Consider the following 53,031-nt stretch of genomic DNA (forward strand, 5'->3'; position numbering starts at 1 on the left):
AAGCCATATCTTTTTTTACGATAACATTGGTATGGTAATTTCGATCTTTATAATTAACTGTCACAAATACTTCAATCATCAGTTTCTCCTCCTTTTAAATAACCTATTTATTAAATATAATAAGGGTTAATTTTTGTTTTTATTGTCGTGACTAAGCATTTTGCCGTTATTTTTTCATTTTAATTGGCCGCTTTTTGCAATTCGGTGTACAAATAGTTTCGTATCCTACGAGGCAGAAAACTACGAATTTCGTCCTCGTTATATCCAACTTGTAATCTTTTTTCGTCATGGATAATTGGCCGTCGTACCATTTTGGGATGCTCCATTATTAATTTATACAATTCATTAAGCGGAAGAGATTCAATATTTACGTTTAATTCTTCGAATGCCTTCGAATTAGTGGAAATAATCTCACTAGTCCCCTCTTCTGTCAAGCGAAGAATCGATTTAATCTCATCGACTGTAAGGGGATGAGATACTATGTTTCTTTCAATATAGTCAATTTGATGCTCTTCCAGCCAAGCTTTTGCTTTTCGACATGAACCACAACTCGGTGTCGTATACACAGTCACCATGGTTTTACACACTCCTAAATGTATTTGGCAAGTATTTTTAAATGTAATAAAAAACCTTACAGTTTCCATACTGTAAATTTAATCGTTACAGTTCGTTTTGTCAATTGTAAAGTTTTGGTTTGATCATTCACTCTCTTACCAAATATATGATTTAAAAATATTTTATGAAATAATTATTGACTAATCGTAAGAAAAGAGAGCCGGCAAACCCGAAGTTTTTCGGATTTGTCGACAGTCTGAAACGGTATAGAGCAGGATGCTCCTTACTCCATTCTCTGCCCTTCGCTTGTAATAGTTAGCCACTTTCTCTCCAGGAACACATTCAAGGGAGTAACCGCACGTTATCGGGGCCATTACGACGAGTTTGGAGCTTTTAATTTCATAAGGTGCTTTAAGATTGAAATAAACGAATCTTCCCCATTAATTCGTATAAACTTTCCTATTATATCGGTAATTGATCTAATTCCTGAAATATCTTTGTCCGAATAGATTCAGGTGTTGTGATTTCTACGAGTGGGATCTGCCTTGCAACAGCTCTTTGTATTCCCCAGTAGCGTTTTTTGGCTTTGTCTAAAGGTTCGCTCGACCAAAGACCGTCTTCTTCATATATATTAAAGAAGTTATCGTATCTAAATGGTCCGAAGAAAATCCAGTGATCTGAAATTGACGGCAATTTTGTCCAATGAGAATAATCAAATGTGTACCTTATAAGTGAAATAACTGGATATTCATTTGTTAGTAAATCGACCTCTACTCCAAATAATGAACCAGATTTCAAGCCTAGATTATTTGAGAAATCCGGGTCTTTTTCTAATTGATACAGCTTAATGAAATTACTGGTCAACCATCCCGCTGGATCAGAATCTGATTTCCAACGCATGAATCTTGGTGTAAGGGTTAAAAATCCTTCTTCTTCCCCTATTCGATCCAACTCTACAAATAAGCTGTCTAGGTTTTTATATGTTTCTATTAAAACTTCTACAGCAGTAGAAATATTTTGCCCCAGATTACTCTTTATTAAAGACATAATATTCTTCCTCCATTATTAATTTAGTGGGCCAACTCATGTTTATAGTTATTTTGGGGCCATTTTGAAAAATATAAGGTCCATTAGATACTTCCTTTTCTAGAATGTCTTTTGAAATCCCCTTGTATCTCATGAGTCCCTTTTTCATGAGAAGTGATTGTAAATCATGGACAATCATTTTCTGCCCTATTTCAAGTTGTGACAAATCAATTTCATCTAGTGAATCAAGAATATCTTCCCAGCATAAAAAACCTAGTTTTACATCTGGAGCAATAATCGAACGATTCCGAAGCGTTTTCTCAACTTCCTGCATCATTTTATACGGGGCTAGAAAAATTAAGTAAGTTATTCTTCCATTAGAAATATCTTTCATCATTCTGGAATATCTAGCTAACTGATTACAGCTTTCCTGGTAATTTATGCTGTTATCAATAGTGTCATCTTCTGAAGAAATACCACTTAAATATTTGACTTCAATGCCAATAATTACATTGGATAAAGGAACTAATAAATCTATTTCCCCTTCAGAGTGCCGATACCAGAATTCTATTTCTTGCATATAACCCCTTTCAACTTGAATTATGCCATTCCATTCTTGGGTGACCTTGTCATTTTCAAATCTAACTGATGAAAGAACTGATTTCATGCCAATTTCAAATGGCAAGTAACGCAAAGTGCCAAAGAAGTCTCCAGTTAATTTATCCTCCAACCGATCAGTCAAGTTGCTGCCATTTGCCGCAATTTTATTATGTATTTCTGCTAACAATTGCTGCACCATCTTTCTGCTAAAGTGGGTACACTAATTTTAATAATTATTCTGAAGTTTATTTTTCAAATACAATGTATTCTCCTAAAACCACATGTTCAACTCTCCAATTAGCCTCCATCCAGGAACTTGCATGACTATGCCCACCATTTGACCAGAATTCTCTATATTTAGATGCTGATTGCGGCAATTTATCCGAAATAATTGTTTCAATTTGGTTAAATGTTAATTTAATATGATTTCCATCATGGTTACTTAAATAATTTAATAATGGTGAATACTTGCTCATGGTTTCAACTCCTAAAAGTATTTTACTAAAGTAAATATTCTCATTCTTGCAGCTAAACTCCTTCCAAAAAGAATCATTTTAGATAAGATTTCTGATTTACCTACTTTTCTAATCCGAATTATACTGACACTTAATTAATTTAGATAAAATCTCTTCATAGTTTGTAAGCTTCATAACAATAACTTCATAACTGATTTTAAATTTATGAATTCCTTTTGGGAAGTCAACATTTCCCATCAACTTCCCAAAAATGATTATTTAACTGGACTTAATTGTACTGATTCGTGAGTTTCGATGATGTCTCTATCGTCGCAGAAGAATGTATAGTCGCCCGTACCAATTCCTCCTGCACTTCCAAGTATTGTATTTACCTTTGCTGACCCACTGCCCCCATCATATACGAAGAAGTTTGAGCCGCGTCCTAATGCGTGTGCAACATATCTGCCTGCTGGGATATCCTTGCCTACCACATATTGTCCTGAGCCTAATTTTTTTGGTTCTCCTTCTGATTTTTGTAGCTGTCCTGTCGCTCACTGGTTTTTGTCCGCTCGATTGGTAGTCAAACCACTCGCTAAGTCGGTTCTTTGAAGCGACCTCCTCAAATTCAGTAAAAAGTAATTTCCCCACTTTTCTCACCTCTTTTAGGTTAAAATGCCTACTATCATTATAGACAAAAAGGTGTACTGAAAATAGTACACCTTTTAAAAATTTACATAATTGTCAGCAATTCACAAGAACTTCAATTGTTCCCTATTTATCATGCTTTCAATCTTTGTTTTGATCCTAGTAGGTATTACAACTTTTGCAATAAACCCAAGACGTCCCCCTCATGAACAAGATGTCTTTCCAATACCTCTAAAATAAAGTTTTTATTCCTTAACTTATTAAGTCCCTCTGTAAAACCAAGATGTCCATTTGAACCGCATTCCCTCTTTATATAATCATGGATGTTATTAAATGCATTTAGAAATCTTTCAGTGTTATTGTTGGCCATACTATTTCCGAGGATTTTGATAATTTCTACTTCACTCTTTGGGAAATCATTCAATAATCCCCTTTCTCTATCAGAATCATTTAGGCTCAACTACACTAAACAATTATATCTGGACAAAGGTTGAGGTATTTATTTTAAAGTATATAGTTCACCGTCAATTACCCAATTTGTCCCTGTAGTGTTAAACGTTTTCAGTTCCATTTGAAAGCAGAAATCGTCTGCTGGATTCCATTGAACTCCTTTTTGAAACCGACGAACGACTTTACGCTTTCCAAGAACGGCTGAGGGCAATGACAAACATAATCGAAAATAACCAGATAAGTGTTTGAACATCAAGCCATTGTTCCATAATCCCCATCCTTGTGAATCTTTCTTATTTTATTTACTTTTTGATTTGCACTCCTTCATTTGTAAAAAAGATAGACCGTTTGAAATAAAGTTTGATCAAATTACTCAACACGTTGTTCCACTATCGGGTTAAAATGGAATAAGTGAAAAGATAACTCAAGGAGGTTCTTTACTTTGTGCCCTTATGGCATAATTATTACAGCAGTTTTCTTGTTATTGCTCCGGGGAATGAGATATGCTGAGTATAAGCTCGAATGTATCAAATAGCATCTGAAAAAATAGAGCGATTCAAAGGGGATGATCCTTGTGCAAGCTAACAAAATGAGCGGCTGGGTTCATGATGAAATCATCCATTCATTAGTCAAAGCGTTAAACGAACATTACGTGTTTCCTGATATTGCTAAAGAAATGGGAAAGTACTTGGAACTAAAGTTAACAAGAAAAGATTACGAATCCATTAAAAGTCCGGAAACATTTTGTGAGCAAATCACCAACGATCTTCGGGAAATAAGTAAAGACAAACATTTGAGATTACGATACACAGAACAAGAGAAGTCTATTGATCGAAAGATTCGTGAGAAAGAACAAAGAGAGGATTATCTCCTACAAGCAAAGATCGACAATTATGGGTTTCATAAAGTTGAACGTCTTCCAGGAAATATCGGTTATATCGAACTTCGAGCTTTCTACGAACCAGAGTTTGCTGCCGAGGCTGCTGTGAATGCAATGAATCTGGTGGCCAATACGGACGCCCTTATCTTTGACTTGAGGAGTAACGGAGGCGGAAGTCCTTTAATGGTTGCCTTTATAATAAGTTATTTGTTTAATTCTGAACCTTTTCACCTGAACAGCTTTTATTCAAGGTCAAAGGATTTTTTAAGCCAGTCTTGGACGTTATCATACGTTCCCGGAAAACGGTATGGAGACAAGCCTGTCTATGTATTAACGAGCCACAAAACATTCTCCGGTGCTGAAGAGTTTGCTTATAATCTGAAAAACTTAAAGCGTGCAACCGTCATCGGAGAAGTTACGGCAGGAGGAGCCAATCCGGGTGCTGTTCATCAATTAACGAAACATTTTAGCATCTTTATCCCAGATGGGCGGGCAATTAATCCCATTACCCAAACAAATTGGGAGGGAAAAGGCGTGACCCCGGATGTTAAGACAACACAAAACGAGGCATTTGAAACAGCATATGAACGTGCTCTTTATTATGTAATTAATCACTACCAAGATAGAAAACAATATAGATTTCTAGTAAAAGAAGCCGAAAATCAATTAGGAAATAAATGAACGGCTGGTATCAAAAATGAACACCTATGATTTATTTCTGCTTTGCTTATTCATTTTTAGCTCTTCAACCATCGGGCGCTTTAATGGAATAATACAAGTATAAAATGGGGTAGCGTCAGGAAAATGCGGATTTACAACGTTAAGGAAATTACAATATTAAAAAGCCCAATTTCTCAATTTTAATAATGAGAAATTAGGCTTTTTTCGTTACTTCAGAAAAGCGCCCTTTAATGGAATAGCCTTTTTTCGAAGCAATGCTCATTAACTCGTTCAGTTATTCTCTGGTTTGTTGTTATTAAAAACTAATTGCCGGGCAGTTGGATGCTGCACCAGCCGCTTACATCGCATTGGCCATATTCATTATCACCCACAGCCACCACCGTGTCATCCGATTTAAGACCGACGGTATGAGTACAACCCGCCGCTATCGCCACAATATCGCGCCAATCACTTACATTACATTGGCCATACTCATTCCAGCCCATTGCCGACACTGTACCGTCAGATTTAAGGCCGATGGTATGATTACTACCCACTGCTATCGCCACAATATTGCGCCAGTCGCTTACATCGCATTGGTGATGTATATTCAAACCCACAGCCGACACTGTACCGTCAGATTTAAGACCGATGGTATGAAGATAGCCCGCTGCGACCGCCACAATATCGCTCCAGCTGCATACATTGCATTGGCGATACCGATTATTACCCACAGCCGTTACCGTTCCGTCCAATTTAAGACCGATGGTATGCCAGTCACCAGCCGCGACCGCCACAATATCATGCCAGCCGCTTACATCGCATTCACCTTCATTATTTCGGCCCACTGCAACCACCGTGCCATCCGATTTAAGCCCAATGGTACGACGCCAACCCGCCGCAACCGCTACAATATCGTGCCAGTCGTTTACATCGCATTGGTCATGCTTATTCCAACCCACAGCCACCACAGTACTATCAGATTTAAGACCGACTGTATGAGCATTACCCGTGTTCGTTGCCATATGAACATTACCCGCCGTGACCGCCACAATATCGCTCCAGCCGTTTACATCACATTGGCCATATTTATTATCACCCACAGCCGTCAACGTTCCGTCAGATTTAAGCCCAACGGTATGACGACGACCCGCCGCTATGGTATCTTTAGGCCACCGTTTCACCTTTAGCACCACTTCTTTCAGTGAAATGTAATCCACGTTTTACCTCCTTGAATATAAGCAATCCTGCAGTTACCTGACAAGTATATGTAACTTTACGATTACTCGTCGAATGTAAGCAACTGTATAGTTGTGTGATAAAGGAATCATATCTAACAGTCCTTCTAGTTTATTCCATTATCTGGCCCTTTATTTGAGTAACATGCTAGGGCATTGTCAGCATCTCCAAGAGCAAAAAAGAAAAATCCTGTTTAATTAATACAGGATTTTGATCAAACTTTATTAAATTATCGAACTTTATTTCAAATCAACAATTCGATGCCTTCTCACTGATAAGACATCGCTACATTCAATACTTTGAATGCATTGTTTACTGAGTTAAGATATCAAGTATTTAAAGTAGCTTCTCACTCAATTTTTCTTCTTAGAATACTTTAAATACTGCTGATTTTAATAGTATAGATATTTGCGGTTTGTTGATCGTATCCCGTCGGCAAAACGTCACCGTTGAATAATCCCTCAAAAACATTTAAATTAATTCCTGTTTATTAACAAATGCCTGAGTTACTTTATACTGGATTGACTTTCGTAGCGAAATGGATTGACATCAGGTTTGAAAATCTATTATCTTTCGAAAGATGATATGGATTTTTATGATGGCAATGCCAATCAGTAAAGCCTAGTTCCGTTTTTGAAACTGCACATAATAGGTTTTTTCTAACTATCTAAAGGAATAAGGAACTTCCTTAAGATGAACATGGTAATTAATTTTCATACATATCACCTACTTTTATCCATTTTAGGTTTCTAACCATAGCATCTTTAGACCAATCAGCGGGCATTTCTTGATCTGTAATAACAAAATCAATTGATGGGAATGACCCTATATGAAAAAGAGCCTTCTGATTAATTTTGGAAGAATCAGTTACAACATATACACTTCTTGATCTTTTCATCATAATTGTAGATGCAGTTGCTTTATCAATATTGAAATCACATATTCCTTCCTTGCTAATTCCCCCACATGAAATATATGCTTTATCAAAATAAAAGTGTTCTAATAACTGATTGGTTAATGGTCCACTGATTGAACGTTGCAGTGGATTAGTTGTTCCTCCAAGTACGATAACATTGCCATCAAATAGTTGATTTTCTAATCGATTATTTAAGATTTCAGCTGCTGCTAATGAGTTGGTCACAATCGTGATATTTTTTACATTTTCAATTGAACTCGCAATATGTAAGGTTGTTGATCCTACATCTAAAGCAACCGTTTCCCCATCCATAATGAAAGTTGCGGCAGTTTCCCCTATCATTTTTTTTTGATTATGAGAGATGCTGATTTTTTTATTAAAATGAGGTTCTTTCATCAAACCAAAATATTGAATAGCCCCACCATGAATTCTACGTAATTTCTTTTTCTCCTCAAGCACGCTTAAATCTTTTCGAATCGTTTCTGGTGTTACGTTTAATTTAATTGCTAAATCCACTACATTAATTTTATTTTTTATTTCAAGTTCTCTAATTATTACTCTATACCTTTCTGTAATTAAAGACTTATTCATACAATACTCTCAATTCCTCCATCATTTAAATTTGTTTTGTTTTAAACAATTATAAGAACTAAATATAAAAAAAAGCCTAAGAAAATATTAAGTTTTGTAAATTAATCAAAAATGAAGAATAAAATAAAATCAAAAAGCATCTTTTTCCTCTATCTATTCTACTATAAATAGTCTGAATTTTTTTATTAAAAAGACTATATTGTCGTTTTACTTGGCTTATTTGTTTTCTGTTCTATCTTTGTTTTTTTTACTTACATTTCTAGCATACTTAATAGTCTATCAATATTTTTATTCTACGATGTAATAGTAGATGACGGGAATTGGCGGCAGTTCTTAAATAATGATTGCTTGCACTTGAAGAACTGTATACAACTTCTCCCCCTATTTTTTCTCTTTTCGATTGCAAGGCTCTATTAATTTCAAAAAATTTGGAGGTAATGTTCATGGGTAATCAGGATCAAAACAAAGGGTTAGACAGAAGGAGTTTTATGAAAATAGGAGGAATGAGTACGCTTGCGTTAACACTTGCGTCTACTGGATTGCCGGGAGATTTATTTACTAACAATGTACATGCTGAAGAATTAGAAAATGCTAAGATTCAATTTAACTCAGATGGAAAGTTTAAAGTTGTACAATTTAACGACACTCAAGATGATGAACGAATTGATCGCAGGACACTTGAACTTATGGAGAAAGTTCTTGACACAGAGAAGCCGGATTTTGTTGTTCTTAACGGTGACAATATTACTGGAGGCTGTGATACTGAATTAGAGATGAAACAAGCCTTAAATAATGTAGCTCAGCCAATGGAAAAAAGAGGAATTAAATGGGCAGTTACATTTGGAAATCATGATGAAGATTCTTCACCCAATAGTGGAATGTATGAGAATGACATGCTGAAGTTCTATATGAATTACAAATATAATATGAATGAACCTGGAGAAAAGGGCCTTACTGGAACAGGAAACATGAACCTTGTAATAAGAAAATCAAAAGGCAATAAGGCGGCATTCAACCTCTGGCTTCTTGACAGTGGAAGATATGCACCAGCACAAATAGCCGGACAAGATTTTAAAGGATACCCTACTTGGGATTGGCTTCGTTTTAATCAAGTTAATTGGTATTATGAGAAATCCAAAAAACTTGAGAAGCAATATGGTTATAAAGTTCCTTCACTTGTGTTCATTCATATCCCTCTTTGGGAACATCGTTTTATGTGGTATGGAAGTGTTGATAGTAGAACACAAGCTAACCATGATCTTGCAGTGGCAAAACATAATATTGTAGGAGAAAGAAATGAAGATGAATGTCCAGGACCTGTTAACGGTGGTTTGTTTTCAGCCATGTTAGAGAGAGGGGACGTTAAGGGCGTTTTCTGCGGACATGATCATGTAAACACCTACTGTGGCAACTATTATGGAATTTTGCTTGGGTATGCTGGTAACACAGGTTTTGGAACGTACGGGCTTTCTGGTGCTGATAGAAACAGACTTCGTGGAGCGAGAATATTCAATTTAGATGAAAATATAGAAGGTGTTCTTGTAGAAACCCATATGGTTTTCGCTAAAGACTATGGAATTGATTTAACAGCGAACGATCAAAGTATGGATCCTTTACCATTAAATAATGGAGGAAAAGAAAAAGAAAAAGAAAAAGTGGTGAAAGGATAAATGTTGTTCATCTTATCCGTATCAATAGTTTAAAAATATTTTTAATGGAGGAAACATCATGTTACAAAATATAGGAGTACCTGGTCTAATTTTAATATTAATTATTGCTCTTATCATTTTTGGGCCATCTAAGTTACCTGAAATTGGGCGTGCATTTGGGAATACATTAAGAGAATTTAAAAGCTCAACAAAGGATATAATGTCAGAGGAAAAAGATGATAGTGGTCATTCTAAGTAAAAGTGTCGAAGATGTAAGTCCAAAGCTTACATCTTCCTCTTATTTCTAAAAGGAAGGGAGAGCCTTATATGAAAAATCAAGAGTTAACTCTTGTTTATCACCTTGGGGAATTAAGGAAGCGATTAATCATTACATTACTCGCTTTTATTGTTTTTTTATTTGGATCATTCATTTTTGTGAAGGAGATTTATGATTGGCTTATTCGTGATCTTAATCGTGAGTTAGCAGTATTAGGACCAACTGAAATCCTTAGTATATATTTTATGATTTCAGGAGTGAGTGCGTTCGCACTTACCATCCCGATTGTTGCGCATCAAACGTGGTTATTTGTAAAACCAGGACTAACTAAAAAAGAACGAAAAATAACATTAGCCTACATTCCGGGATTTTTTACTTTGTTTATAACAGGGCTTTCATTCGGTTATTTTGTCGTGTATCCAATTGTTCTTAACTTTTTATTATCCTTATCTAAAGGACAATTTGAAACCATGTTTACGGCTGAAAAGTATTTTAAATTCATCATAAACTTAACACTGCCGTTTGGATTATTATTTGAAATACCGCTCATTGCCATGTTTCTTACCTCAATTGGTGTCATTAATCCACTGCTTCTATCTAGAGCTAGAAAGATATCTTACTTTTTACTAACCCTTATAGCTATTTTCATAACTCCACCTGATATTATGTCAGATATATTAGTTATCGTACCACTATTCGTTTTATATGAATTTAGTGTTACATTGTCTAAAATCGTATACCGAAAAAAAATTAAAAAGCAACAATCAGATCATAATATTATTCCAATGAAAAAAACGTCATAAAAAAATGGACAGCACGTATTTCATTAATGTCAGCAGTATTTACAACTCATAGTTGCTAGAGTATGAGGGATATAGTTATAAATCAGTCTTGCCAAAGGGCAAGGCTGATTTGGGATTGTCAAAACATCATTACGGTATACACGGAACAAATAACCCAGCTTCAATCTGTAAGATTGTCTCACAAGCTGTATTAGAATGTCTAATTATCCATTTTTCTTTTTGACCTATGTATTCATCAAAGGAAATTCGCTTATGTTCAAAATAGGGTGTGACCAGACATCCACACTTTCACTTTTGACCGTTCCTAAACTTCTAAGCCTGCCAGTCCAAATCCGCCAGGTCCTGCGTGAGTAGATATCATAGCGCCGGCTTGAATCCATTTAACATTTTTAAAACCAGTTTCTTTTGCGATTTCATCCATCCTCTGCTTGATCCTTTCATCAAGTCCAATTGAGTAAAGAAGATAAAGTTGTTCTCTATCAATGTCGTATTGATTTAAATAATCTCGCATCAGTTTTTCTGTAACTCCATCCATTTTCCCACGATATTTTTTTGTTGAAACAAGATTTCCATCAATTAGTTCAATACGCGGCTTTATTTTTAACAAAGCCCCTCCGAGATAAGCTAGATTACTAACTCGTCCACCTGCTCTTAAAAATTCTAATTTTCCGGGAACGAAAGCCAGTCTTGATTTAGGAACCTTTGATTCAATCATCTCTACTAAGCGAACAGGGTCAATCGTAGGTTCATTCTTTAACAAGGTAACCGCATACATCACAATAGCAGTTAATCCACCTGTAACGTTTAAAGCGTCAATTAGAAAAATATCATCCAATTCTTCCGATGCGATTATCGCATTTTGGAAGGAAGAAGATGCCTTTGACGTATAACCAATATGTATAATGATACAATCAGGAAAATCATTTTTTATCTTCGTGAAAAATTCATGATATTCATGGGAATTTGTGGCCGTTGTAGAGGGTATTTTTTTTGTTCGCTCATAATAGTTATAAATATCCGTTATTGGTAACGAACCGTCTAAATAATCCTGCCCATCCATGATGACGTGCATTGGGACCACTTGAACATTATGTTTGTCAGCTAATTCTTTTGGTAAATCCGCGCCACTTTCTGTCGATAAAATCAGTCGTCTCATAACCATCCCCCACTTCCATATAAAAAGCCGTAACTGTTTATTCTGCATTTTACGTTCTACTCTACCTTACATGAAAAAGGACATTAAATATAGATTGAATAAACCGTAGTAACATATGGAGATAGGAAAAATGAAACAGACCGTACATGATTGGTCGCATGTACGGTTCAGCAATCGACGACGATTCTCTTAAAAGGACCGAAAAATTTTTGTATCTTATTGATTTCTCGACCGCCGGTTATAATCCCTTTCAATTTCTTCCTTCCAGCTTCGATCAATCTTTTTGCCACTGCGAAGATTGATCACGACTTCGTTTACCGCTTCATAATTTATTTGCGTTCCCGTATTATCAGCATGGTACTCCACTGCGAAGTCCTCATTGATTCCAAAGCGTGCAGCGGTTGTGATGGCATCGATATTGGCTCCAAGGAACAGGAATTCCCAGCCATATTTCTCTTTTTGATACTGAACCATTTTTTTGATTTTGCTTACAGTGAATTCACGGCTGGCATTTTCCTCCCCATCCGTTGTAATAACAAATAGAACCTTTTCCGCACGTTCATCCTCACTTGTCCTCTTTTGAACATTCACTATTTTTTGAATGGTAAAACCAATGGCATCTAGTAACGCAGTAGTACCCCCTACTTCATAATCAGCTTCCGTAATGGGGAATATTGCCTTTATATTAATTCGGTCGTGTAATAATTCGTAAAGGTCATTAAAAAATACGGTAGTAACAATGGCTTCCCCTTCAGCTTTCTGCTGTTTCATCAGCATCGCATTATAACCGCCAATTGTATCTACTTCAAGGCCTGCCATTGAGCCGCTTTTATCTAAAATAAACACTATTTCTGTTAAATTCTTTTTCATGATCGTCATCCTCCGTTCTTTGATAAACCAAGGATAACAATCATTCGATATGAAATGGTCGCTTCGAAAGCGACATTTTAAGCACCAAGTAATGGCTGGTCAAAAGCAAATAAAGCTTCATTGATTTCATGAATATTGTAATTGGTTTGTTGAATAAAGAACTCAATAATGACATCAAATTTACTGCTGCGTGACAAGGTATAACCAGCGGAAGCTAGCAGAGCAATCGTTTCCTCTAAATTTAATTTTAAGGCAATCGCAAAAGCAATCGCGGTTTTTTTATGTGGGTTATATTCGACCTCATTTCGGATTTTTGAGAATAATCGCCGATCAATATTCGCCCTTTTATACGTCTCAACATCTGTCATTTCTTTTTCATCAATTAAACGAAGTAGCCGCTCGGAAAAAGATTCATCAAGTTGGTCCAACAGGTTTATTAAGGAACACTCTGCCTCTTTATATAGGTCCTCTTGAAGAATTTCAACTTCATGTAGTTGTTCCATTATATATCGATCTTTTCTATTTCGTTTAAAAGTGCTTTCGGTTTCCTCTACATAATGCTCATCAATATATTGATGAATAGATGTAAATAACTTCTTGCTTAAACCGAAAGATTTCTTGTCAAAAACAACAAGATAAACGAGCATGTCATGATTGAATAAAAATGAACTGATGGTGGAAACTGCAATTTGTAAGGCTTCCTCCTTCGGATAACCATATATGCCAGTCGAAATTAACGGAAATGCAATGGATTCACATTGATGATTTTTTGCAAGTACCAAAGAGTTATTATAAGATGCCTTTAACAAAGCTGCTTCTTGATTTGAACCGCCATGCCAAATAGGACCTGGTGTATGAATAATATATTTTGCATCCAATTTAAACCCATCCGTAATAACGGCTTCCCCAACATTACAATGACCTATTTGATCGCATGCTTTTTGCAACTCACTGGCACCTGCCGCATGAAATATAGCTCCACATACACCGCCGCCCATTTTCAGTGCTGTATTCGCAGCATTCACAATCGCATATACATTCATCTTTGTAATATCATGACGAACAATTTCTAATGGCATCAGTTCTTCCCTCCCCAAACAATTGCGATGTCAAATCAAGGGTGGATTATTTCTTTGTTTAAAGTACATTTATAGTTTTCGTTGCAAAAAGGCTTATCTAAAAAAGTTTTCAAAACTAGTCATAAAAAATCTCTTTTAAATCAACGGAGAATCCCTGTAGGAAACTCGATGTAATGTTACCGCCTTCTGTTTTCATATCATGCTGTTCGTACATTCTTTCTTTATTAAGGGTATAAACCGTTACGGAATGGAGCATTGGGTTAACGATCCAATACTCTTGAACGCCAGCATTCATATAAATATTTAATTTTGTAATTAAATCATGAGATTGATTAGAGGGGCTTAGAATTTCTACAATGAGAGACGGCACACCAATATAACGTGATTCTATAAAACCACTTTTATCACAGATGACACTGAGATCTGGTATGACAATTTTTGTTCCTTCTATGTTTTCATTTTTTAATTCAATATCAAAAGGTGCATGAAATACTTCACAGGGCCTTCCATCTAGAATTTTATCAAATTTAATAAGAAGTTTTCTTGATATTCGTTGATGTTGTGTTGATGGTGAAGGTGACATATAGACTATTCCATCAATATACTCCAAAAATCCCTCAGACTTCTCTCGAATTTCAAAATAGTCATTTAAAGATATTTGCTTATTTTGGTATAGACTCATCCCTGCCCTCTCCTCTCCAATTCGTTGTTTTTATTTTACCATTATTTTCTTATGAAAAAAAATAGCCAAGGTTCTGTCGAAATAACAATATGTCAGTGTTGACGATACGTCTACTTTTTTATAGAATTTTCTTACAATAGTTAAGAGATGGGGGCTGTACCATGGAAGAATCGGTGTCAAGATTATTAACGGAAGAGCTTATTCAAAAGGCTTTATCCTTATTTGCAGCAACAGAGAAGGAACCAAAAAAGCTTGGAGATTTCGAAAATTACGCATTTGAAGTCTATCGGAATGGCATCCCTTTTGTCTTACGCTTAACTCACAGCTCCCATAGAGCAAAGGATCAAATAGAATCGGAGTTGGATTGGTTAAATTTTTTATCTGATCAAAAGGTAAATGTATGCCGTGCACTACCTTCTATTAGTGGAAATTATGTGGAAGTATTAGTTTCAGAAGACACATTCTTTTACGCCTGCCTATTTAAAAAGGCAAATGGAAAAAATGTTCGAATGGACGATTTCAATGATGCTTTGTATTACGAATGGGGAAAGTTAGTTGGGAAAATGAATTTTGCCACCAAAAACTATCAAAAACCGGATCATATCACGAAACGACCTGAATGGGACGAAGAAGAGTTAATTTTAATTGAAAAATATTCCCCTGCTGATGATAAAGCTGTGATCGAAAAAGGAAAAGCCTTACTTCAACAAATACAACAGCTTGAAAAAAATCCTGATTCCTATGGATTAATCCATTCTGATGTTCATTCAGGGAATTTCTTTGTAGAAGATGGCACAATAGAAGTTTTTGATTTCGATGATTGCTCCTTTCATTGGTTTGCTAGCGATATTGCGATCCCGATTTATTATGCTGTTTGGTTTAATATGGCTCTTGAAAGTAAGGAAGAACGATCTGAATTTGCCCAAAACTTTGCTAGACAATTTTTAAAAGGATATTACGAGGAGAATTACATTGACCCCTATTGGATTAGACAGATACCATTATTCTTCAAACTTCGTGATCTAACTTTATATTCTGTCTTCCATAAAAAAGAAGATTTATCAAAGGCTAGTGAGAGATTACTAAAATTAGTAAGTGATATTAAAAATCGACTCCTTTTGGATGAAGCGATTGCTGATATAGATTTTGAATTGATTATGAAAGAAATTGAAAAGGTAGATAAATAAAAATGGATTCTTTTCCACTGGATTTAAGTTTGGTTTTAATAAAAAAGTTCAATCATTTTCTATCTGTGTAACTCAATAATCTGGCCCTAAAATGAAAAATGAGCGCTTATCCTTATTCCAGGATTGCGCCCTTTAATTGAAAATCGTCAACAAAAATAGCAGCAAATAACGCCCATCTATAAAGTCCATAATCGTATCCTTTTTTATACGAAATGTTTACTCTATAATATTAAATGTAATACCTTCTCAAACAAATGGACAAGTCAGGGGCTGTATTTATTGAGAACGTTAAAATCAATCTTATTGGGCTTATTTGGTTTAATTGCCGTGTTTATTTTATCGGTAGCTATTTTTGCATTCATTTCATTTATTCAAGAAAAATTACTTGTTCCCAATAATTCCCTCATATGGGTTATTAAATCTACTGCATCAAGATTTGTTTTTATATATGAGTTTTACCTAATGTTTGGTCTTTTCCTTCTTTTATATAAGGATTTAAGAAAATGGTTTTCCGGATTTTATAAAAAACATCGTAGAACGGTATTCCCCATTTTCGGTATTGTTAACATTATGTTGTTTTATGCTATTGTCACAAATGTGGCGGTTGTAACTAATAATAAAATTATCAACCATTCCTTCCTCATACCTCAAGGAAAGCAATACAGCTACAACAATATCACAAAGATCACCGCGGGTATTTATGGGAAAAAGCAATTCTTAGGTTCCTCAAAAGGTGATTTTTATTACATAATAGAATTAAATGACGGTACAAAAATTGATTTAGGAGATGGCGGCTCCAGCTATGCAATTTTCAATGAAAATACTAATGAAGCAGACCCCCGATTTATTCTTGCAAAACTTGATCGTCAATGGGTTGATATGGGAATTCCAAAAAAAGCCAGCATGTCCAATTTTAAATATACCTCTTATTCTTTAGCCAAAATTTATTCAGATAAAATTCGCAGTATTTTAGAGAATACCAAATAAATATGCATCATCTACTAATAGAACCTTTAATAAGAAAAACCTGGCGGTTTTGCCCGGTTTTTCTTATTTTCGTTTAACAAAACAGTTTCATAACTTAACAGTTGTGTAACCATTTCTTCTTCAATTAAATGGCCCTTTAACGGAATAATTTTATTTTCATGAAACATCTAATTCTTTATTTTTGGTTTTGTTTCCAGAGTGGCCCCTCATTCTTCGAATCGTTTCCGTACCCCAAAAAGGAATTTTCTTATATCCAGGTACAATATTCTGCAGAAAATATTTCTGATAAGAATATCGAATAGTACGATTTAATGAATGTTGTAACCGATAAAGGAGAACAAATTGACGGTCAGGTACTACTTAAATGATGATGTGTGCCAAAGCATTAGCACGTTGAGGGTCTGACCCGGATCCCTTCGAAAATCAAACCGTTACTCATTCAAAAACAGCATCGCAGTCTGGGTATAAATCCTTGATGCTTCGACTAATTCTGCTAGATCAATATATTCATTGATTTGATGAGGTATATGACGGTCACCTGCTCCTGTCGTGACAATAGGAATCCCAGCCAGGTGAAGGAATGTGCCGTCTGTGGCACCAGGTACGCCATTATAAATTGGTTCCTTTCCAGCAACTGAACGGAATGATTCCACACTAGCCCTGACAATTGGTTCGTCCAAACTCGTTTCTGTCCACGGCCGGCTTTCAATCACTTCTAGGGTGGCCTTAAAATCTGGATCCTTAGAACCTAGCCGCGCTAAAATATTCTCCATATCTATCCGAAGCTGGTCGTGATCCTGTCCAGGAACTGTACGAATATCAAGGGTACTATAACATTGGTCAGGTATGACATTGATTTGCGGCTCTCCTTTTTCGGGTCCTAAAATAATCGTCGGCGTAATGCTAGGCAAACCTAAATATTGGTGTTGGCCGACTCGCTGCTTTTCTTTATCTTCGAGTGCCATCAGTTCACAAATAATCTGTGCCATTCTCGTATTTGGATTAATTCCGGCAAGCGGCATGGCACCATGAGCCATTTTTCCGTAGGTACGAATTACCGCTCTCATTGCCCCTTTTTGCGTGATACAAATTTGATTTTCCTCCGGTTCGCAAATGATGGCCCCGTCCACACCTTGTGCCCAGCCACGTTTTATGAAATGCTTTATGCCGATCATCATGCCTTCCTCATCGCAGGGGACACACAAAATAATTTTTCCATTCCATTTCACATTACTTCTTTTAATCGCATGGACCGCCGCAATCGCAGCTGATAGATTTCCTTTCGTATCGTTCGTTCCTCTGCCAAACATTCTTCCGCCCTCAATGACTGCCCCAAAAGGATCATAGCTCCAGGCATCCCAGTCCCCCTCTGTCACAACATCGGTATGCCCCTCAAAAAGAATCGTTTTCCCAGGTCTGCCCGAATCAAGAATACCAATCACATTCGGCCGCCCCTTTACGACTTCTTCGATGTATACCTCAAGCCCTAGGCCCTTTAGGTATTCATATACATACTGTGCCGCTCTGCTTTCATTTGCCTTAGGGTCTAGTGGGCGATACACACTAGGAATACGAACGAGTGCTTGAGTTAAATTTACAACTTCCTGATCATCCACATAATTATATACAGCCAACTATAACCCTCCGTTTTATTGATTTTTTGGTAAATCTTTATGGGCGATAATTCCTCCAACACTATCAGCGGATTTAACCGCATTGATGATCGCCCTCTCCATGACCTTTGCTGCAAGCCCGCCAATGACATCTACAGGGATCCTTTCCCCTCCGGTGGCAACAGCAAAGATGGTGTCACCATCAAACATGGTATGAGCTGGAAAAATCGTTCTTGCATACCCGTCCTGAGCCATTTGTGCGACCTTCGTTGCCTCCGCCTTCGTTAAATCGGCATTCACCGCAATCACGCCAATGGTAGTATTAGACCCTGCAGGAATAGTGGGTTGGTAGTTTTGTTCGAGAAGCTTGATACTATCAAGAATAATTCCATTCTTAAAAGGCCCGGCTAGAATTTCCCCAGTGGAAGGTTCGCGGACATCCCCGACTGGATTGACGGCAACAATCGCACCAATCACAACACCATTTTCTAAGCGGAGCGATGCACTTCCGAGACCGCCCTTCATACAGAAGCCGAGACCGGCTAATTTACCAGCAGTAGCTCCACAGCCTGCCCCATAATTTCCAGTGCTAAACTTCTCAGCTGTGGCCGCATTTGCTGCTTCATAACCCATTTGTATATCTGGTCGAACTTTTGGATCGCCAATCGGGAGATCAAACAACACCGCCGCTGGAACAATCGGAACCTTAGCGACACCCACATCTAAGCCGATTTCCTGCTCCTCTAAAAATTTCATTATACCTGAGGCTGCATCTAGGCCAAATGCACTGCCGCCGCTTAAACAGATGGCATGTACTTTTTCTACTAGATTTATTGGATTCAAAAGATCCGTTTCCCGGGTTCCGGGAGCAGATCCTCTTACGTCCACCCCCGCAACCGCACCATTTTCAAAAAGGATGGCTGTACAACCGGTCAGTGCCTGTTGATTTTCTTTATTTCCTACTTTTACACCTGGTACATCCGTGATTTGATCATACATTCCTTAAACATCCTTTGAAATCTTTGATTTTTGACTTTTGCCAATCTGTTTCCAAGCTAATACAACCGCTAACGTAACAATCGTACCAACAATTGCTTCAGGGATTCCGTTTGTTATTCCCACTGTCCAGGCTACTCCTGGGGTTAAATAATGGCGGATGACAGCCATTGTTAACACAAGTACAGTATTTGCCAATGTCCCAATAAATGCGGCAGCTCCAACTGCAAGGTATTCACTTTTGCGGCGGAGTCCAGCATATATAAGCCATGCCACCACGCCGATGAATAAGCGAGGTATAATGGCAACTAATGGATCCTTAAAGAGTGGGACCGTAGCGTTTAGGAAGGAAGAAATCCCAAAAATGGCTCCTACAATTAAGCCGACGACCGGTCCTTGCATAATTCCTCCAATAATTGCGGGAATGTGCATGATCGTGGCATTCCCTGCTGCTGTTGGAACAGGAATATAGCCCAACCGTGTTACCCCTAAAAGAATCGCTATCGCCCCCAGCACACCAGCAATGACAATATCGCGAACTGTTAATCCCTTTTTCATATATTTTCTCCCCTTTTGTTTTTAGTTTTTTTAACATTAAAAAGGAAACGGATAAAAAAGCAGTAGTAAAGCGAATAAAAGTCCTACCAATAAAACAAGATAATCCTTCGCTAATGCTTGATACACGGAGAAGGAACTCCTGTCGCCCCCTGGTGTATAGCAGCGAGATTCCATTGCAAGAATCAGATCCTCAGCCCTAGACAATGCGATATTAAATAACGGAATAATAATAGGAAACATTTCTTTCGTTCTTTGAATAATTCTCCACCAGCCGCCGGTACCAAAGTCGGCTCCCCTTGAAGCTTGTGCTTTCATCATTTTTTCCATCTCGATGGCGAAGGTTGGAACGAATCGAATCGCAATGGTTGTAATCAACGAGATTTCATGGACAGGAAAATGGATTTTCTTTAACGGACTCAGTAAGCTTTGTATGGAATGTGTTAGTTCTGTGGTGGAAGTAGATAAGGTGAGAACACTGCTTAAGAAGATAATTTCAATAAATCGAACAGCTGAAACCACAACCAATCGAATACTTTCACTAGTGATTAAGATAAAGCCATAATCAACATATACTCTGCCATCTGAAAAGAGCTGTCCTTGAAAAAGCAGCTGCAAAATTGCTAAGATGATAATAAATGGAATTGCAGGCTTCACACCTGATAACCCATAGCTGATTGGGATTTTAGATGCCCAGAATAAATAAAGAGATAAGACTAGGCCGATGGCATTTCCGATATAACTCGTATTTAAAGCAATCGCAACAACGAGAATGACAAAAGCCAGCAGCTTTATTCTCGGATCTAAACGATGAATAAACGAGTCCGTAGGTACGTACTGCCCAATTGTAATATTACGGGATATTTCAAATTCGCTGGACATGTTGCGAACCCTCCTTCATACCGGTAAGAACCTTGATAACCTCATCAGCTGCTTCAATGATGGAAAAGGCATCCGTTTTTACTTGATATCCAAGATCGCTTAATCGATAAAGAACTTTTACCGTTTCAGGGGTCCCAATTTGATAACGCTGCAGTTTTTCTTTATCAGTGAAAATTTCTTTCGGGGTGCCTGTTAACACGTCGGTACCATCCGCCATTACATAGACACGGTCAGCTAGCATGGCGACCTCCTCCATATTGTGTGACACAAAAACGACGGTTAATTTTTCTTCCTTGTTTAACCGTTTAATTTTATCAAGCAATTCCTTCCTTGACCTTGGGTCCAAACCCGCTGTCGGTTCATCAAGAACTAAAATCTTTGGTTTTAATGCAAGGATCCCCGCTAAGGCCACCTTCCGTTTTTGTCCACCGCTTAATGCAAAGGTCTGTCTGTCCTTCATTTCTTCAAAATCTAAACCAACAACCGACATCGCCCATTTAACGCGCTCTCTCACCTCCTTTAGTGGAAGACCTAATTTGAATGGTCCATAGGCAATATCATCACCAATGATTTTTTCAAAAATTTGATCCTCCGGGTTTTGAAAAACAATTCCCACCTTCTGCCTCAGTGTTTTTAAATCTACCTTTTTCTTTGATAAGTCTTCTCCATCAATCATTACCTTCCCGGATTCCGGACGCATCAGTCCATTGAAGTGCTGGATTAAAGTTGACTTCCCCGACCCAGTATGGCCGATAATGGCAATACATTCCCCTTCTTCTACATAAAGGTTGGTTCCTTTTAAGGCAACATGCTCCATCGGGGTACCTCTCAAATACGTATGTGATAGGTTTTCTATTTCGATGATCGACCTCTTCGGCATTATCCCACCTCCTCTTTGGAGAATTTCTCCACTTCATCAATAAACTCTTCTTCTTGGATTAAGTCCTTTGAAAAATCGGTAAATTGGCTATGAATCAATTCGGCCATTTGGCTCACAGAAGGTACTTCTAATTGAAGATTCTCTAATTCCTTCTTATATTTAAAAATTTCACGCGGCGAGCCGTCCATAACAATTTGGCCACCCTCGATGACGATAATCCGGTCAGCTTCCGCTGCTTCCGGCATGTGGTGGGTAACCGTAATAATCGTCACCCCTAAATTGTTCATTTTTCTCATAACCTGAAGAACTTCTTTTCGACCAAAACTGTCTAGCATACTTGTAGCTTCATCAAAAACAATGCAATCCGGCTGCATAGCCAGCACACCGGCAATCGCGACTCTCTGTTTCTGCCCCCCGGATAGATGATGTGGAGGTCTATGACGAAACTGAGACATTTTGACAACGTTTAAAGCTTCATCCACTCTTTTTTTCATTTCTTCTCTTGGGACACCAATATTTTCAAGTCCAAATGCTACATCTTCCTCTACGATCGTCGCAACAATTTGGTTATCTGGATGTTGAAAGACTGTGCCAACAGATCGACGAATATCCCGTTTCTTTTTCATGTCCTTGGTGTTATGCCCGTGAACCCAGACATCCCCGTTGTCCGGGGTTAAAATCCCGTTAAGGTGTTTAGATAAGGTAGATTTCCCTGAACCATTGTGACCAATTATGGCCACATATTCTCCAGGAAAGATTGAAAAGGAGATATTCTTCAGAACGGATACTTTTGTTTTTTCATTTATTTTGTAGGAAAACTCTACATTTTCTAAGCGAATAATAGGTTCCATTTTAGACTCCTCTCTATCGTTTTGTTTTATATCCCACGTCCTCCATCAATATTTAGGATCTCACCGGTCACAATCTTAGCCAAATCGGAGGCTAAATAAAGTGCGCCTCGGGCAATATCTTCTGGTTGAATTAATCTTCCCAATGGAACACTATCTTGAAATATCTTTTTCATTCCCTCTTCTTTTTGATCCTCATCCCCAACAAGGAATTTTCCAATCATCGGTGTATCTGCCGGGCCAGGATTGATGGCATTTACTCTAATATTAAAAGGTGCTAACTCAAGAGCTAATGCTTTGGTCAGCATGATTGCTGCCCCTTTTGATGCACAGTACGCGTTTAACCCGGGTCTCGCTCTGATACCAGCAATGGAAGCAATATTAACAATACTTCCACTCTTTTGTTGTTTCATGATCGGAACAGCGTACTTAGAGGTTAAAAAGATGGATTTTGTATTCACGTTCATAATTAAATCCCATTGTTCCAAGGTTAATTCTTCAATAGATGTGAAGGATTGTGGAACACCGGCACAGTTAATGACAATATCCAATCCGTGATATGCTTCCCATGTTTGATTCACAAGGCTGGCAACATCTAAATCATTCGTTACATCAGCTTGAATGGCTTGCACTCGATTTAGACCAGTTGAACTTGCGGCTGTTTTTGCAGCCTCATAATTTAAATCAGCAAACGTTACGTTAGCCCCTTCATTAGCGAAAGCCTGAGCAATCGCTTTCCCCATCCCCGAGCCTGCTCCTGTTACAATGGCGGTCTTTCCGTTTAATATACTCATAGATTGGGCACCTCCATTATTTTAAACTTGAAATTCGTTTTCTATTTTTCACTTAAAATGAGGCAAATTTTAGATTTTTGGGCTAAGACTTAATTGAACCATTTTTGAAACGATTGCGTCTCCCATTTCAGTGGTATTGGCAGTGCCTCTTATGTCAGGTGTTCTTATTATTCCATCTACCAATACACCTTCAATTGAATCTAGGATCAATTTCCCTACATCAGGGAGTTCGAGATGGTCCATCATGAGACTAAGGCTCCATATAGAGGCGATAGGATTGGCAATCCCTTTTCCCGCAATGTCGGGAGCAGAACCATGGATCGGTTCAAACATAGAGGGATAGATGCGCTCAGGATTGATGTTTCCAGATGGAGCCAACCCCAATCCTCCAACGACAGCTGCACCTAAATCTGTTAGAATATCCCCAAACAAATTACTTCCTACAACGACATCAAATGTCTCTGGTCTGGAAATAAAATAAGCAGCAAGAGCATCTATATGGTAGAGTTGTGTTTGTACATCAGGATAACTATTGCCTATTTCATTTACCATTTCATCCCAAAAAGGCATGGTAAAGTTAATAGCATTTGATTTTGTTGCCACTGTAAGGTTTTTCTTCGCCCTTTTTTCTGCCAATGAAAAAGCATAGTTTAAAATTCTTTCAGAGCCGTACCTGGTAAAAATATTATTTTGCACTGCTAGTTCATAGGGTGTTCCTTCATGAACGCGACCGCCCATATTAGAATACTCCCCTTCGGTATTTTCCCTAATGACAACAAAGTCAAGGTCTTTATGGTTTTTATACCTCAATGGGCTTTCTATACCTTGAAGTAGTTTAATTGGCCGTAAATTCACATACTGTTGAAATTTCCGGCGAATGGGCAAGATTAGCTCCCAAACCGAAATGTGATCAGGGACAGATTTTGCACCAACAGCACCAAATAGAATGACGTCAAAATCTTTAAGTATATCTAACCCATTCTCGGGCATCATTCTTCCATTTTGAAGATAATAATCACACCCCCAATCAAAAGATTCACAGGAAAAAGTTAAACCGCCGTGTATCTCTTCCGCTTTTTTTAATACCTTTATCGCCTCATTCATCACTTCTGGGCCAATTCCATCCCCCGGAATTAAAGCAATTGAAAAGTGTTGCAAATTGATCACTCCTTTCATTTTTCTTTTCTATTTCCTGAATTAGACTTCCATAAAGGGGATTTACATTTATTCAACACTTTTTATTTTTATTGCGATATTTTTTAATTGAGTATAATTTCTTAGTGCTTCGACCCCTTTTTCACGGCCAATTCCGCTTTTTTTATAACCACCAAAAGGAAGTTCGACCCCGCCGGCTGCTCCAAAGTCATTAATAAAGACCTGTCCGCTTTTCACTTTACTCGCTATTCTGTGTGCTCGTGATAGATCATTTGTCCAAATCCCTGTAACGAGCCCATAGGAGGTTCCATTTGCTAATTTAATAGCTTCCTCTTCCGTTTCAAATTCAAATACCGTCAATACGGGGCCAAAAACTTCTTCCTGAGCAATTTCACTTGACGGGGAAACGCTTTCAATAATAGTTGGTTCAAAATAATAACCTTCATCCAACTCTTCTCCTTTTGCTTGCTTTCCACCAATGATGACACGTGCACCTTGCTCTTTGGCTCTTTCAACCATCGCTAGTATTCGATCAAACTGCCTTTTTGAAATGATTGGGCCAAGTTCGCTGTCATTTACCCCCGGGCCGATTTTAATTTTTTTCATTCTCTCGGTTAATTTCTCAATCAATTCATCTTTCATTTTGGAGTGAACCAACAATCTAGAACCGGCTGAACAAGTTTGACCTGCATTCTGAATAATCGAACGTGTAACCCATGAAACCGTTTCTTCTATATCACAATCAGGAAAAACAATATGTGGGGACTTCCCTCCCAGCTCAAGTGTTATTGGAACAATATTTTTAGCCGCAGATATCATAACGCTTGTACCAGTGTTAACTGAACCAGTAAAAGTGATATGATTTACATCATGATGATTCACCAGTGCGGCTCCTGCTTCTGCACCGTATCCTGTTACAACTTGTAGAGCGCCTTTCAGGACTTCTATCTCAGAAAATATTTCTGCTAACTTTAATGCCGACAGAGGGGTATCTTCAGCCGGTTTCACTACGACTGTATTTCCAACCGCAATGGCAGCTGCCAAACCCCGTGAAGTGATCTGAAGTGGATAATTCCAAGGGATAATTTGTGCACAAACTCCCATCGGTTCACGTACCGTGTAATCAATAACATTTGGCGCTACTGGTATTGTTTCTCCAAACATTTTATCGGCAACACCTGCATAATACTCAAAATAGCGGGCACTACTTTCTACATCACTTCTAGCCTGTGATAGGGGTTTCCCTGTGTCTAAAGTCTCAATGATGGCAAGTTCCTCAGACCTTTCACGCACTTTTCGTGCGACTTCATAAAGTGCATTTCCTCTTATACTAGGTTTTAATGATTGCCATTCAGTTGATTCAAAAATATTTTTCGCCGCTGCTACAGCTAGATCTACATCTTCCTTATCTCCCCTTGGAATCCTTCCAATTACTTCATGATTTGCAGGATTATATGAGGGAAAAAACTCCCCTGAAACGGACTTTACCCATTCACCATTTATATACATTCTCTCCATTGTTAACCCCCATTTTTCCATGGTTATGATACTTTTAAAATCTCGAAAAGTTCTCAAACTTACTTTTTAAAATCTATCAAACTATATATTTGCAAGTTTTATGCCAGGATTGAAAATTTAGAAAAGTCTGAAATATATAATAAAAACAGAGATAAAAATCCCTGTTTTTAAAACGATGTTTCAAACTGCAACATCATATTGCATTTTGAAACGTCATAAATTATATTCTTTGATTTTTCTCCAAAGGGTGGATCGATCGATTCCAAGTGATTGAGCCGCTAACTTTTTATTATTTTCAAATTTCTCTAAAGTTGTGAGGATGAGTTCTTTTTCCTTATTTTTTATACTTTGTTTATTGGTAGTTTCTTCTGAAAACTTCCTTCTCCTTATTTTTTCAGAAAGAAATTTTGCCCCCTGAAGCCTTAAACTCTTACTCTCTTCAAGGACCACCATCCGTTCAACGGTATTCCTTAATTCACGAATATTCCCAGGCCAGTCGTACTTTTGAAATAAACAAATTAATTCCTTTTCAACTGTTATTATTTTATTTTTTCTTTTATCATTAAATTCCTCTAGAAAAGCTTCTACCAGTTTAGGTATATCTGCTAAGCGCACACGGAGAGGCGGCAATTCCAGAGCTAGTACATTTAGCCGATAATATAAGTCAGATCGGAATTGTTTCTCTTCAACCTCCTCCTCCAAATTTCGATTCGTTGCTGTAATGATTCGAACATCCACTGGTATGATTCGCTCTCCGCCAACACGCCTAATGGTTCTTTCCTGAAGCACCCTTAACAATAGAGCTTGAATTCGTAAAGGGATCTCACCAATTTCATCTAAAAATAGCGTACCTCCGTGAGCAAGTTCAAATAAGCCAGGCTTTCCATCTTTTAGAGCACCTGTAAATGTGCCTTTCTCATATCCAAACATTTCACTTTCCAGAAGATTTTCCGGCAAAACTGCGCAATTTACAGCTACAAAGGGACCAAGTGACCGATGACTTGCGGCATGAATACCTTGAGCAAATAATTCTTTACCAGTTCCAGATTCACCGGTTATTAAAACAGTTGATTCCGTTTCAGCAAATTTCCTTGCAAGTTCTTTAGCCTCCATTATTTCATGTGTTTCCCCAATAATATCACTTAATCGATACTTTGCCTCCAAGCCATTTTGATGAAGTTTTTTGCGAAGTTGTAATTCTACTTTTTGAATATCTGTAATTTCTTTAAAATTTGATACGGCTCCGACAATTTTTCCTTTGACGATGACAGGAGATCTATTGATAACAATTTGACGGCCTCCTACGGTAGCAATATCGCCTCTTTCGATTTTCCCGGCTTCTAATACGCGCAACATATCCGATTGTGGGATGAACTCTGTAATGTTTCTTCCCTTCATATCCTCTTTTACACCTAAGATCGTTTTTGCATGTTCATTTACCAATCTAATATTTCCTGTTCTGTCAATTGCAACAACTCCATCATGTGTTGAATTGACTATTGCATCTACTTGATACCTTTCATTTAAAATTTCCTCAATTAAGTTCACTAATGATCCTGCTATCTGTAAAAAAGGGATCAAAGAAGTGAAAGCAGGCTTAATAAAATGTAAATTTTTAATCCCTGGGTTAGAAATTAAGCCTTTCATCCATATTGGGGCTAGATAAACATGATTAGGATTTAGTACAGCAGATTGTTTTTCTGTTAATAAGGAGACTTGAATCTCATCATTCGCAACCTGTTCCCCGTCTTCTTTTCTCAACCACTCTATTTCTTCCTTTGATGTTATAAACGAATACTCTCTTTGTTCAGGGTTTTCAAACAATACCTTTATAGACTTTTTTATATCTCCTATAGTTATTGGGATAGGGATAATAGGAAAAGAAAGACCCTCTAATTCTTTCTGAAAAATTGCAGGCGTAATAATAACCATTGGATTCATGATCTGATCTAATATTGAATTAATTGAATAAAAACTTGCCGTTGGGTATCCCAAATCTATTAATAAATTTTTAATTTGGTCTTCATATAAATCATTCATTTTAAAAAGAGCTATCATTGTATCACTCCAGAACAAAGAATAGTAAATAAGATAGACTTAATTATAAATCTATTATTTTCCGTATTTTTAAAATATTCTATTTTTATATTAAAATTATTTTTCCTATCTGTAAACTTTCTGATTAGTTTTTGGTAAAAAGCGGCAGCCATACACATAACTTTATTACGGTCAGCAATCCGATAAGGAATTGTCCAAAGAGGATTTAATTGAGACAGCCAAAGCATTAGAATAGCAGAAAAAGAGGAGACTCCAAGTCCCCTCTTTTTCAAGAAAATCTTCAATCCTACCTGCTTTTTCTTACAATGGACGATACCTCCCTTTACATATCGAAATGTAAATCACCCGCATGAAGTAATTTTCCATTTTATTTTTTACGATTATCAATCACTCTACGGGCTTTAAATACTGTTTCAGGCAGGACACCCTGCTTATATAGATTAACGCCAACACGTACTCCAAGCTTACTCTTAAACAATTCTTCTGCCTCCTTTTTAAAAGAATCTAACTGACTGTTGTTATATCCGTTTTGGTATTCAATATTTACGGTCATTTCATCCAAGGCACCCTTTTTGTCCACCAAAATCTGATATTCAGCACCACTCCACATCAAGGAGCGAACACAATTTTCAATCGCACTTGGGTAAATGTTTGCACCCCTGATTATTAACATGTCGTCTAATCTCCCAAGAATACCATGTGGAAGTCGCGGATATGAACGGCCACAGGAACATGGTTGGTTTGTCATGAAGCTTTCGTCACCAGACCAAAATCGAATCATTGGCTGTGATTTTCTCCAGAGGTGTGTGTATACGACTGCTCCTCTTTCTCCCATTGGAATCGGTGTATTTGAGTCTTCAGCACTTACAATTTCAGTAAAAACTTCATCTTGATAAAGGTGGACCCCTGCTTGAGCCTCACAGGATGTATTTGTCATGAATGGATACATTTCCGAAGTGGACCCTGTATCAAATATACTTGCTCCCCATCCTGTTGACAAAAGTTCCTTTGTACTAGGCAAGGAAGCGCCAGCTTCTCCCGCGGCAATGAGTCTAACTACTGAACTTTTCGATAAATCTATCTGCTTTTCCCTAGATTTGTTCATGAGATGCAAAAAATATGACGGTGTAGCGACAAACGTGGAAGGTTTAATTCTCTCAATCATTTCTAAATGCCTGTCTGAGTCCATTGCTCCCAATGGAAAGACTGTAGACCCAATCCGTTCGGCACCTTGTAGAATACCCCAGCCGCCAAAGAAAAGAGAGAATGGAAGACTGATTTGGATCGTATCATGAGGTCTTAAGCCCGTAGACCACAAGGCCATGGCATGTAGTTCGGATGCTCTTTTCCAGTCCTTATTACTTACTAGATAAAGTGTCGGTATCCCGGAGGTACCGCTGGATCCTTGAATTCTTGCAATTTCTTCAGGTTCAAATTGACCAGTATAACTGCCGAAAATTGGATGTTCTTTTTGGTCCTCTACAAGCATTTTTTTGGTAATTATGGGTACCTTCGTAGTGAAATCTTCAAGTGTTTTGATATCTGAGGGTTTAAAATGGTGGCGATCATAATGTTTTCGATAAAAAGGCAGCTTATTATAGACATATTCTAATTGCTCTTTAATTCTTGCTAAAATAATGGCCTCTCTTTTCTTAGGATGCAATGTTTCTCTTTCCTCATTCCAATATTTTTTATAGGTATTTGTGATCATCATTTTCCCCCTCGAAAAAGTATTTTGACTTAAAAAGAAAGATCAACCAATTTATGTTTAATATTATGCACGCGTTGTTAAATCATGTTTATATTTTAAAAAAGGAGTTAGTTTTTTAACACATGTTTAATTAATTGAATAGTCCATCGGGATACTCTACTTTCGAACTGATACATAAAATAATCGAGGTTGATTCTACCATCATACGGGTGCGGTGATCCTTCTTCTTTATTGACGTCTCCCAATGTCAAAATTTAAGCACCGGTCACGACTCGAAGTTTAGTGATAATTCCAACACAAAAGACCCGAGAGTCATTAATATCAATAATATTCAATCTTCCTAACCAACGGTATATGATGTGTAAAAATTCTAATTCCTGTACTCTTAAAAATAATCGTAGAACGGCTTCGCTTAACGTTAGCCTTATTAAAATGTTTATTCATTTTTATTCATCGATATTGAACGAGAAGAAAAGCAGGTACCTGAGCTATTGCCAGCCCAGATACCTGCTTTTTCTGATCCCTTTACGTATCGAAATGTAAATCGTCTGTATGATGTAATAAAAAGTCTGACGGTGCTCTACCATATAAATACAATCGATGCATGGGTCTTGTCATGGACACGTACAACAATTTGATATCCAAATCTACCTTTGAGTATCGTTCTTCCAAGCATACAATCATAACGGAATCAAACTCCAACCCTTTCGATAAATATGAAGGTAAGATCACGATATGTCCCTTCTTCATCTCTTGCTTTTCCTCTAATAATTGAATCGGAAGATGGCTATTTTCCAGCATCTGATGGATTTTTTGGCATTCCCTGTCGGTACGTCCAATGATGGCAATGGAGTGAAGCTCTTCTTTTATGAGTGAGGCAATATCTTGTTCCAGCTGTAGCCTAACCTGTTCCAGATTCGTAGGGTCAATCGTTTTATAGCGTGGTTTTTGACCATGTCGAATAACGGGTTCAACCTTTGGTAAGTCTTGTTCGATCAACTGAAGGATATCATTTGCCAAATTCATTATCTCAACAGTCGTTCGATAGCTTTTTTGTAAGGTTTGATAATTTGCATTAGGAAAGATATCCTTCAATACCGGTGCCCAGCTAGTCAAGCCACGATAGGAATGAATCCCTTGTGCTAAATCTCCCACAATGGTAAACAAGTCTGTATTAAAGCCTTCTTTTAATGCGGCAAATTGAAAATAGCTGTAATCCTGTGCTTCATCGATAAAGATACTCCGCATTTTATATTTTTCATCGATCCCTTCCAATTTTGCCTTCATATAAAAGAGCGGAGCTAAATCCTCAAGTTCGTATGCGTCTCGATCAAAGATCCGCCGACAATATTTACATAACACTTTACATTCTTGCTCTGTAAGAGTTGTGGAATGCATGTTAATCATTTCAGGAGAAGTCATTAGTTCCTTATACAAGGTAAACATATCTTTCATGACAAATGCGTCCATATATTTTTTTACTGCGACCTTTGCCTCCTGCTCCACCCTCTTTACCCTTTGTTCCTTCTTCTCCATCAGGGTAACTACTTTTTGCTTTCTTTTTTCTGGTTCCAGCCTCCTGCTATAAAGAGCCTTCTCTAGTGCTTCTTCATATTTAGTGTTAAGGTTTGCTAGCATGATGGCTTTCTTCTTTTTTAAATCACTTACTAATAGAGCTTTTATTTTATTAAGCCTTTTGTAGATTGGTAAGTATGTATATTCGTTTAAAAATAGTTTTTTGAGATTTTTCCCCTTCAGGAGAATCGATTTTTCTACAATAAAATCCTCTCCAGGTGCGAGTTTTAACTCCAATTCTTTTACATAACTATGGATTAATTCCTTAAATTCGAGTGACCCCTTATAGCTCGAAACCCATTGCATTTGCTTGGATTTCCCATTCCCTTCAAGGAGCTTCATCAGCTTAGAATTAGGAGAAAATAGTTTTATTTTCTGTCCCAAACAACTTTTCATAAAATCGATAAAAGTGGTCTGGTTAATTTTGTTAACTCCAAGTTCAGGTAAAACGGCCGATATATAATCAATAAACAGTCGGTTGGGTGCGAGAATCATTAATTTTTCTGGAGGAAATCTAAACCCAAAGGAATAGAGAAAGTAGGATATTCTATGGAGTGCGATGGTTGTTTTCCCGCTTCCGGCGGCCCCTTGAACGATAATGGGGTGTTTCAGTGATGCACGGATCACTTCATTTTGTTCATTTTGAATGGTCGCAACAATTTCTGTTAATCGATTATCTGCTTTGCCTGACAAAGATTTCTGCAAAAGTTCATCGTGTGTAGTCAAATCGATATCTCGGATTTCTTTTAATAATCCATCAATAATTTCATACTGTCTTTTTAATGATAAGTAGCCAGTTTGTGTTTCTCCATATGCTTCATAAGAAACCTCTCCTAGTCTCCCGTCATAGTAGACGTTGGCAATCGGCGACCTCCAATCCACGATAATGGGCTGCTGTGTCACACGGTCAAACAAGGATACCTTGCCAATGTACAAAATTTCTTCCCCTTTTGTACTATCGCTCGTAAAATCGATCCTTGAAAAATAGGGTTTGCCAATCACGCTTTCTAGCCTTTTCAGTTCACTTTCAGCTAATTCAAGAAACCTTGCATTCGCGAGGAGGTCCAAGTAACTTCCGCTACTTTCTTTAGAGTCTAAATCAGCAAAAGCTTGTTTCATATTTTCAACGAAAAATTCTTTATTCCCCTTAGAAATGTCTAAAACTGTTCGGATATATTCCTTTGTAAACTCTAAACGCTCTACTTCTGTTTGGTAGTCTTTATGGTCACGGACAAACACTTGATCTTTGGCACTCATCCTATTCACTCGTCACCTCTCTTTGTCATTTTGGAAGTATGGGATATTAAGATTAAACTAATTCTTTTGTACGAGTCAAGTTTTTTAGTATGTACGATTGGTACAGGAATAGTGGAATAGCGGTCGTTTTTGGACTGTTTGACAAAAAACTAACCTATCCGTATGGGAATAGGTTAGTTTTTTCTTATATTAATCTCCAATGTATATCAGGATCCATCATAATCCCCTAGTTTCTCTCAAATCTTTTAGTCTACAAAAACGCCCCAACCATCAGAATAACCACCATGTGGTTTACTTAAGTTATCTAATTTATTCTGCATTTTAATTAAATCATTATAATTTAATAGCATTCTTTTAGAGCAACTACAAGCCCACTCTTCCGTTTCGTCGTCTTGCTCTAAGAAACAATTAAAGCCTTCTCCTTTTAGTACTTGCGATAATTTTTCACCTGTTGCTTGATCAGGTACGGCTACAAAAAATTCGACTGATTGTTGTTTTTTAAAATCTAATCCGTTTTTATATAGACTTCGTAAAGCATCTCCATCAGCATCATTAGGGAATTTCAATTGTTTTTCCTCCATATTCTAGTACATTCAATGTTGTCATTATAATTCACTTATATCTTTTTTACTAACCATAAAATTTATATTGTTCAAATAGATGCTGAATTTATATCAACTGGCATTTATGTTCATCATTTCACAAATAAAAGCTCGGGACAGCCTTTACTTTATGACTTGCTGCTTATGGTCTTTATTCCACTTACCGTCCGTTTTAAAGTATCTGAAGGGATCGTAATTATTAGCAAACAAAAAACGCTTGGTTGAAGCGCTTTTTGTCTTTCATGTATAGACAGAACAAATCATGCTAATATTTATTCTATTACAAATGGGTTTCCACTTATATTTTTTCTTATTTCATCAGAAATTTCGAATGGTTCATTAGTACTTACAACTGAGTTATTAGTATTTTCATCATTCATTTGTACACTGCCATCATAATGAATAGTTTTATTTTCCATTATGTCACCTCCACACTAATAATATTTGACTATTTATGAGCACATCCTGCTAAATATTTTAAATTTTATAATATTTTTCCTTTTATAATAGGGAATGTCGAAAATGACTCTATTAGACATACTTTAAAAAGTATGAGCTAAGTCCTTGGCACGAGCAATTGCATTTTCTTTGATTTCTTGTGCTTTATCGGGCATAGCATTATGTCCTTCAACAAATAAACCTTCAAAAGAAGGGACGCCAAAGAAATGCATAATTATATTTAAGAAGCGATGCCCCATTTCCATATTAGCAGCTGGGCCTTCAGAATAAATACCACCACGTGCTTGGATATGAAGTGCTTTTTTATTTGTCAGCAGACCTACTGGACCTTGTTCAGTATATTTAAATGTTTTACCCGCAACCGCTATAGAATCAATATACGCTTTCATTACTGGAGGGAACGAGAAATTCCATAAAGGGGTAACAAAAATATATTTATCTCCTGACATAAACTGTTCACTTAGTTCATTCAGTCGTCCCACTTTTGCTTTTTCCTCACTTGAAAGCTCTTCAAACCCTTTACCAGATTGAAGTTTTCCCCATCCACTGAAAACATCCGTATCTATATGTGGGATATTCTCTTTATACAAATCAATATGAACGATATCGTCATTTGGATTTACTTCTTTGTAAGTATCTATGAACGCTTTTCCAACCGCCATACTGTAGGATTGTGTTTCATCATTTGGATGGGCTGTAATATACAATACTTTCGGCATGCCTGTTCCACCTTTTTTCATATAATTTTTCTGCTTTTTTAATATGTAGTAACTATTCAAAGTTTATTCATCAATAAAATGAAAAGGTGCAAAAAGCAGTCCTGCTGGAACTAAATATGAAGATTATTAGTATAAAAAAAAGCCACCAAAAAGTGGATCGAAGAAAATTCCCGAACGATCTTTCAAGAAATGGTAGCCTACCTTCGGACCAATGAAAGTCGTTGGGTCGGAAAAGAAATCATTGAAACAGCCGGCTTGCTAGAAGAAGCGAAAAGCTTAGCCTCTTTATTATGGTTTTCTTTTTCACTTTCATGGGTTAAAATAAAATTAACTATTGCATAAATTAAAAAAGACCGAACATGGCTGTAAACATGCCCGGTCCAACAATAGACGATCCCTCAAAGGGGTCGGCTTTTTGGGCAGAATAATCCACCTGAGCCGTAAACTCAAGGGTGGATTATTTTTTTGATTTAAATGATTTGTCCCATATGCTTCCACTTTTTTAATAAAAAAATGCATGACCACCAGTGCGTTAATACATTAACACGTCGGGGGTCATGCACTAAAAAACTAGATAATGCAAAGAAACATCCTTGTACATCACTTTTGTAATAATTGAATGAGGTTCTTTAAGGTATATAGTCTAGCCGTAAAGAGGAATAAGTCGTTGTAGTTATTTGTTACGTATTCATCGATAATATTAATTCCCTTTCGAAATTGGTCAACTAGATAATAAGTGTACTTTTCATCCCAAGAAAATTGATTTATTCTAAGGATTTCATCGGCTATTATTTGAAACTTAAACTCCTCCATCCAGAGTTTAATTTGAAATAGTTTATCTTTGTTTGAATAAATGCTATTTTCCCTTTTATAACCTCTTTGGACATATTGAATGAAACCATTTATATGATCTGCCAGCATATTCGCCTTTTGCCTCTCAAAGTTCATTAATCCCTCTCCTTAAATGCCTTAAATTCGTTACTAAGAAGAGTGTATGTTTTGGGACATTGTTATAACACCAACTTATTGAGGATAGTCCTCTTTTATCGAATAATACGACAAGGGCCTGACCTCCGAATGTGCCCTGGACTAACCAACATTGAACTTCTGTTGTAAACAACTATATTCCCCCTCTTTCAATCCAGCGGTAGAAGTGGGGTATTTTGATATCCGAACAATCTTTTTGTAAATTTTTATAGTTAACTTTGGATTACTACATCATCCGTTGTTTTCAGACTTTCGCCTTTTTTCGGATCCTTACTTAAAAATGCAGCAACGAAATTTAGGACAAAGGTAGCGACTATAATACCAAAAAATCCTATTGTGTAAGCACCTGTTGCGTCTTTGATATAGCCCATTATATATGGATATAGAAAGCCTCCTACCAAAAATCCAATTCCTAAAATAAATCCATTTGCGGTTGCAACAGACTTAGTTCCTACAGATTCCACTGCTGAAGCTAATGCAACTGGCATTCCAGAATAAACACCAATACCGACTAGTGGCATCATAAATGCCACAAGACCATAGTTACCATTGGCTACAGCTATTGTGAGAATGATTAGAGTAAGAGTCATCCATAAGCCTGCAAGGATGATAAATGGCTTTCTTTTTCCCATCTTATCTGATACTAATCCAAGAATTATGGAAGGAACTATACCAACCAAGACATATAGAGATGTTAAAAATCCCGCAAGTCCTTCAGACCAACCAGCATCTTCTATAAGAATAGTAGGTACCCAATAGGCAATAACTGCATATAAGCCCCATTCACCAATGAAAAAGGCTGACGCCACGATGACATTTCTATCTCCAATAACTTTGAGATAGTCTTTCAAATTAAATTTTTCTCCTGATTCTTTCGCTGTATTTTGACGATCAGTAATGTGAGGAGGATTCTTTAAGAAGAAGAAGGAAATAATGAAAATGGCAACTAAGAATATTCCTTCGATAGCCGATCCATTTCTCCATCCCATGGCTATAAGAATATAAGAAAATAAGTAAAGAGAAAAAACGGTGCCGATCCCATCGGATGTAAACATTACCCCCATGGCTGAACCAACACCATTTGACTTTTCAAACCATTGGGCTGCCATCGTGTAAGGTCCTACAAACAATAAGCCTACTCCAAGACCAATAAGAGCCCTAGAAAAAACTAGTGTTGAATAACTAGGCATATAGGCAAAAAGAATTTGCCCTACAGCACTAATCAATAATCCCCACAAAATAATATTTCTAGCTCCCCACTTATCTACCAATACTCCAACAAAAGGTAAAGTCAGACCTCCAACTAAAGCAGTAACTGAAGCCAACATCCCGGTTTGAGCGTAACTAATGGATGTGTCCTCCATTATTTGAGTTATTTTTGTTGAGTATCCAATATAAGGAAGAAAACATCCTATTAACGCTAAATAGGATAACCAAAGCATTGTCCATGGACCTTTTACTTTCCTATTCTCCATAGTTAAGCACCTCCTAAATTATTGAAAACGAATATCAGTAGGATAGACATCAGAAATATAATTAGAAAATAATCAATATTCCGATAATTCTAGTTAAATAGTTGAATCATTGTATCAAATAACTTATAAATTATACTTTTTTAATTTCCTAACAATAGTCGATTGATTAACACCCAAAAGATTAGCCATGTCCCGCGTATTTTTCGCTTTTGTTTTTGCCTCTACTAATATTTGCTGTTCAGCTTTCTCAAGAAAATCAAATAATTGTGGAAACTTCCTATTTGCACTCATTTCCACCTCATTTGCTAACAGTGACAATGGTTGATTAACAGTAAAGGAAACATCTTGACCCGTAATAGCCAATCTTTCCATTATATTTTGAAGTTCACGAACATTACCTGGCCACGAATACTTTTTTAATCTTTCTAACATTAGCTCATTCATTTCAATATTCTTATTGTATTTTTGGTTGAAAAATGGAAGATAATAAAATGTCAAAGCCTCTATGTCTTCTTTTCTTTCTCTAAGTGGGGGAATATTAATGGGAACGACATTAAGTCGATAATATAGATCTTCTCGAAAGGTCTTTTCTTTTACTTTTTTTGCCAGGTCTTGGTTTGTAGCTGCTATAATACGCATATCTATAGGTTTTTCTTGTAATCCACCTATTCTTTTTACCTTTTTTTCTTGTAAAACCCTTAGAAGTTTGACTTGAAGGTGCAAGGGCATCTCAGCAATTTCATCTAAAAATACCGTACCATTGTTAGCTAATTCGAAAACTCCTGTTTTTCCGCCCTTTCTAGCGCCAGAAAATGAACCTTCCTCATAACCAAATAGTTCAGATTCCATCAAGTTCTCGGGTATAGCTCCACAGTTTACTGCAATAAATGGTTTGTCATATCTATTACTTAATCTATGAATGGTATGGGCAACTACTTCTTTACCAACACCAGTTTCGCCTAAAATAAGAACCGTTGTATCAAAGGATGCAACAGATTTAATTAGGTTATTTAAATTTTCCATTTCCTTACTGGCGTAAATAAAGGGTTTTTTATTCGAATGTTCTTGGTGGATGCTTATCACTTCTTGCTGATAACTAGTTAATAGGTTTTTAACTTCATTTAGTTTTTCTGTTAACTCAGTAACCTCTGATGAATCTTTGGTAATAGATATAACACGAACAATTCTTCCGTTATTATCCTTAATCGGAACCGATTCAATTTCAAAAACTTCTCCTGATTTTGTATATTGTAATCCTTGTTCTCTTTTTCCTGTACTAAGTACTTTCGCAGTAACAGAAGGATAGAATTCTTTTTGTCTTTCTAAATCAAAAACATTTTTCCCCAAATATGGCTGGTCATCTTCAGCCGTAGCAAATGTGATATTTCCATATCCGTCAGTAATGAGTATATTGTGGAAAAAATTATAAAAGATAGTCTCTAATTCTTTAAGTATCCATTTATCTGAAGCAATATGATTACTTATTCGTTCACCAATATTCCAATCGATTACACTTTCTATTTTTTCAAATTCCCTTTTTAATATAGATGCGTTCATAGTCTTTTCTGATGAACTTATTTCTCCGTCATTATTAAGTAAGGGTTTCATCATAAGCTCTTCCAAAGGTAATGATAAAGCCTTTTCGAAACCGATATCTTTCACTTTTTTATATAAAGTGGATCTGTTTATATATCCAATGGTCTTTTCATTTTCTTGCAAAATGAACCATTGACAATCTAATTCTAATGCCTTGAGAAGAATTGTCTCAATGGTAGTTGACCATGGAATATAAACAGCATTTCGTATATGATATTTTCCATTATCCATACATTTCACTCCCGAAAAAAACAATGTGAAATTTGTTAGCTATTTTACTCAACTTAGGAAGTGATTTACATATAAGGTTGCGAAACAGGTGTCCGCAACCATATTTTCATCATCAGATGCTTAAGATTAAGAAGAGAAGTCCCAAGTAACAGTGCGAAGATATGTCATATCTAACATTGTATATCTGCCACCAATACGTCCCCACCCTGTTCTAGTTCCAGCTGCGCCACCAAATGGTACATGAGGTTCCCAATAACCTCCATGTTCATTGATAATTGTATTACCAGTTTGTAAGCTATTCATGTATTTGAAAGCACGAGCAGAGCTTTTTGTATAAACAGCAGACTGTAATCCTAAATCTGAATCATTACCAATTTCAATAGCCTCTTCATCACTCTTAACAGTTATGATTGGTACAATTGGTCCGAAAGTCTCGTGCTTATTAATTAAAGTATCTAATCCAACATTATCTATAACAGTAGGTTGGAAATAAAGATTGGTTGGATAATTTGTTGCTCTCCTACCTCCTAAAAGAACGTCTGCACCTTTTTCAAGTGCATCTTGAATATGTGATTCCATTTTTGAAGCTACTGCTTCATTGTTCATTGGTCCAACTTTAGTTGAAATATCAAATGGATCTCCTAACGACCATTTTTTTGCTTCTTCAACTACACGTTCTACGAAAGCATCGTGAACATTTTCATGAACAAGAACTCGTGCTGTAGCACAACACACTTGCCCTGCATTAAAGAATCCTCCGTGAACAGCTCCTTTAGCTGCAGCATCAAGATCAGCATCTTCGCAAACAATAGTTGGACCATTACCACTTGCTTCAATAATTGATGGTTTTAATCCAGCTGCACGGACTATTTTTTCAGCAGTAGTATGAGAGCCAATAAATCCTAGTGCATCAACGCCTGGATGTTCAATAAGTTGTTGTCCTACCTTCCCGTCGCCATAGACTAAGTTAAACACTCCTGGCGGGATGTCAGCTTCATGCATAATTTCTGTAAAGAGACTAATAATTCCTGGAGTATACTCTGAAGGTTTAAGAACGATTGTATTTCCTGCTGCAATAGCTGGAGCTACAAACTCTGCTAGCATAAGAGTTGGGAAGTTCCACGGAATAATAATTCCATAAACACCATTTGCTTTGCGGAAGGTAAAAATTCGTTTATTTTTATCTTGAGAGGGGATAATGGCTGTTTCCATCCGTTTAGCATCTTCTGCGGCAATTCTAAATAGTTCTGCTGATTCTTCAATATCTGGCAGTGATTCAACTTCATATGGCTTCCCTTGTTCAAGAGTAAGTGCACGGCTTAATTTTTCTTTATTCCGATCAATTGCATCAGCGATTGCATAACAAACGCGACCACGTTCCCAAGCTGTAGCAGCTTCCCAAGGGACTTGAGCCTTTCGAGCTGCTGCAACCGCAGCATCAATTTCTTCTTCAGTGGAATCTGGAGTTCGGTAAATGATTTCACCCGTAACAGGAGAAACGATCTCACGTACGTTCGTACTAGCTGACTCTGACCATTCCCCATAAATAAAATTTCTTAATACTGCCGTTTTTGTTTGCATATGAACAACTCCTTTTTAAATTTTTATTTTTATATGAAATTTAATGGATGCCTTTACCAGATTTAATATAAGTATTTTGCTGAATAACGAGGTAATGAAGGTTCTATCTCACTATGAAACTACTATTTTTTTAGATATTAGATAGTATCTTTTGTGGATTTTTTTGAATTTGTTCTGTTTCACAATAAGTGGAGAGTAAAGTGATATTCTTTTGAGTTAAGTAGGAAATAAACTTCGATGGGTCAATACATTGTTCAGGCGGTTTTACACCTGTTCCTTCGATTTCTTTATTTAATAACATTTGAGCTACCACTGATGCCGGCATACTGGTAACATAAGCTAATGCATTAATATTCCACTTTTCTTGCCAGCCACATAATAATTCCAATTTAATTGAAGCTTTTTTTCCTGCCTTCATTCCTTTTACTTCAACCATTAGTTCATCTGTTCCCCACTGAGGATTTTCAGAAATCGTTTCTTTAAGCAAGGTCACTAACTTTTGTCTAGCAGAGAGAGAGTTATTACTACGATCATTATTGAGTAGCCCAAATTGTTCTAGCATTTTGATCTTTTCAATTGTTGAAGGATCCCATGTATCTTTATAGGTTATTTCTTTTACTTGTGGAAAACTTAGAGGTAAAGTAGCTAACTCAGAATGAAGAATTGAATATGTTCTTTGAACACCAAGTTTTTCATTAAATATTGTATCTTCTTCGTCACTCAAAGGAGATATTTCATATAATTGGCCATTTTTCACAACCATAGCATTTTTGGTAGCCTCGTCTATGATCGTATCAATTGCAAAGGGGAATGTGGCTCCTGTAGTTGTGGACCCATAACGAATATGGATTTCCTCCGCAGTATCTAATTGTTCAACTCCATATCGACTTAAAATATTGGAAATACCCGGGTCAGACCCCATACCTGGAATGGAAAGAACTCCTGCCTCCTTCATAACTGCATCATATTTAAGTTGTTCTTTCGTTAAGTTATATAGTCCACCTAAATCAAGGACATCTACTTTTGCAGCAGCCGCCATTATCATTACATCAATGTTAAACATATAATTGGTGGCATTCACGCAAACCTTAGCTTTTTTTAATAGATCAGTCGTTTTCTTATAATCTCTAATATCTAAAGGATAAACATCTAAATTTTTTGCATTTATCTCATTTTTTAGTTGTTGGAGTCGGTTCATATCCATATCGGCTCCAATTACTTCCACCCCACTTTCAACTAGATCTCTTACAATAACATTTCCAATCGTTCCGGCAGCACCTAATACAATAACTTCCTTCAAGGTCTAAACCTCCCTTTTTCAACCATATTTGCATGTTCTTAACACACATACTTAAATACCAAGCAAGATTCGTGCCAACTTTGTAAACGCTAAAAACAAGCATTCATTAATTGGCCATTTCGAAAATGATGGCATCTTGCATCAAATTTGATGCAGTATTGCATCAAGTCTCATTAGTGCTTAATAGTGGTCCACCATGGTTATTTTTATATGGTTCTCATTATAGAACGTTTGTCCCGCGAAATTTGTCCATTAATGAAACATAGACCTCAAACTTTAGGCAGTTCTCAAAATAAGCTAAGGCAATTATGAAATTTTAATAAAAACCGTTGTTCATACAGGTAAATACTTATACTGGAGATAATAGTGGTATTGAATGGGAATGTTAATTTTGTGTAAATTATTTTTTAGTAACTTGAAATAAAAAAACTATTGATACTATACTTCCTTATACAGAGAATCGAATATTTTGTGTTCTCTTATGAAAAGTATCATTATCTTATTTATTGAAAACAAGAAAACAAGAATAGGAAGAAGGAAAAACATGAACGAAAATATCATCGCCTTTATTTTAGGAATCGTAGAAGGATTAACAGAATTCTTGCCTGTATCATCTACAGGTCACTTGATTTTAGTGGGGAACTTGTTAGGGTTTACAGGACAAAAGGCAAATACTTTTGAGGTCATCATACAACTTGGTTCCATGCTTGCTATTTTAGTTTTATATTGGAAAAGATACCTCTCACTTTTAAATTTCAGCACGATTGGAAAACCGGTAAAAAAGTTAGATGCCATACACATCATTTTAGGAGTCATACCTGCCGCATTAGCAGGGTTATTGTTGCATGACTTCATAAAAACTCAACTTTTTTCTCCCAAGGTTGTCGTTATCAGTCTTGTTGCGGGAGCCATTTTGATGATTTTTGCAGAAAAAAAGCATGGAACATTCACTTCTACCACCGTTGATGAATTGAGTTACAAACAAGCATTCATCATTGGACTATATCAATGCTTAGCAGTAATCCCAGGTTTTTCTCGTTCAGGATCTACCATATCAGGTGGCCTACTCGCTGGAGCAAATCATAAAACTGCGGCCGAATTTTCCTTTCTAATTGCACTTCCTATTATGGTGGGTGCAACTGGCCTAGATTTAATTAAGAGTTTGGACTTTTTACATACAAGTGACATACCGTTGTTCGCTATTGGTTTTATCACCGCATTTGTCGTTGCCATGTTGGTAGCAGTCGGATTCCTAAAAATAATAGGCAAAATCGGTCTAACCGTTTTTGCCTATTACCGAGTCGTTTTGGCTGCTCTATTCTTTATCTATTTCATTCTTTAAAAAGCTTGATGGCTACGGATCCATGAAAGCCAGTCCCCTTCGCGGAAAAGACACGAGCTGGCTCATATGCTTGTAGGATTGGTACAGGAATATTAGAATTGTAGACTTAATTCAACTGTTTGACAGGAAACAAACCTATCCATAAAAGAATAGGTTTGTTTCTTGCTATGTTTACAAATTTACTACCATCAGAAATCTAGATATTTTTTTTGACAATTTCTTTGATCGGTTTGGCTATATCTTCAGGGACATACGCTGAAAAGCATGTGTTAATGAATGATTAGTTTACATAACATTTTTATAATATACTTGAATTGTAATTGAAAAAACATCCCCACCATTGTGGAGATGTTAAATGGTCCCTTCTGTTTTGTTCTTTTGTCGAAGGGCAGTAAAATTCTGCACTCGAACAATCACTCCCGTAATCAAAATGGCAAGGAATACTGGAAGCAGCCATCCAAGCCCTTCATTATAAAGTGGCAATGTTTTTTCATAAAATGAAATAATCGATTTTAACCACCCAAAATATTCAATTTCAAGTAGCTGGCAGAATGTCTTTAAGCTATCGATCAAACTGATCATAAATGTAACGGTGGTGGCTGCTGCGTATACGATCCGTGAATGTTTAAATAGCTTTGATAAAAATGTCAGCAGCATTAATGCGACCGCCAATGGATATAACAACATTAACACTGGAATCGAGAAATGAATGATGTTCGATAATCCAAAGTTCGCAACAACGAAGGATACAAGTGAAAAGAAAACAACCCACATTTTGTAACTTAATTTAGGAAATAGAGTATGGAAGTATTCTCCGCAGGCCGTCATCAATCCGATACTCGTCGTCAAACAGGCAAGGATGATAATAATCGATAACATAACTGTTCCTAACGATCCAAAATAATAAGATGCTGCTTTTCCGAGGACTTGTCCCCCTGTATCAAACAGACCGAAAGCTTCTGTGCTCGTTGCCCCTAAATAGGCAATACCTACATAGATGATACCTAGAAAAATAATTGCGACAATTCCGGATTTAGCCGATGCCGAAAGGATTCCGCGAGTAGACGTTACACCCATCGAACGAATCGCATTGATGACAATAATCCCAAATACAAGTGACGCAAGTGCGTCCATCGTATTATAGCCTTCAAGTAAGCCCTTCATGAACGCACCGTTTGCATAAGACTCTTGTGGTGCTCCAATTGATCCGAGTGGTTTTACAATTACCATGACTAATAAAACAAGAATTAGAATGATAATTCCAGGAGATAGTATTTTTCCTACATTGTCAACGATCTTTGCTGGATTTAAAGAAAACCACAATGTGACGATAAAGAAAACACATGTGAAAAGAATTAATCCAACTTGTCCAATGCCATCACCAACAAACGGTGCAATCCCGATATCATAGGCAACGGCTCCTGTTCTAGGTGCTGCAAAAAATGGTCCAATCGTTAAATAAAGCAATGAGGTAAAAATCACCCCATAGAGAGGATGAATCCGACCTGCAAGCTCTTGTAAGTTCTTACTTCCGGAAAAACCCATTGCCAAAATCCCAAGGAATGGCAGTCCGATTCCAGTTATCAAGAATCCTCCAATCGCCATCCAAATGTTTGATCCTGCATTTTGCCCAAGTCCTGCTGGAAAAATTAAGTTTCCTGCACCAAAAAATAAAGCAAACAACATAACTCCTATAATGAAATACCTTGAAAAAGGTAATTTATTTTGCATATAATCTGCCCCACCCTGACGTAAAATTTCTGATAGTAGAAATGTACCATCCTTAATTGAACTTTTCCGTGATTAATAATACTATTCTAACGAAAGAAATTCAACCTATTTTGACAATTTTGAAATGACAGATTTTTACTGTTATTTTAAAGAAAAACAAGGATTATAATAAAAGCGCAAGAAAATGTAGATATTACCATAACATTATTTTAGAAAAATAAAAATGTTCGATTCCATATAAAAAGACCTACCTTTCTATTAGTTTCAAAGAAAGAAAAGGTCTTTTTTGCGAAAATTGGACTTAACTTGATGACTAAAGGGTCAGGCACCTCGATTTGGCGAGTTTTGTTTAAATTTAACCCCTTTCTGGTGAAGCAATCCATTAATATGTTCAAACTGTTCCACATTCTTTACAACTATGAATGGAGGATCGAAAATCGTCCTTTTCAGTCTAAATGTCAACTTAAAGGCATTGTTCACTTTTTCATCAAGACCATACAAAGCATGCCAGCGAACGATTTGTTCTGTCTCATAATGTTTAATTTGATTGTAAGAAACCAATTTCCCATTAAGAATGATCCCTTTAGGTAAAATAAAGAGATTGCCGCGATGGCGAACTGATTTCATAATGATGAAAAACAAATATGCCAAACTGAAATAAGACGATCCGAACCAATCAGTAGTTAGGACCATCACTAAAAGGATTGTCAGTAAACCAAGGGATGCAATAGTGCCCCATTTAACATATCGGTAGGACTTTGTTTTTTTGGTTATTGGCTCCATCTGTTTCCATTCATTTGGAATGATAATGCCATCAAACTCACTTTCAGTTATAGGATAAAGTGCAGCCTTTGAGGCATCAGCAGCCATTTTCAAATTTACTAGATTTCGAATTAAATAGTAGTTTCCAATGATAAACAGTACTGTAAATAAGACCGTTATAAGAATCGTCAATCATTCCTTTCCTTCATTTTTTTATCAGCATTGCAGCTAATTCATCTTATCCCTTTATTTTCAGCTCGCTATATGTTTTCAGTAATGCTGGACTAAGATCGTGCAAAAACATAAAAAAATATTTTCTTTAGGTTACAAGGAAAAAATGGTCAGTCCCACTCGGACGTTTAACCTTTCGTTTCCGCGGGACTGTCCCTAAAAATTAGAGATTTGAAGATTTATAATACAATATAATTGGCTCATTTTTCTCTATTGATGCTTTATATAGACTAATGTCACCTGTTGGCGGGACATCTGCTGCGGAATGGACCTCAAAATTTTCATTTAATGATATCGTCCAAACAGCCTGATCATTGGCCATTAGAACAACTGCAAGCGTTCCGAACTGAACGATATGATCCCAATCGAATTTTTCTATTTTCCCATTAGTGAAAACAGATATTCCCTCTTTATTACTAATAACCTCTGCATTGTTGCCCTGCCAGTGACCGTAAATGGATGGGCCCACATAATAATACCCTCCGCCTCCCCGATCACCATAGGTGCCAATGTATTGGTGGATGGAATGATCTTTTGCTTTATATGTAACCGCCGCAACATCATTTGCTATCCATTTTACCTTAATTTCTTTCGTCGTTGCATAAGGTAATCTTTCCTTAGGGAGTGCCAGAATCCCATAATAAGTTCGATTAAATATGGCTTCTCCAGTATCTGTATTTTCTTTGATTGACATGACATGTTTGAAATCAGGAGAAATGCTTACTATATTTTTAATTTGATGATTGCTATTTAAAAGCAGGCTCACATTAATAATGATAAAAAGAACCAACACCCCTGCTCCAATCATTTTCGGCTTTTTTGCAAATGCAAGCAGAAAATAGACTGCCAGTCCTAAACAGAGTACAGAAACGATATTGACGACATAAAATAGCCGATTATCGCTATATTCAATTTGAAATCTTGAGTGTAAGAACAGATATCCCATTTGCAAACAGAAAAAGCCTATTGATAAAAAGAAGAGTACCCAACCGCATATTTTTCTAATTTGATCCTTGTTCATTTGGTTTTACCTCCATGGAAAACTCCCATGTTTTCCCGTTATCATTCGAAAGAAACTTCCCTTTTACTTTTCCGCCTTCATAATCGCCGTTAGGCCCTTGATTGATGAAGACGGCTAAATGATCCTCTTCTTTAAAGGGCAGTTCAGCCGTAACAAATATCTTATGATATTGAACGGGAATAGTAATCGTTGCTTTCATCCAGGAATCCCCACCATCTTGCGTCACATAAAGGTCAGGTTCTTCTGGATTAATAAATCCATATGATAAAAAACCTGTATGTTCATCCACAAAGTCTCCGTCTGAAATTAACCTTGTCACATTCGATGAATTCGTCTCACTCCAAGACTTGCCACCATCATGGGTTACATAAACATTTGACATTTCCTGTGACATAGTCCGATCTCCGGAAAGAATGACATAGCCAAAATTCTCATTTAAAAAATTTACTTTTCGGAACCGAAGTGATGGATAATGATCAGTAACTACGACATCCTGCCAATGCTTACCCTGGTCAAGGGAATACGTCAAGATGATATTTTTGTCGGACCAGCCGGGGCCATCTGAGTATAAAAAGTCAGAACGATTTTTTGAAAGGATATAGCTATTTTCAATAAGTTCTTGTTTATTCCCACTATACTCGCCTTCAAATAATTTATCTTTTTCAATAGGAACGGTCGTCCAGCTTTTGCCTTTATCATATGTAATTTTTAGTTCATCACTTTGAAGAGAATAATCAATGGTGTGTTCAGCATGTAGAGCTTGTTCCTTTTGATCTGCTTGATTGTCCTGCACTTCGTTCATCTGATCTAGCTTTAATGGTGCAGTTTCGGCTGAATTTTGGTAAATGATTAAGCCGATGACTAAGCAAATTATCATAGCGGCGGTTATTCCTAGAATGATCTTTTTCACTTTGTTAATACTCCCTCTTTTATCGGTGCCTGACACCCGCTGAGCTAACTCTTCATACTGGGTGTCAGGCACCAACATTTCTTAATCTTTAATAATCAAACCCATTAGTGTAGCAAATTGAATAGCTTGATAGGATGATACTTTGCATCCTTTTAAATCATCGATCGAAACCGTCAGTGTATCGAAAGTAGAAGAACTAATATCGATGCCCTTTAGTGATGTTTGATCAAAGTTTGCTCCATCAAGATTACAAACCTGAAATTCAACGCTTTTCAGTTTACAGTCATAAAAATCTGTACTTTTTAATGCAGAATCTTTAAAGATTACTTTTTCTAGCTTTGAATTTCCGAATGCCGACAAGTTTAATACAGAATCTTCAAATTGTACATTTCCAAAACGTGATTCAGTAAAATCCACACCTACTAATTTACTGTTTTTAAATACAACCCTGTGGATCGAAGACTTGCTCAAATTGGCATTGGATAGATCGCAGTTTTCAAACCAGACATCTGTTATGTCAATACCTTTAAAATCGGTATGATTGAACCGGCAATTCTTAATTACCATATTCGATAATCGCACTCTGCCAACCTTTTCATTTTCAAAAACAGAATCAATGACCTGACACATTTCTAGTTCTGGATCTTCTTCGTAAAAAATATCCTGGAAATTCCTTGTAGGTAATTCAGCTGAAATTTTTGGTAAATCAATTTTCATATGTAAGCCTCTTTCGTCAAATAATTTTGTTGAATACCTTTATTGTACAGATATTAGAAAAATAAAACAGCATGTCATTTGTTACATCGAAAAATTGAAATCCTTAAGTCAGGCCAAAAAATGGGGTCAGTCCCCCCACATACGTTTAAGTATAAGTTCAATGGAAGATTGACTCTATAGCATGTCTCTCGCTAAAAACTTGTCGTATTCCTAATCACTTTCTCAACTCACTATACTGAATATGTATCCGGTTTTCCGGTTTATGGTCGACTGAATACAGCACAAGGAGGAACAACCATTCTAATGGCTTCATTATGAGGTAGACAATATCGGCAGACCATTTAGATTGGATATGCCTACTGAGCGGATATCCGTACTTGTCGTAAAAGGCTCGAATAGCTTTATGACAGTTAGGTGTGTATTGCTCCAGAATGTTTTCAAAGGCATTGGCATGAACGCTTTGAGAATATTTGAATACTTAGGAGAATAAGAGTAATTACTTTTCGATACATAGAAATTCTCTGTATATATAAAATATTATTACATAGAATATCTATGTACAAGATATTTTTGTAAAATACTCCAAACTTTTTTATGGTTCCACAATTCAAAAATAGAATAATTCCTCTAAGAATACGAACTAGTATTTAAAATAGTTAATGAAAAACAGTAAAATAGAGTGGTAAATGCAAAAGGAATGGAAGATGAATCAATTATGGAAAAATAAATTTTTATTGAAACCGGGATGGGGATTGATATTCACGGTCAAAATATTACCCATGTAGCAGTTCGAGCAGTAAAAAATGCCATTCACTTTAATTCGATGCCAGGTATTCGTTCGGTGCTACCAGAAAACAGTTTAGATAATATGAGAGTGAATGTGAAACTCGCCGTTCCTTGTGATAAAGAAAAACTCGATATTACGGCTGTAAAAGAAGCCTTGCCATATGGGAAGGTTATATTGGAAGTAATGAATGGTGGTATGATGACAACCAGCGGGATTGTCCTCGAGGAAAAAGGAGATAAAAATGATTTGATGTACATAGTTGTCGCTTCGGTCGAGGTTGGCTATTAATTTTGCGCCATTCGGCCAATGGGGTCAGTCCCTCGTTAAGCTCCACGAATTGATACAGAAGGTGAAAATTTTGCTGGAATCAAAGAGTATAAGGTTACACAACGTGTAAACAAACAAGTTATAAATGCTATTTCCAACTGGATTCTTTCAGTTTAGGAAATATCAACAAAAGTTGTCTTCTGATTATGTTTATTATGTAAAATAACTTAATAATCTATCAAAAGAATTGATCTCGGCATATGGTTTTATTTCGGTATCATTCTTGATCATATAAGGATTGAACCATATGCCCTTTATATTTGCATTTTGACAACCACCAATATCCTTTTCTATGTCATCTCCAACGAATAATGCTGCTTCCGGTTGCACATTAAGCTTATTTAATGCTAATTCAAATATACGTTTGTCAGGTTTACTAAATCCCACTTCTTCAGAAATAATTATTATATCAAAACAACTATTTAAATTGGTGTTAATTATTTTAGCCTTTTGTCTCTGAGTTGAGCCATTTGTTATAATTGCAACATTAACATGCATCTTTATAGTATTTATGATATTTATAGTATTTTGGTTTATAGAAAAACAATGAGGAAAATTATTATTCCAAAAATCTTGAATGTAATTGCGTGGCAATCTATATTTTGGTGGAAATTCATCAAAAAATGATTCCAAAACTTTTACTTTGTCACTGTAGCCATAGCTTCTTTTATCATATTCCTTGAATTTCTGCAACATTTCGTTTTTTACTGAATGTTGTTTAACATCCTCATAACACTTCTCTAAAATAATTGAAAACAATTTATCTACTGCCTTATCCCTATCAAGTAAGGTATCATCTAAATCAAATAGCATTGCTTTATAACCCCTCAAATAACTTCACAGCCTTTCTCACATTATATAAATAATCCCAAGTTCGCACCTTCAAACTTTTGGTTTACTAAAAAATGTCATCTTCAACTATCGCACCCCGTTAGAGCTTAAGTGTAATATTTCACAATGTTATTTTATTTTTTTGCTTTATACCTTTTTATCGCATAGAAACACAAGATATATATCACTATAGAAATAACACATCCAAGAATACTGTTGCTACGAATATTAATACCGTTGGCACGAAGACACGATAAAGTTAAAACTGAAAGGACAACAGAAATTAGATAAGAAATTAATAGATTTTTAAAAGTCATATCCTTCTTGGTTGGTTCCCCTTTTACAAAAAAAAATTCTAAAATTCGCATTAATTTCACCGCCTTTATTTAAGATAGCATTTAATAAAAACAATCCTTTTTATTCTCTTAATTCCCATTATATTGCATTTTTAGCTTTTTAAAAATAATACCTATTAATCGTAAATTAAACCAATCCAAGCAAACACCTCATTATTACATTCAAATAATTCACTAACCTGCCAATAACTACCACAAAGTAAATCTTTATATTCATTTTACTATTATTACAAAATTTTTGGGTGATTTCTTATTGAACGCTAACGTACCCGTTTCTTGAAAAAGGAATTTTGTTCAAAGTCACCTAAACTGATATGATTCAATTCTTTCATCACCTGAAAACATATCTTTAATTTTAAACTGATTATTTTTGACTTCATCTTCACCAATAATAATAACATTGCGAACCTTTTCTTTATTTGCTTTCTCAAGAGCTTTTCCTAATTTTTTATTACTCATTTCATATTCGACTTTATAGCCTTCTTTTCTTAAATCATTTGCTACCAATAAGGCTTCTTTTTGAGTACCTAATGGAATTATATAATAATCTACATAAGGATTATCATTTAATTCTTTATCAGATGAACTCATAGCAGTATAAATTACATCTAAGCCGAATGATATTCCTACTGTTGAAAAGTTTTCGTTTGTACCTATCAACCCACCAATTGCATTATCATATCTTCCGCCACTCCCAATACTTGATTTAATAGATTGGTCAGATAAGAATATTTCATAAATAGTACCCGTGTATATCTCTAAACCTCTTGCTAAGAATGGATTAAATAAACATTGGTTATTAACACTTAGAAATTCTAGATAGGATTCTAGCTCTTTTAATTCATTTAAACCTTGCCTCACCTGTTCATTTTGTTTGGAAAATGATTCAAAGTAGCTGAAACTTGTATTCCTTTCATCAGTCAAAAATTGTTTAATTAAAATAATCGTTGAATTTGATAATCCTTGACCATTAAGCTCAGAAATTACAGCTTCTAAACCGACTTTTTCAAGTTTATCTAGAATTAAAACTACTTTATTGATTTTTTCAGATTCTGTGCCAAATCCATCAAGCATTCCAGTTAGTAATTTTCGATTGTTATATTGGATCGTTACCTTTAAATCAAGCTTGCTAAATGCATCCAATGCCATAACCATTAATTCAGCTTCTGCTATTTGTGAATCTACACCTACAATATCAACATCGCATTGTGTAAATTCTCGAAACCTTCCCGTTTTTATTGGTCCATCTCTAAATACTTTACCAATTTCATATCTCTTAAAAGGCATCTTAAGTGTTGGGTTCAATGCAATAACTTTTGCAAACGGTATAGTGAGGTCATATCGTAAAGCTAAATCTCTTTCACCTCTATCAGTTAATGTGTACATTTCTTCTAATATTTCGGCACCACCACCATATTTAGAAGCAAGTAATTCTGTGTAATTTAATATAGGTGTTTCCAGTGGTTTACATCCGTATTGGATAAAAACGTCTTCTAATGTTCTTCTAATGCCCCTTCTTACTACTTCAGCATACGGTAAGTAATCTAGTGTACCCTTTACATTTTGATAATCCATTTTCTTCATTTTCTTTACCTCCAAATTTTTTTATAAAAATAAAAAACCGCACTTGATTTAAGTGTTGAACTTAATCAAATACGGTTTAATAATAAATAGCCTTCCTATTTGCGATTTTTATAAATCGAATAGCAAGGCTACTTGATATGATGATGTAGTTGTGAGAACGAGATAATTGTCTTCTTAAATGAACGCATAAAAACTCACCTCTAATTTCCATTAAATGTATCATATTATAATGTAGTTTTCAATAACATTTTCTTTAAGGATTTAGCAGAGTATAAATCATTTGATAATTTAGGAGATGTTACGAAAGAAGTAGATCGAGTAATTCTGGAATATAACCATCACCGTTATCAATGGGACTTAAATAAAATGGCACCGGTACAGTATCGGGGCCACTTACTAGCTGCATAGGTGCTTTTTTAAACTGTCCATAATTGGGGGCACAGTTCAAAAGTGGAGAGCTCCTTTTGATATAAATGATGCTAACTTTCCTTTATTTCTTTTTCTTCACATTAATATACAATTTTCCGTCAGCTGTTTGTCTTAACTCATTGCCATAGGAATCCACAGCCTTCACCTCAATGATGGCACCGTCGGCTATCTTATCCTTCGTAGCGGTGTAATATCCGACATAATATCCTGGTGAAACCTCTATCATTGGAAGCTCTGTTCCATTCGTGAAGAATGATGCTTTCAAACCAGGCTCACTTGTAAACTCAATCTTTACACTTTCACCCTTCTTCATTTCCTTATCTTCAGAAGGTTTTACATTTTTAATCAATGGTGCCGTGTATTTCACATCAACTTTTAACGATTTTTCCGTCGTGTTTCCTGCCTTATCTTTGGCCAAAACCTTGATTTGATTGATTCCTTCATCCAGAATAATTCTGGCGGAATAGGTTCCATTTTCAACTTTTGCTGTTGTTCCATTGACAA

General features: G+C 36.4%; 51 protein-coding genes and 3 pseudogenes. 11 read left to right on the plus strand and 43 right to left on the minus strand.

Annotation, left to right across the window (positions count from 1 at the left end):
• The 7 genes from RTR43_RS20190 to RTR43_RS20220 form a co-directional block, all read right to left on the minus strand.
• The coding region (locus RTR43_RS20190) for a BA3454 family stress response protein (RefSeq protein WP_312474526.1) at nucleotides 1–79 on the minus strand (79 nt) is incomplete at its 3' end.
• 100 nt (nucleotides 80–179) lie between these two features.
• On the minus strand, nucleotides 180–575 hold the full coding sequence (gene spxA, locus RTR43_RS20195) for a transcriptional regulator SpxA (RefSeq protein WP_312474454.1): 396 nt from the start codon (nucleotides 573–575) through the stop codon (nucleotides 180–182).
• Nucleotides 576–1,017: 442 nt separating this feature from the next.
• Complete coding sequence (locus RTR43_RS20200) at nucleotides 1,018–1,602, minus strand: hypothetical protein (RefSeq protein WP_312474456.1); 585 nt, start codon at nucleotides 1,600–1,602, stop codon at nucleotides 1,018–1,020.
• Entirely contained in the window at nucleotides 1,583–2,368 is a 786-nt protein-coding gene (locus RTR43_RS20205; protein WP_312474458.1) for a hypothetical protein, read from the minus strand. The genes RTR43_RS20200 and RTR43_RS20205 overlap by 20 nt, the downstream gene beginning before the upstream one ends.
• A 58-nt stretch (nucleotides 2,369–2,426) precedes the next feature.
• Nucleotides 2,427–2,657, minus strand: coding sequence for a DUF7662 domain-containing protein (locus RTR43_RS20210; protein ID WP_312474460.1), 231 nt, complete (start codon nucleotides 2,655–2,657; stop codon nucleotides 2,427–2,429).
• Nucleotides 2,658–2,911: 254 nt separating this feature from the next.
• The gene (locus tag RTR43_RS20215) at nucleotides 2,912–3,127 is read right to left on the minus strand and encodes a hypothetical protein (RefSeq protein WP_312474462.1); all 216 of its coding nucleotides are present in this window, start codon (nucleotides 3,125–3,127) and stop codon (nucleotides 2,912–2,914) included.
• Between the two features lie 323 nt (nucleotides 3,128–3,450).
• Nucleotides 3,451–3,705 (minus strand): hypothetical protein, encoded by a 255-nt coding sequence (locus RTR43_RS20220; protein ID WP_312474463.1) that lies wholly within the window; start codon nucleotides 3,703–3,705, stop codon nucleotides 3,451–3,453.
• 600 nt (nucleotides 3,706–4,305) lie between these two features.
• Between RTR43_RS20220 and RTR43_RS20225 the strand changes: the two genes are divergently transcribed.
• Nucleotides 4,306–5,292, plus strand: coding sequence for a S41 family peptidase (locus RTR43_RS20225; protein ID WP_312474465.1), 987 nt, complete (start codon nucleotides 4,306–4,308; stop codon nucleotides 5,290–5,292).
• A gap of 302 nt (nucleotides 5,293–5,594) precedes the next feature.
• Here the strand turns inward: RTR43_RS20225 and RTR43_RS20230 are convergent, their stop codons facing one another.
• Both RTR43_RS20230 and RTR43_RS20235 read right to left on the minus strand, forming a co-directional pair.
• Entirely contained in the window at nucleotides 5,595–6,491 is an 897-nt protein-coding gene (locus RTR43_RS20230; protein ID WP_312474467.1) for an RCC1 domain-containing protein, read from the minus strand.
• Nucleotides 6,492–7,216: 725 nt separating this feature from the next.
• Nucleotides 7,217–8,017 carry a DeoR/GlpR family DNA-binding transcription regulator gene (locus RTR43_RS20235; protein WP_312474469.1) on the minus strand — a complete coding sequence of 267 codons (801 nt, stop codon included), beginning with the start codon at nucleotides 8,015–8,017 and terminating at the stop codon, nucleotides 7,217–7,219.
• A 443-nt stretch (nucleotides 8,018–8,460) separates the two neighbouring features.
• On the opposite strand from RTR43_RS20235, the gene RTR43_RS20240 reads away from it, so the two are divergent.
• The 4 genes and pseudogenes from RTR43_RS20240 to RTR43_RS20255 all read left to right on the plus strand — a co-directional run.
• Nucleotides 8,461–9,687 (plus strand): metallophosphoesterase family protein, encoded by a 1,227-nt coding sequence (locus RTR43_RS20240; RefSeq protein WP_312474472.1) that lies wholly within the window; start codon nucleotides 8,461–8,463, stop codon nucleotides 9,685–9,687.
• A gap of 58 nt (nucleotides 9,688–9,745) precedes the next feature.
• Nucleotides 9,746–9,925, plus strand: coding sequence for a twin-arginine translocase TatA/TatE family subunit (locus tag RTR43_RS20245; RefSeq protein ID WP_312474475.1), 180 nt, complete (start codon nucleotides 9,746–9,748; stop codon nucleotides 9,923–9,925).
• Nucleotides 9,926–9,993: 68 nt separating this feature from the next.
• Nucleotides 9,994–10,746 (plus strand): twin-arginine translocase subunit TatC, encoded by a 753-nt coding sequence (gene tatC, locus RTR43_RS20250; RefSeq protein ID WP_312474477.1) that lies wholly within the window; start codon nucleotides 9,994–9,996, stop codon nucleotides 10,744–10,746.
• 106 nt (nucleotides 10,747–10,852) lie between these two features.
• Nucleotides 10,853–10,950 (plus strand): annotated as a pseudogene (locus tag RTR43_RS20255) (L,D-transpeptidase); the annotation flags it as partial.
• 100 nt (nucleotides 10,951–11,050) lie between these two features.
• On the opposite strand, the gene RTR43_RS20260 reads toward RTR43_RS20255, so the two are convergent.
• From RTR43_RS20260 to RTR43_RS20275, 4 genes are all read right to left on the minus strand, one after another.
• Nucleotides 11,051–11,902 (minus strand): DegV family protein, encoded by an 852-nt coding sequence (locus RTR43_RS20260; protein WP_312474479.1) that lies wholly within the window; start codon nucleotides 11,900–11,902, stop codon nucleotides 11,051–11,053.
• Nucleotides 11,903–12,118: 216 nt separating this feature from the next.
• Nucleotides 12,119–12,772, minus strand: a complete 654-nt coding sequence (locus tag RTR43_RS20265) for a vWA domain-containing protein (protein WP_312474480.1) — start codon at nucleotides 12,770–12,772, stop codon at nucleotides 12,119–12,121.
• Between the two features lie 77 nt (nucleotides 12,773–12,849).
• Nucleotides 12,850–13,851 (minus strand): macro domain-containing protein, encoded by a 1,002-nt coding sequence (locus RTR43_RS20270; RefSeq protein ID WP_312474481.1) that lies wholly within the window; start codon nucleotides 13,849–13,851, stop codon nucleotides 12,850–12,852.
• Nucleotides 13,852–13,966: 115 nt separating this feature from the next.
• Nucleotides 13,967–14,533 carry a Uma2 family endonuclease gene (locus RTR43_RS20275; protein WP_312474482.1) on the minus strand — a complete coding sequence of 189 codons (567 nt, stop codon included), beginning with the start codon at nucleotides 14,531–14,533 and terminating at the stop codon, nucleotides 13,967–13,969.
• A 161-nt stretch (nucleotides 14,534–14,694) separates the two neighbouring features.
• On the opposite strand from RTR43_RS20275, the gene RTR43_RS20280 reads away from it, so the two are divergent.
• Both RTR43_RS20280 and RTR43_RS20285 read left to right on the plus strand, forming a co-directional pair.
• A complete protein-coding gene (locus RTR43_RS20280) occupies nucleotides 14,695–15,720 on the plus strand; it encodes a phosphotransferase enzyme family protein (protein WP_312474484.1) in 1,026 nt (341 codons plus the stop codon).
• A gap of 327 nt (nucleotides 15,721–16,047) precedes the next feature.
• Nucleotides 16,048–16,707, plus strand: a complete 660-nt coding sequence (locus RTR43_RS20285; protein ID WP_312474486.1) for a hypothetical protein — start codon at nucleotides 16,048–16,050, stop codon at nucleotides 16,705–16,707.
• Nucleotides 16,708–17,138: 431 nt separating this feature from the next.
• Here RTR43_RS20285 and RTR43_RS20290 read toward each other — a convergent pair whose 3' ends face one another.
• The 14 genes from RTR43_RS20290 to RTR43_RS20355 form a co-directional block, all read right to left on the minus strand.
• Nucleotides 17,139–18,341 (minus strand): M20 family metallopeptidase, encoded by a 1,203-nt coding sequence (locus RTR43_RS20290; RefSeq protein ID WP_312474488.1) that lies wholly within the window; start codon nucleotides 18,339–18,341, stop codon nucleotides 17,139–17,141.
• 15 nt (nucleotides 18,342–18,356) lie between these two features.
• On the minus strand, nucleotides 18,357–19,319 hold the full coding sequence (locus RTR43_RS20295) for a P1 family peptidase (RefSeq protein WP_312474490.1): 963 nt from the start codon (nucleotides 19,317–19,319) through the stop codon (nucleotides 18,357–18,359).
• A gap of 3 nt (nucleotides 19,320–19,322) precedes the next feature.
• On the minus strand, nucleotides 19,323–19,874 hold the full coding sequence (locus tag RTR43_RS20300) for an ECF transporter S component (RefSeq protein ID WP_312474492.1): 552 nt from the start codon (nucleotides 19,872–19,874) through the stop codon (nucleotides 19,323–19,325).
• A 36-nt stretch (nucleotides 19,875–19,910) separates the two neighbouring features.
• A complete protein-coding gene (locus tag RTR43_RS20305; RefSeq protein ID WP_312474493.1) occupies nucleotides 19,911–20,753 on the minus strand; it encodes an energy-coupling factor transporter transmembrane component T family protein in 843 nt (280 codons plus the stop codon).
• Nucleotides 20,737–21,633 (minus strand): energy-coupling factor transporter ATPase, encoded by an 897-nt coding sequence (locus RTR43_RS20310; RefSeq protein ID WP_312474494.1) that lies wholly within the window; start codon nucleotides 21,631–21,633, stop codon nucleotides 20,737–20,739. Before RTR43_RS20310 ends, RTR43_RS20305 begins: the two co-directional genes overlap by 17 nt.
• The gene (locus tag RTR43_RS20315; RefSeq protein WP_312474496.1) at nucleotides 21,633–22,484 is read right to left on the minus strand and encodes an energy-coupling factor transporter ATPase; all 852 of its coding nucleotides are present in this window, start codon (nucleotides 22,482–22,484) and stop codon (nucleotides 21,633–21,635) included. The genes RTR43_RS20310 and RTR43_RS20315 overlap by 1 nt, the downstream gene beginning before the upstream one ends.
• 26 nt (nucleotides 22,485–22,510) lie before the next feature.
• Nucleotides 22,511–23,275, minus strand: coding sequence for an SDR family NAD(P)-dependent oxidoreductase (locus tag RTR43_RS20320; protein WP_312474497.1), 765 nt, complete (start codon nucleotides 23,273–23,275; stop codon nucleotides 22,511–22,513).
• Nucleotides 23,276–23,344: 69 nt separating this feature from the next.
• Entirely contained in the window at nucleotides 23,345–24,433 is a 1,089-nt protein-coding gene (locus RTR43_RS20325) for a tartrate dehydrogenase (protein ID WP_312474498.1), read from the minus strand.
• Nucleotides 24,434–24,499: 66 nt separating this feature from the next.
• Complete coding sequence (locus tag RTR43_RS20330; RefSeq protein ID WP_312474499.1) at nucleotides 24,500–25,948, minus strand: aldehyde dehydrogenase family protein; 1,449 nt, start codon at nucleotides 25,946–25,948, stop codon at nucleotides 24,500–24,502.
• 213 nt (nucleotides 25,949–26,161) lie between these two features.
• Nucleotides 26,162–28,006 carry a sigma-54 interaction domain-containing protein gene (locus RTR43_RS20335; protein ID WP_312474500.1) on the minus strand — a complete coding sequence of 615 codons (1,845 nt, stop codon included), beginning with the start codon at nucleotides 28,004–28,006 and terminating at the stop codon, nucleotides 26,162–26,164.
• Complete coding sequence (locus tag RTR43_RS20340) at nucleotides 28,003–28,290, minus strand: hypothetical protein (protein ID WP_312474503.1); 288 nt, start codon at nucleotides 28,288–28,290, stop codon at nucleotides 28,003–28,005. The genes RTR43_RS20335 and RTR43_RS20340 overlap by 4 nt, the downstream gene beginning before the upstream one ends.
• Before the next feature lie 83 nt (nucleotides 28,291–28,373).
• Nucleotides 28,374–29,720, minus strand: a complete 1,347-nt coding sequence (locus RTR43_RS20345) for a phenylacetate--CoA ligase family protein (protein WP_312474504.1) — start codon at nucleotides 29,718–29,720, stop codon at nucleotides 28,374–28,376.
• Nucleotides 29,721–30,242: 522 nt separating this feature from the next.
• Nucleotides 30,243–32,549, minus strand: a complete 2,307-nt coding sequence (gene helD, locus RTR43_RS20350) for an RNA polymerase recycling motor HelD (protein WP_312474505.1) — start codon at nucleotides 32,547–32,549, stop codon at nucleotides 30,243–30,245.
• A gap of 245 nt (nucleotides 32,550–32,794) precedes the next feature.
• Nucleotides 32,795–33,115 carry a ribonuclease E inhibitor RraB gene (locus RTR43_RS20355; RefSeq protein ID WP_312474506.1) on the minus strand — a complete coding sequence of 107 codons (321 nt, stop codon included), beginning with the start codon at nucleotides 33,113–33,115 and terminating at the stop codon, nucleotides 32,795–32,797.
• Nucleotides 33,116–33,196: 81 nt separating this feature from the next.
• Between RTR43_RS20355 and RTR43_RS25670 the strand changes: the two genes are divergently transcribed.
• Nucleotides 33,197–33,376: an aromatic acid exporter family protein gene (locus RTR43_RS25670; RefSeq protein WP_396954603.1), complete on the plus strand. Its 180-nt coding sequence runs from the start codon at nucleotides 33,197–33,199 to the stop codon at nucleotides 33,374–33,376.
• 47 nt (nucleotides 33,377–33,423) lie between these two features.
• Here the strand turns inward: RTR43_RS25670 and RTR43_RS20360 are convergent, their stop codons facing one another.
• Both RTR43_RS20360 and RTR43_RS20365 read right to left on the minus strand, forming a co-directional pair.
• The gene (locus RTR43_RS20360) at nucleotides 33,424–33,570 is read right to left on the minus strand and encodes a hypothetical protein (RefSeq protein WP_248735458.1); all 147 of its coding nucleotides are present in this window, start codon (nucleotides 33,568–33,570) and stop codon (nucleotides 33,424–33,426) included.
• A 123-nt stretch (nucleotides 33,571–33,693) separates the two neighbouring features.
• Complete coding sequence (locus RTR43_RS20365) at nucleotides 33,694–34,329, minus strand: FMN-dependent NADH-azoreductase (RefSeq protein ID WP_312474528.1); 636 nt, start codon at nucleotides 34,327–34,329, stop codon at nucleotides 33,694–33,696.
• A gap of 156 nt (nucleotides 34,330–34,485) precedes the next feature.
• Here RTR43_RS20365 and RTR43_RS20370 point away from each other — a divergent pair, with 156 nt between their 5' ends.
• Complete coding sequence (locus tag RTR43_RS20370; RefSeq protein WP_312474529.1) at nucleotides 34,486–34,671, plus strand: hypothetical protein; 186 nt, start codon at nucleotides 34,486–34,488, stop codon at nucleotides 34,669–34,671.
• A gap of 258 nt (nucleotides 34,672–34,929) precedes the next feature.
• On the opposite strand, the gene RTR43_RS20375 is transcribed toward RTR43_RS20370, so the two are convergent.
• The 5 genes from RTR43_RS20375 to RTR43_RS20395 form a co-directional block, all read right to left on the minus strand.
• Nucleotides 34,930–35,277, minus strand: coding sequence for a hypothetical protein (locus RTR43_RS20375; RefSeq protein WP_312474507.1), 348 nt, complete (start codon nucleotides 35,275–35,277; stop codon nucleotides 34,930–34,932).
• 251 nt (nucleotides 35,278–35,528) lie between these two features.
• Nucleotides 35,529–36,791 (minus strand): MFS transporter, encoded by a 1,263-nt coding sequence (locus RTR43_RS20380; RefSeq protein ID WP_312474509.1) that lies wholly within the window; start codon nucleotides 36,789–36,791, stop codon nucleotides 35,529–35,531.
• 123 nt (nucleotides 36,792–36,914) lie between these two features.
• Entirely contained in the window at nucleotides 36,915–38,618 is a 1,704-nt protein-coding gene (locus RTR43_RS20385; protein WP_312474510.1) for a sigma-54 interaction domain-containing protein, read from the minus strand.
• Between the two features lie 126 nt (nucleotides 38,619–38,744).
• Nucleotides 38,745–40,199: an aldehyde dehydrogenase family protein gene (locus tag RTR43_RS20390; protein ID WP_312474511.1), complete on the minus strand. Its 1,455-nt coding sequence runs from the start codon at nucleotides 40,197–40,199 to the stop codon at nucleotides 38,745–38,747.
• Nucleotides 40,200–40,329: 130 nt separating this feature from the next.
• Complete coding sequence (locus RTR43_RS20395; RefSeq protein ID WP_312474512.1) at nucleotides 40,330–41,499, minus strand: saccharopine dehydrogenase family protein; 1,170 nt, start codon at nucleotides 41,497–41,499, stop codon at nucleotides 40,330–40,332.
• 544 nt (nucleotides 41,500–42,043) lie between these two features.
• Between RTR43_RS20395 and bacA the strand changes: the two genes are divergently transcribed.
• The gene (gene bacA / locus RTR43_RS20400; RefSeq protein WP_312474513.1) at nucleotides 42,044–42,841 is read left to right on the plus strand and encodes an undecaprenyl-diphosphate phosphatase; all 798 of its coding nucleotides are present in this window, start codon (nucleotides 42,044–42,046) and stop codon (nucleotides 42,839–42,841) included.
• Nucleotides 42,842–43,192: 351 nt separating this feature from the next.
• Here bacA and brnQ read toward each other — a convergent pair whose 3' ends face one another.
• From brnQ to RTR43_RS20430, 6 genes and pseudogenes are all read right to left on the minus strand, one after another.
• Nucleotides 43,193–44,572 (minus strand): branched-chain amino acid transport system II carrier protein, encoded by a 1,380-nt coding sequence (gene brnQ, locus RTR43_RS20405; RefSeq protein WP_312474514.1) that lies wholly within the window; start codon nucleotides 44,570–44,572, stop codon nucleotides 43,193–43,195.
• A 321-nt stretch (nucleotides 44,573–44,893) separates the two neighbouring features.
• Nucleotides 44,894–45,526 (minus strand): hypothetical protein, encoded by a 633-nt coding sequence (locus RTR43_RS20410; protein ID WP_312474515.1) that lies wholly within the window; start codon nucleotides 45,524–45,526, stop codon nucleotides 44,894–44,896.
• Between the two features lie 202 nt (nucleotides 45,527–45,728).
• Entirely contained in the window at nucleotides 45,729–46,586 is an 858-nt protein-coding gene (locus tag RTR43_RS20415; RefSeq protein WP_312474516.1) for a hypothetical protein, read from the minus strand.
• The gene (locus RTR43_RS20420; RefSeq protein WP_312474517.1) at nucleotides 46,567–47,496 is read right to left on the minus strand and encodes a WD40/YVTN/BNR-like repeat-containing protein; all 930 of its coding nucleotides are present in this window, start codon (nucleotides 47,494–47,496) and stop codon (nucleotides 46,567–46,569) included. The genes RTR43_RS20415 and RTR43_RS20420 overlap by 20 nt, the downstream gene beginning before the upstream one ends.
• Before the next feature lie 81 nt (nucleotides 47,497–47,577).
• Nucleotides 47,578–48,213: a pentapeptide repeat-containing protein gene (locus tag RTR43_RS20425; RefSeq protein WP_312474519.1), complete on the minus strand. Its 636-nt coding sequence runs from the start codon at nucleotides 48,211–48,213 to the stop codon at nucleotides 47,578–47,580.
• Between the two features lie 214 nt (nucleotides 48,214–48,427).
• Nucleotides 48,428–48,676: pseudogene (locus RTR43_RS20430) on the minus strand (DUF6688 family protein); the annotation flags it as partial.
• A 264-nt stretch (nucleotides 48,677–48,940) separates the two neighbouring features.
• Here RTR43_RS20430 and RTR43_RS20435 point away from each other — a divergent pair.
• Nucleotides 48,941–49,288 carry a Lin0512 family protein gene (locus RTR43_RS20435; protein ID WP_312474532.1) on the plus strand — a complete coding sequence of 116 codons (348 nt, stop codon included), beginning with the start codon at nucleotides 48,941–48,943 and terminating at the stop codon, nucleotides 49,286–49,288.
• Between the two features lie 192 nt (nucleotides 49,289–49,480).
• On the opposite strand, the gene RTR43_RS20440 is transcribed toward RTR43_RS20435, so the two are convergent.
• The 3 genes and pseudogenes from RTR43_RS20440 to RTR43_RS20455 form a co-directional block, all read right to left on the minus strand.
• Nucleotides 49,481–50,140, minus strand: a complete 660-nt coding sequence (locus RTR43_RS20440; protein ID WP_312474522.1) for an HAD family hydrolase — start codon at nucleotides 50,138–50,140, stop codon at nucleotides 49,481–49,483.
• Between the two features lie 674 nt (nucleotides 50,141–50,814).
• Complete coding sequence (locus tag RTR43_RS20445; RefSeq protein WP_312474524.1) at nucleotides 50,815–52,098, minus strand: histidine--tRNA ligase; 1,284 nt, start codon at nucleotides 52,096–52,098, stop codon at nucleotides 50,815–50,817.
• Nucleotides 52,099–52,588: 490 nt separating this feature from the next.
• Nucleotides 52,589–53,031, minus strand: a pseudogene (locus RTR43_RS20455) (peptidase S8); the annotation flags it as partial.

This window comes from Neobacillus sp. (genome assembly GCF_031988165.1).
GTDB classification, from domain to species: domain Bacteria; phylum Bacillota; class Bacilli; order Bacillales; family Cytobacillaceae; genus Neobacillus; species Neobacillus rhizosphaerae.

Coding starts and splice junctions, on each gene's coding strand:
- spxA (WP_312474454.1), bottom strand. CDS start 575: ATGGTGACTGTGTATACGACACCGAGTTGTGGTTCATGTCGAAAAGCA.
- RTR43_RS20200 (WP_312474456.1), bottom strand. CDS start 1,602: ATGTCTTTAATAAAGAGTAATCTGGGGCAAAATATTTCTACTGCTGTA.
- RTR43_RS20210 (WP_312474460.1), bottom strand. CDS start 2,657: ATGAGCAAGTATTCACCATTATTAAATTATTTAAGTAACCATGATGGA.
- RTR43_RS20235 (WP_312474469.1), bottom strand. CDS start 8,017: ATGAATAAGTCTTTAATTACAGAAAGGTATAGAGTAATAATTAGAGAA.
- RTR43_RS20240 (WP_312474472.1), top strand. CDS start 8,461: ATGGGTAATCAGGATCAAAACAAAGGGTTAGACAGAAGGAGTTTTATG.
- RTR43_RS20245 (WP_312474475.1), top strand. CDS start 9,746: ATGTTACAAAATATAGGAGTACCTGGTCTAATTTTAATATTAATTATT.
- tatC (WP_312474477.1), top strand. CDS start 9,994: ATGAAAAATCAAGAGTTAACTCTTGTTTATCACCTTGGGGAATTAAGG.
- RTR43_RS20260 (WP_312474479.1), bottom strand. CDS start 11,902: ATGAGACGACTGATTTTATCGACAGAAAGTGGCGCGGATTTACCAAAA.
- RTR43_RS20265 (WP_312474480.1), bottom strand. CDS start 12,772: ATGAAAAAGAATTTAACAGAAATAGTGTTTATTTTAGATAAAAGCGGC.
- RTR43_RS20270 (WP_312474481.1), bottom strand. CDS start 13,851: ATGCCATTAGAAATTGTTCGTCATGATATTACAAAGATGAATGTATAT.
- RTR43_RS20275 (WP_312474482.1), bottom strand. CDS start 14,533: ATGAGTCTATACCAAAATAAGCAAATATCTTTAAATGACTATTTTGAA.
- RTR43_RS20280 (WP_312474484.1), top strand. CDS start 14,695: ATGGAAGAATCGGTGTCAAGATTATTAACGGAAGAGCTTATTCAAAAG.
- RTR43_RS20295 (WP_312474490.1), bottom strand. CDS start 19,319: ATGTATGATCAAATCACGGATGTACCAGGTGTAAAAGTAGGAAATAAA.
- RTR43_RS20300 (WP_312474492.1), bottom strand. CDS start 19,874: ATGAAAAAGGGATTAACAGTTCGCGATATTGTCATTGCTGGTGTGCTG.
- RTR43_RS20305 (WP_312474493.1), bottom strand. CDS start 20,753: ATGTCCAGCGAATTTGAAATATCCCGTAATATTACAATTGGGCAGTAC.
- RTR43_RS20310 (WP_312474494.1), bottom strand. CDS start 21,633: ATGCCGAAGAGGTCGATCATCGAAATAGAAAACCTATCACATACGTAT.
- RTR43_RS20315 (WP_312474496.1), bottom strand. CDS start 22,484: ATGGAACCTATTATTCGCTTAGAAAATGTAGAGTTTTCCTACAAAATA.
- RTR43_RS20320 (WP_312474497.1), bottom strand. CDS start 23,275: ATGAGTATATTAAACGGAAAGACCGCCATTGTAACAGGAGCAGGCTCG.
- RTR43_RS20330 (WP_312474499.1), bottom strand. CDS start 25,948: ATGGAGAGAATGTATATAAATGGTGAATGGGTAAAGTCCGTTTCAGGG.
- RTR43_RS20335 (WP_312474500.1), bottom strand. CDS start 28,006: ATGATAGCTCTTTTTAAAATGAATGATTTATATGAAGACCAAATTAAA.
- RTR43_RS20345 (WP_312474504.1), bottom strand. CDS start 29,720: ATGATGATCACAAATACCTATAAAAAATATTGGAATGAGGAAAGAGAA.
- helD (WP_312474505.1), bottom strand. CDS start 32,549: ATGAGTGCCAAAGATCAAGTGTTTGTCCGTGACCATAAAGACTACCAA.
- RTR43_RS20360 (WP_248735458.1), bottom strand. CDS start 33,570: ATGGAAAATAAAACTATTCATTATGATGGCAGTGTACAAATGAATGAT.
- RTR43_RS20365 (WP_312474528.1), bottom strand. CDS start 34,329: ATGCCGAAAGTATTGTATATTACAGCCCATCCAAATGATGAAACACAA.
- RTR43_RS20375 (WP_312474507.1), bottom strand. CDS start 35,277: ATGAACTTTGAGAGGCAAAAGGCGAATATGCTGGCAGATCATATAAAT.
- RTR43_RS20380 (WP_312474509.1), bottom strand. CDS start 36,791: ATGGAGAATAGGAAAGTAAAAGGTCCATGGACAATGCTTTGGTTATCC.
- RTR43_RS20385 (WP_312474510.1), bottom strand. CDS start 38,618: ATGGATAATGGAAAATATCATATACGAAATGCTGTTTATATTCCATGG.
- RTR43_RS20390 (WP_312474511.1), bottom strand. CDS start 40,199: ATGCAAACAAAAACGGCAGTATTAAGAAATTTTATTTATGGGGAATGG.
- bacA (WP_312474513.1), top strand. CDS start 42,044: ATGAACGAAAATATCATCGCCTTTATTTTAGGAATCGTAGAAGGATTA.
- brnQ (WP_312474514.1), bottom strand. CDS start 44,572: ATGCAAAATAAATTACCTTTTTCAAGGTATTTCATTATAGGAGTTATG.
- RTR43_RS20415 (WP_312474516.1), bottom strand. CDS start 46,586: ATGAACAAGGATCAAATTAGAAAAATATGCGGTTGGGTACTCTTCTTT.
- RTR43_RS20425 (WP_312474519.1), bottom strand. CDS start 48,213: ATGAAAATTGATTTACCAAAAATTTCAGCTGAATTACCTACAAGGAAT.
- RTR43_RS20440 (WP_312474522.1), bottom strand. CDS start 50,140: ATGCTATTTGATTTAGATGATACCTTACTTGATAGGGATAAGGCAGTA.
- RTR43_RS20445 (WP_312474524.1), bottom strand. CDS start 52,098: ATGAAGAAAATGGATTATCAAAATGTAAAGGGTACACTAGATTACTTA.